This is a genomic window from Lacihabitans lacunae, from assembly GCF_042649125.1.
Taxonomy (GTDB): domain Bacteria; phylum Bacteroidota; class Bacteroidia; order Cytophagales; family Spirosomataceae; genus Leadbetterella; species Leadbetterella lacunae.
Genome location: NZ_JBHRYQ010000001.1, coordinates 4037003 through 4094673 on the forward strand (window position 1 = coordinate 4037003; position 57671 = coordinate 4094673).

Below are 57671 nucleotides of genomic sequence, written 5' to 3' on the forward strand. Positions count from 1 at the left end.
CATACAGCAATGTTTGGCTATTGAAATGATAGGGAGTCGTAACAATCAACTGAGTTTTTGGCAACGGATATAGTCTAATCCACGGCTCTATGGTTTGAAAATGCTCGGTGGCTTTTAAGTTTTTAGATGAAATATGTGATTCGAAGTTTTTTGAAGTAAACCTTACGCCGCCAAACCTAAAGTGCGACTGCGGTAATATGCCAAAAAAAGAAGCTCCATTGCCACAGCCACATACGTCACAGCCAAAGGCTTGGCTTATGCTAATTATGAAAAGAATAATTATTAATTTAAATTTCATGATGTTGTTGTTTAGGGTGCAAATTTTTTGTTTTTCAAAAAATCAGAATCCGTAAGTGTCTTTAAAAATGCCACCATTTGTTTTTTTTCTACTGCAGTTAGCTGAATTCCTATTTTGCCCGTATTTTTCTTAAATATCGGGTCAAGGTTTGGCAAGTCCGACATTTGATCGCTATAGTGGTCCATAACTGCCTCCAGGGTTGAATATCGCCCGTCGTGCATATATGGAAAAGTATATTCAATATTGCGTAGAGAAGGCACTTTAAACTTAAACTTTTCAGCGTTTTGTTCCGTAATTCGCTTTCTACCATAATCCACAAAAGTCCTGAAATAGGTGGTATCAAGGCCATTTGACCGGTAGGTTTCGTCTGTAAATAGTGGCTCGGTGTGGCAACTTGCACATCCTTTCTCTTTAAACAAAAGGTAGCCTGCTTTCTCGTCTGTATTAAAAGTCGCTTGGTTTTTCATAACCAAATCGTACTTCGAATTTGAAGAAATGAGGCTTATCATAAATTGGGATAGGGCCTTAAGGAATCGCTCGGTTGTGATTTCAGAAGTTCCAAAAGCTTTTTCGAAAAGGTCCGGGTATTTTGAGTCTTTTTTAAGTTTATTGATTAAAACAGATAAATTCTCGTCCATCTCCACGGGGTTTTCGATAGGAGCGAGGGGGAATAAATCAAGATCAAAAACACCGCCATCCCATAGGAATGACTTTTGCCAAGCTAGGTTTTGAAGTGCCGGGGCATTTCTGATTCCAACTTGATTGTCAATTCCGTGGCTCAGTGCATGCCCGTGATGCGTAAAAGCATAGTTTTGGTTGTGGCATTCTGCACAAGAAATGGTCCCGTCTCTCGATAGGTTACCGTCATAAAATAGTTTTTTACCCAAAATAAATCCCTCTTCGGTTACGGGATTGTTTTGGGTTTTATATTGAGCCAAAGGAAATCCCTCTGGCTCATAAAATAAAGCTACCTCAGCCTCAGAATTTGAAATCACTGTGCTTACACAAGACCAAACCGCAATGGCAATGAATAAAAGCAAAATATTAGCTTTTCGCATCACATTTTATCGTTATGTACATGTTCAAGTGAAAACATGTTTTGGTAGTTTTTCGATACCGTTAATCCCAGAGTAGGGCTCATTATTTCATTTTGGTTCGATATTTTTATTGAACTGCCAAAAACTTCCATGATGTCAGTAGAAATGTGAACAACTGGAGCAATGTTACTTCTTACCGTTGCTGGGTTGTTTTTAAGATTTATTTCTATGGTTTTTAGGTTGTTCGCCGTAGCGGCCGACATACCTCCAAAACCACCGATGTGATATTTGAAATGCTTATCTGGTGCCGTAGAAGCATTTGAGCTTCCTTCTAATTTAAAAAATATATAACCTGAGTTCCACGACCAATACATGCCGTCGGTACCATAGGAGGCTGGATCAAGCACACCCGTTCTTTGCGAAATATCCGATGTGCTTTTGGCACTGTCTACGCCAACCACATAGCTGATAGACGAATAGTCTCCAGCTGGAATATCAGTTAATTCTATTGCTAAACTCTTTGGGTCTGACTGCTTTACTAAGAAATATTGATTGTCAAGTTTTAATGATGTTCCATCTGTTTTCTTTAGCGTGATGTTGCTTACAAAAAAGTTAAAAGTAGAAACGGTAAAGTCCTCATTTGAGGCGTTTTTGTAGGTTTTGGTATTTAAAACAAGCGGATCAGCTCCCACTAGGTTTTCAAATTCAAGACTAAGCGTGTTTTTGTCATTGGCTCCTATTTCGTCTTTTTCGCAGCTAAATAATGTATATACTAATGCAAATGCTAAAACTATTTTTTTCATTTTTAAAATCTATCTATTGTTAATTAATAATTTCATTTGAGTATAGGAAAATACCCAGATTGATGCTTTTTTTTGCCGAAAAGGAAAAGCAAAGCATAGCAAAATAACAAGACTGAAATTTTGAGTCTGATATTTTGGAATAAAAGAAAATTAAGTAATTAACAGCTTTTGGGAGGCTGATAGATAGCAAGGCTAAAATTTATGCCTTTTTTTGAAGATTTGTATATGTGCTTTTCTGTTTCTACTATTTGTTCCGGTACTGGAAGCAGATTGGAAGGTTTTGAACTTGCGTAAAATATTTCAAAGGCAAAAAGCTTGGAGATTGTTTCAGAAGCAGCTTTGTTGTCTTCTTTTTGTTGTACAGCCTTTATTTGAGTGGCCAAGTAACATTTACCGTCACAATGTAGCTCTGGGCGGTTTTTGTTAATACAATAATTTTGTGTGATAAAATCTTTTCTCACTTCGTAGTTGATAAACAAAATAGGAATCAGCACTACTTTTAAAAAAAGTAGGCCTGTTAAAAACAAAATACCTATTTGTTTAACTACGTTCATTTCGTCGCAAAGATATTTGACAAACGTCTAAATCTATATGAGTATTATCATTAAAATAAAAAAAAACTCCATTTCGCAAAGCAAAATGGAGTTGTACCCATAAATCCCATATACTTATTAATCTCTATTTACTTTCCTACAATCATCGGCTGTAAGCTTGCGATTACAGTCAATAGTTCAGTTTTTTCTGCTGTAGGTACGCTGAACTTATCCAAAGCACCCGAAAGGTTTCCTGCCAAAGAGTTAAACTCAACTGTTGTGATGTTCATTCCTTTGTGAGCAGTAACCATGTCTTTTCCTTTGTATTTTTGAGGGCCACCTGATGCTTCACCTATTTGGTCTATCAAATTGTTTCTCAGTGAGATCAATTTTGGAGAACTTGCCCCTTGAGCACCTACTTCATCAAGAAGAGGTTTAAATGTACGTGCCATGTCTGGATTGGCAGCTACACGGCCAATGAACTCATCTACTACTGCCGAAATAGCATCTACACCTCCCAGTCTAGCGTATAAAGTTGGCGTTGCTGCGGCCATTTCTTCTTCTTTGGCACATGACCCTAAGAATAATCCTAGCATCAAAACCATTACCGACATTTTTGTGATTTTCATAATAATAAAAAATTTAGTTTAACGAATATTAAAAGCGTACTTAAGTTTCTGGAATTGTAAAATATACCCATACGGAACAGGGCATTCGGCTACATTGGGGTCCTTTGGCCCAAACGATGGTTTTTCTAAAGTTAGATTTTCATCTATCAGAATTTCAGTTATTTTTTTCTGATTAATCTTTTCAGGGTTGTATAAAACACTTATTATTTTGCTTTCAGCGTTTCCGGCAAAAGCCGTTATGCCCTCAATTGCCTCTATTTTTGTATTTAGTTCTTCTATTCTTTGGTCGTTTAAGCCTTCTTTTACTTCAAAAAGTTCGATGCCCGTAGGCTTGGCATAAGCATGCATAGGCTTGGTGTCCAAATTGGCGTAGATAAAAAATGAAACAAGTGCGATTCCAAGTATCACCAAGCTTGTTTTTGTAATTTTTCTGAGAATGTTCATTCGTTTCGATGTTTAATGGTTCAATTACGCCTTACACAAAAAAAAAGATGTCTGCAGCTGAAAAAAAACTAAAAAAAATCTTGGATGTATATTTAATGTGCTGATTATTTGATAGTTATATTTATTTTGAAATTGATTTTAAATTAAAAATGACAAAATGAAACTTGATATATGTTAATACAGTTATTAGAGATATTAAAGAAAATGAGGAAATGTTAGATTTGTGGGAGGTTAAAAGCTTGATTAAAAGTACTGAGAATATAGTTTGATATTTTTATTACTGTTTTCTAGTAATTATTTAAGTATTGACTTGCACTTGCGTTTAATTCTACTCAATTTTGTACTCTAAAAAAATGGTTCTAAACCTTTGTGTTTGAACTGCTACTTTTTATTATGAGCGACGCGATCAAACATGAATGTGGCATTGCCCTCATTCGTCTCCGTAAGCCACTTGATTATTATATCGAGAAATATGGCTCTCCATTGTATGCAATCAATAGATTGTATGTACTCATGGAAAAACAAAGTAACCGAGGCCAAGATGGTGCCGGTGTTGCCAATGTCAAAGTGGAAGTTCCACCGGGTAGTAGGTATATAAGCAGATACAGATCTGTAGAAAACCGTCCGGTAGTTGACATTTTCAAAAAAATCAACGAGAAGTATTTAGACATTCAGAAAAATTTTCCGCACAGGTTAAAAGATGCCTCATGGCTTCAAAAAAACGTTGCGTTTTCTGGGGAAGTGTGGCTAGGCCACCTTAGATACGGAACTCACGGTAGAAATGAGATAGAAAACTGCCACCCGATGCTTCGCCAAAGTAACTGGAGGAGCCGAAACTTGGTTTGTGCTGGTAACTTTAACATGACCAATGCCGATGAACTTTTTAGAAAGCTAGTTCAACTCGGTCAGCATCCAAAAGATCAAGGAGATACCATTACGGTATTAGAAAAAATCGGACATTTCTTAGATGAAGAAAATCAACGTGTTTTTGAGCGTTTCAAAGGAATATATGAAAATCCGGCACTAAGTGATATCATTGAAGACAACATGGATATTCAGCGTGTGTTGCATAGGGCCTGTCGAGATTTCGACGGAGGGTATGCCATGGCTGGAGTAACAGGTTTTGGAGCGGCTTTTGTGGTTAGAGACCCTGCAGGAATTCGTCCGGCGTATTATTGGGCAAATGACGAAGTGGTGGTAGTAGCTTCCGAAAGACCGGCTATTAAGGCTGCATTCGGAGCAAAATATAATGAGATAAAGGCTATAGAACCGGGCAATGCTTTAATTATAGATAAGCACGGGGAGTTTGGTGAATTTAATATACTGCCTCAGGAAGAAAAGAAATCGTGTAGTTTTGAAAGGATATACTTCTCTCGTGGCTCAGATCCTTCTATTTACAAAGAGCGTAAAGCACTGGGTAGGTATCTTATACCTCAGATACTAAAAGAGGTAAATTATGACTTGGAGAATACCGTATTTTCTTACATACCGAATACCGCCGAAGCTGCTTTTTATGGCATGGTAGAAGGTGTGGAGGATTATTTGGCCGAATGGCGTAAAGAAAAAATCAAAGCGGGAAACTTAAGCGACAAAGAACTTGATAAAATCTTGGACTTTAAGCCAAGGTTTGAAAAGTTAATCTCAAAAGATGTAAAACTTCGTACGTTTATCACCAACGATGAAGACAGAAGCGAGATGGTTTCGCACGTGTATGAAATGACGCATGGAGTTATTAGAAAAGGAATAGATACTTTGGTGGTAATAGATGACTCTATTGTTAGGGGAACTACCCTTGAGAAAAGTATTTTGAAGTTATTGGACAAACTTGGCCCAAAAAAAATAGTGATAGTTTCGTCAGCACCACAAATCCGATTCCCGGATTGCTATGGTATAGATATGTCGAAAGTCAAAGAGTTTGTAGCATTTAGAGCTATGCTTGGTTTGCTTAAAGACAGAGGGATGGAGTATTTGAAAGAAGAAGTTTATCAAAAAGCCATCGAGGCCCAAGAAAACGGGACTCTTCGTAAGCAAAACTTTGTAAAAGAGTTATTTGAGCCGTTTACAGACGAAGATATTTCGAGAAAGATTGCCGAAATCATTAGACCAGAAGACATCAAAGCTGATGTGGCAGTAGTATATCAAACTGTGGAAAACCTGCACCAAGCCTGTCCTAAAGATTTAGGCGATTGGTATTTTACTGGAAACTATCCAACCCCAGGTGGAAATAAGGTGGTTAACCGAGCATTTATAAACTTTATGGAAGGTAAGCTCGTAAGGGCTTACTAAACCTTTTGGTTTATTTTGAGTTATTACTCTTGATTTTCGTTTCCTGAGAATTTTTTTTGAATTTTGGAAGTGCATAAATATTCGCCGTAAGCTCTTTTATACCTATGAGGTTAAAAGCTTCCTTGATACCAAAAATAGGAGCGTTAGATATAGATTCCATTTTCATACTGTTGTTACTTGAAGGTGTCATTTTTAGCATTTTTAAAAGATTGAAACAAAGTTAATGCCATTTAGCGAAAATTCGCAAAAATGGATAAAAAAATTATTAAACGGTTTTCGCTGATGATTTACGAACAAAATAAACATTTTAAAAGTCAAAAAAATATGACAAGCCTCATCTCGAAAAAATACAGTTTTGTGCTATTTTTAATGTTTTTGGTCACTTTTAAAAGTTTGGCACAAGATTCTGAAATAAGCAGAATTAAAGCGGATGTATTAAAAGCCATGGGAGGCCAAAAAGCATATGACAAAACGCGGTATATTTCTTGGAATTTTTTCGGCGGCAGAAATCTGATTTGGGATAAACATGAAAATCGAGTTAGAATTGATCTTTCTAAGGAGAATACTACGTATATACTTAATATTGGCAAAAATACAGGAATGGTCTTAAAAGACGGAGTAGAAATGACGGCTCCTGATAGTGTAGCAAAGTACCTTGAGAACGCTCGTAAAACATGGATAAATGATTCGTATTGGTTGGTGATGCCGTTTAAGTTAAGTGACTCGGGAGTTACCTTAAAATACCTTGGCCATCAAAAAACTGAGGATGGTTCTGATGCTGAGGTATTAGAAATGACATTTGCTAATGTGGGTGTTACTCCTGAAAATAAATACCATGTGTTTTTTGATAAAAATAGCCATTTGGTGTCTCAGTGGAGCTATTTTGCCAATTTTGCAGACGAAAAGCCAAGATTTACCATGCCTTGGAAAGATTATAAATCTTACGGCAAAATCATGCTTTCGGGCAATCGTGGCGTAAGACAACTTTCAGACATTAAAGTTTTTGATAAATTACCAGAAACTATTTTTAATACATTTACAAAACCTGATTTTTTAAAGTGATAGAAGATTTCAAAACCGGAGTTTTATTGGTTAACCTTGGAACACCAGACTCACCCTCGGTAAAAGACGTTAGAAAATACCTAAGAGAATTTCTTCTTGACGGTAGAGTGATAGATATTCCCGCACCTATAAGATGGGCATTAGTCAATTTAATTATTGCCCCTTTTAGAGCACCCAAATCGGCCAAAATATATAAAGAGTTGTGGTTAGAAGAGGGTTCTCCTCTTAAGATTTTTGGTTTACACAATGAAAAAGCTCTACAAGAAAAATTAGGAGATAAGTATGTGGTAAAGCTTGCTATGAGATACCAAAGCCCGTCTATACAAGATAAGTTAAACGAGTTTCAGGTTTCAGGTATAAAGCGACTAATTGTAGTACCGCTTTTCCCACATTACGCCTCAGCCTCCACAGGCTCAGTGTATGAAAAAGTGATGGAGCTGCTGTCTAAATGGCAAGTGATGCCTGAGTTTTCTATTGTAAATTATTTTTATCACCACGATAAATTCATCGAAGGCTTTGCTGTAAATGCTGAAAAGCACATGGCCACCCAAGATTTTGAACATTTTGTGTTTAGCTATCACGGCTTGCCTGAGCGACAAATACGCAAAGGAGATTGCCACAGTGTATGTCAGTTTGGTTCTTGTTGTGATACCATCACGCCTAAAAACCAACATTGTTATAGAGCACAGTGTTTTGAAACTACAAGGTTATTAGTAAAAAGGCTAGGACTTAAAGAAGGGACTTACACCACATGTTTCCAATCACGACTTGGAAGCGACCCATGGATAAAACCATACAGTGACTTCGTAATTCGTGATCTTGCCAAAAGCGGTGTTAAAAGCGTTTTAGCATTCTCTCCTGCGTTTGTATCTGACTGCTTGGAAACCACTATTGAGGTAGGCGAAGAGTACAAAGAGATTTTTGAGGAAAACGGTGGCGAGCACTGGCAATTGGTAGAGAGTCTGAATGATTCTGAAAACTGGATTAGTTTATTAGAAGACCTTGTGTTAGAAAAATAAGGCTTTAGGATTATCTTTGCAAGCGAAGGCCAATAAAGACCTATTGTTTTCGTTTAATCCAGTAAAGTTAATATTCCGTCATTTTGAAAAAAAGCATCTTATTTCTTCTTTGTATTGGGTTAAACTCTTGTTTTTTATTTCCAAAAGACCCTACTCCAATAGTAGTAGAACCTAGTTTGCCCAGTTTTGCAGATACACCTTTGGTTTTGCCTGTAACGGGAGGGCTTTTGGATGAGGCCTCAGGAGTGGCTCGTTCTACCACTTTTTCAAATGCACTTTGGATCATTGAAGATTCAGGAAACAAGCCAGGCCTACACTTGTTAGGTACAGATGGTACTTATAAGAAATTCGTTGATTTTAGAGGAAATAACCGCGACTGGGAAGACCTCGCATCAGGCCCTGGCCCTACAGAAGGTGTTAACTATGTATACGTTCCCGATATAGGGGACAATAACGTGGTTTACCCAGAATATTACATTTACAGATTTCCAGAGCCCACGGCTAATCAATCGGTTATAGATAGTTACGAAACCATTAAGTTTAAATATCCGGGAGGGGTTTCCTATAATGCAGAAACCTTGCTGCTGGACCCAAAGACTAAAGACTTATACGTAATCACCAAAGATCAGTTTAACGTCCGTGTGTATTATCTGAAATACCCACAGCCAATCAATACAAGCTTTGAAGCCGAATACTTAGGCGACATTCCTTATTTCCAAATGACAGCAGGAGATATTTCTCCAGATGGCACTGAGATTTTATTAAAAAACTACTTGGCGGTTTATTATTGGAAAAAGAAAGATTCAGAAACGTTTTATCAAACACTAAAAAGAAACAGAGATATTGGAGCTCCATATTTTAGGGAGCATCAGGGCGAGTCTATTTGTTGGGATATTAACGCTAAAGGATATTATACAATTAGCGAACGAGGTGATCAGGCTAAAATTCCAGATCTGTATTACTATTTCAAAAAATAAAGGGTCTCTTTGAATTCAAAAAGACCCTTCGGTTATATTTTAATTGATTGAAAATCAACCAAACATCTTCATTTTTCCGCCTGGAGACATCTTGTTGAATTTCTTCATCATCTTTTTCATTTGCTCAAATTGCTTCAGTAGGTTATTCACTTCTTGAATACTTCTACCAGCACCCGATGCTATTCTTTTTCTTCTATTTCCATCAATAATGTCGGGCAATTGTCTTTCTTTTGGAGTCATAGACTGTATAATAGACTCAATAGGCTTAAACGAATCATTGCTGATATCTACGTCTTTTACAGCTGCTCCCATTCCCGGTATCATGCCCATAACGTCTTTGATATTACCCATTTTTTTGATTTGCTGTAGTTGCCCTAAGAAATCGTTGAGATCAAAATTGTTCTCACGCATTTTCTTGTTAAGCTTCTTAGCTTCGTCTTCGTCAAATGCTTGTTGGGCTCTTTCTACCAATGAAATAACGTCACCCATACCCAATATTCTGCTCGCCATACGGTCGGGGTGGAAAACGTCAAGGTCTTCCATTTTCTCTCCCGTACTCATAAACTTGATAGGCTTTTCTACCACAGTACGGATAGATAAGGCAGCACCACCACGCGAGTCACCGTCTAATTTGGTAAGTACAACACCGTCAAAATTTAAACGCTCGTTAAATGTTTTGGCAGTATTAACGGCATCTTGACCGGTCATGGAATCAACCACAAACAATATCTCAGAAGGAGTGATAGCTTTTTTGATGTTTTCTACCTCGGTCATCATGACTTCGTCTACAGCCAAACGACCGGCCGTATCGACTATTACGATGCTTTTTCCTTTGGCTTTAGCGGCTGCCAAACCATTTCTAGCAATCGAAACTGCGTCTTTGTTTTCTGGTTCGGCGAATACATCTACGCCTATCTGCTCTCCCAAAACCTGTAGTTGGGTAATGGCAGCAGGTCTGTAAACATCGCAGGCAACTAGCATTACTTGTTTGCCTTGCTTTTTTAGATAGCTCGCAAATTTTCCTGAGAATGTAGTTTTACCAGAACCTTGAAGACCTGCGATTAATATTACGGCTGGAGATCCTTTAAAGTTGACGGTTTGGGTCATGCCCCCCATTAGTTCTTGAAGCTCTTCTTGAACTATTTTTACAAAAAGTTGTCCAGGCTCTACAGCAATCATTACCTTACGGTCAATTGCTTTTTGTTTTACCCTGTCGGTTACGTCTTTGGCTACTTTATAGTTAACATCGGCATCCATTAGAGCCCTGCGAATTTCCTTTACAGTACTCGCAATGTTCACGTCTGTGATTCTACCCTTACCTTTTAGGGTTTTAAAAGCACCATTTAATTTATCTTGAAGATTCTGAAACATATTATCTTAGTGAAATTCTTTTTCTAAAAACACAAATTTAAGCAATACCAAGGATATACTTGAATATATTGATTCTAAAATTAAATAATACGGATGTCAATTTCTAGGATTCATTTAAATTAATGGCAATTTTAGGTACAAAAAAACCACCAAGCGTTTGCTCAGTGGTTATTTTTAGTTTGTTTGCTAGTCTTAGTTAAGCTCAGATACAGTTCTTTTAACTTCAGTACTGATTTTGAAAGATTTAACAAGTTTCTCTGAACCGTTAGCGATTTCAAAATAGTAGTTTCCGTCAGCTAAATCTGATAAGTCAAATATTTTTGAAAAATCTTCTGATTTAGAAGCGTATTCTGTATGCATTACGTCACCGTTTTCGTTTTTGATTGTGATAGTTGCTTTGCTTGAAATGTTAGCTACTACCAATTTAAATTTCATTCCCGCAAGTGGCTTAAGAAGAACTTCGTTTTCGATTGAGTTCAACGTTACGATTTTTAAACCGTCAAATGCGAATGAAGTGTTTGCAGAAAATGATACTCCCACCAATACTGCCAATGTTAAAATAAGCTTTTTCATAATTTTCTTTGTTTTTTAAAGTATTTCTTGTTTTGTTACTAACGTAATTTCTAAAGTATTTTGCTTTTTTGTTGTTACAAAGGTATATAAGCCACTGTTAACTTGTACGTTAAGATTTTTGTGGTTGGTAAAGTTCTCTACAGGATGCCACGCAAATATTGGAATAGTACTATGATTTGAAGAAAAGTGCAAGCATTCATTTAAAAAATACAAGGTTTTTTAAGCTTTTTTGAAAATAAGCAATATTGTTAATTTTATATTTTCATATAACTCAATTGTGCTTTTGAGAAGATTTGTCTTGGAATTATTATATTTCGGAAAGTTGAATAAATTTTGATGTAATATTTGGGTAACATCTGTACCTATAAATTTAGTTAGATGCTATAGAAAATGCAATTTTCAAAGTTAGGATTCTTTGTTTTTGTCAAAAGTTGGGTGTAATGAATGCTTATTTATCTACTGCTTTTTTAAATAAAATGGACTTTAAGTGACTTTTTTCCTAAATAAAAATCATTATTATTGAATTATTTCGTATCTATATTGATTCCATTTCGCTTATTTTTACATTCTAATAAAAAAAACGCTTACCTTTTAACGTGCCCTTAAGATGACTAGACAACTAACAACTACTAGAATTCCGCTATTACTACTATTTGTATTATTTAGCGTGGTCCTTCAAAAACCTTTATTTGCTCAAGAATCTGTTTTTAAAAAAAATGGCTGGGCTATTCAAGGTTCTGGTGGGGTGGATCAATTAAAAAAAGAATACGCCAATGGTTATAATAGTAGCCTTCGAAATGGATTTTATGGTGAGCTTGGCGTTCAAAAACTATGGAGGAATGTTGGACTCGAGTTATCCACTAGATATTATGCTAACAAAACACCAAATTTTGACTCAACTGGTATTTCACAAAAAATGCTCAGTCAAGGTTTTTTAGCTTCCGACTTTACACAGAAAAATACTTCGCTTCAGCGTGCCTCTATCAGCCTTGGGCCAGTGTTTAATTTGCCGTTTCTAAAAGAAAAAGTATTTGTACAAATAAGTGCCTTAGGTGGTGTTTCTGTTTTTAAAGATGGATTTTCTCTAACAAATGAATCGTCTACTGTTGCGGTTTTAGATAGAGGATATGCTACAAAGTCGTCGCTTACGCCAAGTGGGCGAGCCAATTTTAAGATAGGCTATAACATTACTCAAAAAATAGCCATAGCGGCTAATGCGTATTATACCTATTATTTTAATTCAAGTCAATCAAGTGCTTTTTATGATATAAATAAAGCCCAAGTAGAAAACACAACCTATAGTAATAGTTCATATGGAGCAGGTTTAACTTTAAGCTATAATTTTGGTAAAAAGACGGTGGTTGAGTCAAAGAAATTGGCACCCGTCATTCCTCAAAAAATGGTGAATGTAACCATGCGAGATATTCAAACGGGAGAGCCATTAGTAAATGCCAAGGTAAAACTAATGGGTGATAATGGTAAAATATTTAATTCGGTTACAAACGAACTTGGAGAGGCGGTTTTTGATAGTATTCCACAAGCCAGATATCGCATAACAGGTTTGCTTAATGACATCGCCAGCACCGAAGAGGAGATTTTTCCTACGCAGTTTGACTTACCAGGGAAAGGAATCTATTTAAAACTAGACCATAACGACCCAAGGTTTACACTTAAAGGATTTACCGTAAACAAAACTACTCAACTCAGAGAAGGAAAAGTATATGTGGTGTTAACAAACCTCAAAACCAACGTGGTAAAGCAAGTGGTTTCTGAGCAAGGGACAGGCGAGTTTAGTTTTCAAATAGAAGGAGACACAGACTATTCGGTCTTTGGAAGAAAAGACATGTATATTTCTGAAATAGAAAATGCAAGTACCAAAGGTTTGGAAAGGAGCACGGTTTTGTATGTTAAACTGGCGTTACCTTTAGAGCAAGCTGAGACTGGAAAGGTGATAAAATTAGAAAATATATACTATGACCTAGATAAGGCCGATATTAGAGAAGACGCTTCGCGTGATTTAAATAAGTTGGTGCAGTTTATGGTTGATAATCCAAATGCTAAAATTGAGTTAAATGCCCATACCGACTCACGAGGAACAGCTGAATATAACATGATTTTATCTCAAAAAAGAGCCGAAAGTGTGGTAGAGTTTTTGACGAATCATGGAATTTCTTCAAATCGACTAATAGCCCGTGGTTATGGAGAAAGCAAACTTACCAATGCCTGTGCAGACGGCATACCATGCAGCGAGGAGTTTCACCAAGCAAACCGCCGTACCGAATTTATGGTGATTGAATAAAATATTTGCTCCGGAGATTATAAAATTTAGAATAGCATTAAAACATAAAAGAGCCCACTGAGAAATCAGTTGGGCTCTTTTTCAAAGGTTTCAAGTTTCGGTAAATCCTACTTTAACTATCTAGTTGCTTACTGAGGTGTAGCAGTTCTAGTGGTTTTTGTAGAGATTTGAAAAGGCTTAATCATCTTTTCGCTACCTGATACTACTTCGAAGTAATAACTTCCATCTGGCAACGCAGATAAATCAAATACTTTTAAAAATGAGCCGCTTTTAGAGACATATTCCACATGGAAAACTTCCCCTTTTTCGTCCTTTAAATATATGCTTGATTTATTCTGAAGATTGTCTGCTTCTAATTTGAATTTTAAGCCCTGTAGAGCTTTCACTTTTAAATCGCCTTTTGCTTCTGTAAGCGAAACGATTTTCATGTCATTGTTTGCGAGCGTGGTAGTGGCAGCTGATACTCCCATCAAGACTGCTACTGTTAACATTAACTTTTTCATAATTTTCTTTGTTTGTTTTCTTTTTCGGAAAAATTTTAATCTTAGTTTATTACTTAGTTTATTTTGCCGTATCTGAAAACCTTTGATGTTGCAAACTTACGCAACAAATTGAATACGTGTCAATTAAGAAAATGTTAAGTCGGTAATGTTCATCGTTAGGTGCTATGGTGAAATTGGAATAGTACTATAGTTAGTTCAAAAGTGATAGCATTCGTTAGAAACGTCCAATTTTTTTGCCAAAATCTATCGTGTTGCTTTTTGTAGAAGACTAAGAAAAGTGTAGCACTATGATTTTAGAAAGTTAAAAATCATATTCAAATAGTCCTAAAAATGATTTTTTGCTATTTTTTGAATTAAATAAAAGTCTCAAAAAAAGTTTAATTCTATAAAAAAACGCTCAAGGTTTTTGGGTCAAAATAGCCAAACACATTCGTATTCCTTCTTCATAATTTCCCACACGAAGGTTTTCATTGGGGCCATGAATGTTATTGTCAGGGTTTGGAATACGGATAGAGACTGCTGGCACTTGCAAGGTTTCTATAAACGACGCCATAGGCTGCGAACCTCCGGTGAGCCTTACTTTTACATGCCTATCCACTGCTCTGTCCATGGAATTGCTTAGCCAAGTACCTATCGGTGATTCCATGGGCGTTCTAAATGGCAGCGAACCTTCTTTTATTTCAAAATTAGCGAGTAGGGGATATTTAGCTCTTTGCTCGTCTGTGGGCAGCCCTTTAACAATCGTGACTCCAGACGCAATCAGATATTCACGTAATAAATTCAGTTGCCTCTCTCCAGGAGTTTCTGGTACTAACCTCATGTCTATTTCGGCTATTGCCAGGTTTGGTATCGTGGTTCTGACTTCTTTGCCTACCCATGCCGACCGCAAACCTCTAATGTTTAAACTCGGGTATTGCATGGCTTCTTGGTAGCTGTCTCCTACTTTTTCTTCTTGTGCTATGCCAAGTCTCTGGTTTAGCGAGTCTTTGTTTTCGGGTACCAAGGCAAAGCCTTTCTTGTCTTCATCGCTTATGAGCACCCCATCATAAAAACCAGGAATGGTTACTTTGCCGTCTTTGTCTTTCATGCCTGCCAAAAGTTGAGCTAATTTGAAAGCCGGATTAGGGGCATAGTTTCCGTATTGGCCGCTGTGTAGGTTTTCTTTGGCTCCATATACTGTTAGAGTAGCGGTAGCTATTCCTCTTGCACCAAACATTAGCGTGGGTATATTTGAGATGTGTCGCGTACCATCCATTATCATTAATCGGTCAGCTAAAAGTAGCTCTCGGTGGCTTTCTACCAGTTCAGCAATAGTGGGGGAGCTGAGTTCCTCCTGAAAATCCATGATAATTTTAATGTTAAAATCAGGACTGATATTTTTTTCTTTACAAATTTTTAGTGCGGTAATAAAACACATGGCTGGGCCTTTGGAGTCAGAAGCCGAGCGTGCAAATATTTTATAATTTGGGTCAATGCCTTTTTGACTTAAAGTTTCCCAGGAAATTTTATTTCCGAAGGCATCTTTTAGTTGAGGCACAAAGGGGCTCTCTTGATCCCAAGCCGTGGGGTCTACAGGTTGCCCGTCTATTTGAAGGTAAAACAAAACGTTAGGGAGGTTTTTGTTTCTTATTTTTTCAGCATATAAATGCGGAATTCCTCTCGAAACTATGGTTTGCGTATTAAATCCAAGTTTTTTGAAGGTGCTGTCGCACCACCTAAGGTTTTGGTTTATTTGGTCGGGGTAGTTGCCGTCGTTAGGTAATTTCAAAAACTCCTTATAAGTGTTTAAAGAGCCCAAAAGTTCTGATTTTGTATAATCATTGATTTGTTTTTTGTTTAAAAGCTGCGAATAGCTTGTGGTACAAAACAGAAGAAAGACGAAAGGGCTTAAGATTTTAAACATGGGTTAGGAATAAATATTTACTTGAATTTAGCTTTACTTTTTGTTTTTTTTCGAAAAAATCTCCGAATTATTTAAAAGGGCAATTTCAAAACAGGTCACTTTTTTGAAAATAAACCTATAAATTGGGTATTCAATTCAATCAATACTATTTAAATATGCTGCAAATCGTTGAGAATGCGAAGAATCATTTGTCGAACATCGCAATTAAAAGTAACGAACTAAGTTACACCTATCAAGATCTTTTAACTGTCTCTCAAAAATATGCTACAGGTCTATTGGCCGATTCAAAAAATCTAATGGGTGCCCGAGTGGCATTTATGGTTGACCCTGGGTTTGATTATGTCGCCATTCAATGGGCCATTTGGCAAGCAGGCGGGGTGGCAGTGCCGCTTTGCATCAGTTATCCTTTGCCCTCGCTACGGTATGTTTTAGAAGACACCGGTGCAGCTATTGTGATTGCTACGCCCAATTATGAAGAAGTACTGAAGCCTTTAATCGAAGAAAAAACATTTAGATTTGTTTCAAATGAAGAGTTAAGTAAAGCTCAGGCAGCTGAGTTGCCAGAAATAAGTCGCGACCAAAACGCGATGATACTTTACACAAGTGGTACCACAAGTTTACCCAAAGGCGTGGTTACTACCCATAAAAACTTGGAGGCACAAATTAGCACTTTGGTGAGTTTTTGGGAATGGTCAGCCAAAGACCATACACTTTGTATTTTGCCACTTCACCATGTGCATGGCATTGTAAATGTGATTTCGTGTGCGTTGTGGTCAGGAGCCGCGGTTGAGTTTATGGAGAAGTTTAGTCCAGCAGCTGTTTTTGATGTTTTCATGAAAAATGAATTGAATGTTTTCATGGCTGTGCCCACCATTTACTATAAACTGATAACTTATTGGGAGCAGCAAAATGAAGAAACCAAGGTCGAGATATTCAAGAACTTATCTGCTTTCAGACTAATGGTTTCGGGTTCTGCGGCATTGCCGGTTTCGGTTATGGAAAAATGGAAAACGATATCAGGGCATACGCTTTTGGAGCGTTACGGTATGACAGAAATAGGCATGGGGGTTTCTAACCCTTACAACGGAGAGCGGAAAGCCGGATATATTGGGCAGCCATTGCCCGGAGTTTCAGTAATATTGGTAGACGAAGATTATAAAGAAGTGGAGATGGGGCAGCCCGGCGAAATTTTAATAAAAGGCGATAACGTGTTTAAAGAATATTGGGGTAAACCCGAGGCAACTCAAAAAGCATTTACTCCAGACGGATGGTTTAAGACAGGCGATGTGGCGGTTTATGAAGAAGGATATTTGAAAATACTGGGGAGAGACTCTATCGATATTATCAAGTCGGGCGGATATAAAATATCGGCTTTAGAGATAGAGGAAGTACTAAGAAAACACCCTGAAATCAAAGATTGTGCGGTTATAGGCGTGCCAAACGAAGAATGGGGTGAGCTTGTAGCAGCGGCCGTAGTTTTAAACAATCAAAACATTAACACAGATGAACTTAATGATTGGATTCGCGATTTGATGCCTGCTTACAAAACACCGCGTAAATACTTGGTCATTGAAGATTTGCCAAGAAATGCAATGGGCAAAGTGACCAAGAATGACCTCAAAACCCTATTTAAATAAAATCTAAATGATCATTTACGGTGTAGGAATCTTGGCTTTTTCGTTTTTGATGGGGCAGTTTATTGGCGAATCGCTTGGGCATTGGCTCGGGATTAATGCCAATGTAGGTGGCGTGGGCTTTGCCATGCTCATTTTGCTAACAATCAAAGAATGGTTTTTGAAAAAAGGATGGCTCGATAGTGCTTTTGAACAAGGCGTTGACTTTTGGAGCAAAATGTATATTCCAGTGGTTATCGCGATGTCAGCTTCTCAAAATGTCAAATTGGCGGTATCGAGTGGCTTTTTGGCCATAATAGTAGGGGTGTTGCCTGTATTTTTGGGTTTTGTATTATTTCCATTTTTGTTTAAAAAAGAAGTAATATGACAGAAATATTAAATAAACTACTAGATAAAAACAGTTTGATTTTTGGTTTTTTATTGATTGCCATTATTGTGTATTTGTCTGAGGTGGTTGCAAAAAAACTGGGGAAAGGTAAAGTCCCAGGTTCTGCATTAGCCATATTGGCGGGATTGGTTTTGGCATATTTCGGCGGAGTTCACACAAACGGCGAAAAAGGCTTGTCAGACATTCCACTTTTTTCAGGCTTAGGAGTGTTCGGTGGGGCGATGTTTCGAGACTTCACAATAGTGGCCACGGCCATGGGAGCGAGCTATCAGGTTATGAAAAAAGCAGGAAGAATCGGTTTAATCTCCTTATTGGTTGGTGTGGTATTGTTTTTTGTTACCGGAGTGGCAGTAGCTTGGGTGTGGGGATACCGAGACGCCGTAAGTTTATGCACCCTTGGTGCAGGTTCTTGCTCATATATTGTTGGTCCTGTTACAGGTGCAGCATTGGGTGCGTCGTCAGAAGTTATTGCCTTGAGCATATCAGCAGGCGTGGTAAAAGCCATAGCGGTTACGGTTTTTACACCCATAGCAGCAAAATATATCGGGTTAAATGACGCCAAATCGGCCATGGCATATGGTGGCATAATGGGTACTTCGAGTGGAGTGGCTGCTGGTTTGGCCGCCACAGACCCCAAATTGGTGCCTTATGGTGCAGTTACGGCTACTTTTTACACGGGTTTAGGTTGTTTGCTTTGTCCTTCACTGTTTTATATTGTAGTGATAAAAATCATCGAAATTTTTAGTTAGAAATAATAACAAGAAACGTTTATAATATGGGTTCTGAAATAAAATTTGATGCGATACATAGTATTTTAAATCCCAAAAGCTTGGCTGTTTGGGCGTCAGATTTGTATTTTAAGGGCGAAGATGTTCAATGTCAAATTCTCAAAACAGGCATTAATCATACCTATTTATTAAAAATTGGGACAGAAAAATATGTTCTTCGGGTTTATGTAAAAGATTGGAGGAGTAAAGTTGAGATAAATGAAGAGTTACGGTTTTTACTTAATTTAAAAAAAGAAGGTATCAATGTTTCTTATCCAATTACAAACGCACAAAATGAGCTAATAAATGAGTTGAATGCACCAGAAGGAGTTCGGTTTGCGGTTTTGTTTTCATTCGCTGAAGGCGACAAAATCAGGAGTTTGGGCAAAGGCCACTGCAATACAATCGGCAAAACCATGGCCAGTATACATGTCTCAAGTTTAGAATTAAATTTAAAACGCGTAAAATACAACTTCGCAGAGCTTTGTGAAAAGCCGATTTTAGCACTACACGGTTTTTTTGAGAAAAAACACCCCAGTATGCTCATTTTAGGAAAAATAGAATCTTACTTGAGGCCATATTTAAATTCAGAAATCATATCAGATTGCCCAACAGGTGCAGTTCATTTAGATATCTGGTATGACAATATGAATATAAATTCTGACGGAAAAGTAACGTTGTTTGATTTTGACTTTTGTGGAAATGGCCCGTTTGTACTTGATGTAGCGTATTTTTTAACCCAACTTTTTCATTCAGAAGCCGACAAAGACGTATATCTACAAAAGGCAGATGTATTTTTAAAAGGATATGAGTCTGTTAGACCCTTAAAACAACAAGAAAAAGATCTTATTGCACAATCGGGCATTGCGGTTTGGGTATTTTATTTGGGAGTCCAAGCCCGTCGTTTCGACGATTGGTCCAATATGTTTTTTACGGCAAACTACCTCAAACACTTTGTAGGCTTAATCCAAAACTGGGCAAACTACTACGAAATTGATTTTGATATAAAACAGAAATAATGAATAGCTTAAATATTAAGACTTTACACGCACATAGATATGCTTAATTCTTGAATTCTCCACGTCTCTTTCGTCTACCTCAATGTGATTTTTTAATGATTTCAATAGAGGCGTTAGCTTAGTGAAACCGTAGTTTCTTGCATCGAAATCTGGTTTTTTCTTCATCAGTAGACTACCAACTTCTGCCAAAAACGCCCAGCCGTTGTCGTCTGCGAGGTCATCAACGGTAGCTTTTATAAGCTTAATCAAATTGTTGCTCATTTTGTCAAACTCAGGTGTAGCCTTTGAGGCCGCAGCTTTTGGAGTTTTGGTTTCGTTTTTACCACTGATTATTTCGATGTAAATAAATTTATCACACGCAACTATAAACGGGTTAGGTGTTTTTTTCTCTCCAATGCCAATTACTAACATGCCTGATTCTCTCAGTCGGGTAGCCAAACGGGTAAAGTCACTATCGCTTGAAACCAAACAAAACCCGTCCACTTTTTCGCTATGCAAAATATCCATAGCGTCTATAATCATAGCCGAATCGGTTGCGTTTTTTCCTGTAGTATAAGAGTATTGTTGAATCGGAGTGATGGCGTGTTGCAAAAGTGCCGGTTTCCAGCCCGAAACAGTCGGTTTGGTCCAGTCGCCATATATTCTTTTAATAGTAGGCGTACCTAGCTTGGCAATTTCGTCGAGCATGCCTTCTATGTTGGCATACGGAATATTGTCAGCGTCTATTAGTACGGCAAGTTTAAGGTCATTGCGTCCTTTCATATTTGGTGGTTATTTTTTGGAGGAAGTAGGTTCTTCGTCTTTTATTTCAGAAATATACACATTAATGTAAACAAAAAAAGCTTCTCTGTAAAGAAGCTTTTGTGATCCCGCCAAGAATCGAACTTGGATCAATTGTTTAGGAAACAACTATTCTATCCGTTGAACTACGGGACCTTTCTCTGTTTAGGAATGCAAATTTCGCTAAAAATATGAAAACTTAAAAGTTTACTGAGTTTTCTTTCACTTTATATATTTTACCACCTTGTTTGTCCATTTCCTTTTAGCACCCATTTTTCGGTTACTAATTTCTCAAGAGCAAAAGGTCCTCTAGCATGAAGTTTTTGAGTAGATATTCCAATTTCAGCTCCGAGTCCAAACTGCCCACCGTCTGTAAACCTCGAAGAAGCATTGTGATAAACCGCAGCTGCGTCCACTTCACTGAGGAATGTTTCAGCCAACTCTTCATCCTGAGTAATGATTGCCTCCGAATGTTTTGATGAAAACTGGCTTATGTGCTCAAGTGCTTCATTAAGACCACTTACTGTTTTTATAGAAATTTTAAAGTCGAGCCATTCTTTACCGAAGTCCTCTGGTTTTGCTTCAAAAAGTCGATTGAAATTGTTTTTCTTAAAAATCGGATAAGCTACTACATCTGCATAAACCTCAATCTGATATTTGTCAAAACCTTCTTTAAGCAAAGGAACAAGGTGTTCTAAAACACTTTCATCCAAAATAGCACAATCAAGTGAATTGCAAACCGAAGGGCGAGACGCCCTTGCATTTATGATTATATCAGCGGCCATGTTGAGGTCGGCAGTTTTTTCTACATAGGTATGACAAACGCCCGCACCGGTCTCTATGCAAGGTATTTTTGAGTTTGCTCGAACATAATCTATCAGAGATTGTGAGCCTCTTGGTATTATCAAATCCACGAATCGGGTAGCAACCAAAAGCTCCGCAAGGAATTTTCTGTCTGTAGGTAAAAGTAGAACTGCTTCCTTAGCTATTCCGTTTTTTTCTAATGCTTCGTGTATAATTCCCACCAAACATGTATTTGAAAACGCCGCTTCTTTGCCACCTTTAAGCACACAAGCATTTCCCGACATCAAACAAAGGATTGCTACGTCAATGGTGACATTTGGCCTAGATTCAAATATCGTTCCGACCACGCCCATAGGTACCCATTTTTTGGTAAGCTGCAAGCCATTTTCTAAAGTCTTGGCAAAAGCTACTTCATTAGCCGGGTCTTTCAGTGCAGTTATTTCATTTATCGACTCTACCAAACCTCCAATTCTCGTTGGGTTTAATAGTAAGCGGTCATATTTTGGGTCGCTGGGGTCCATCAAGTCCAAGTCTTTTTTATTCTCAGCAATAATCAATGCTGAGTTTTGTACCAATAGGTCTGCCAAGTCAAGCAGCAAAGTTTGCTTTTGCTTGGTAGTCAGCCTTCTGACTTGTGCCGAAGCCTTGTGCGTAAGCTCTAAGAGAGGTAAAATGGTTTCCATCTTTTAATTTTCTTTGGACCGCAAAGTTCGTATTTTTTTTAAGCTTTTGCGTATTTTTTAATAATTGAACAAAAAAAGGTGTGCTTCTCATCAGAAAAGCACACCTTTAAGTTTTCCTTTTTGAAGGTTATTATGGCTTTTTGATATTCAGTTTATCTATATTTTCTAATAGTTTTAGCTTGTCTTCGGGGATAGACCAATTGTGCTCAAAAATACCCGTTGAAATCACATTGTTAAGTTCACCATCGTAGTAAACCCAGTCGCCGTAACCTGTCAGCTGACCGGCTTTGCCTGGAGTTCTAAGTCTTGCAAATGGTCCTTGGTCAAAAAGCGGTATTTGCCAAAATGGAATTCCTGAGTTAATCAATATATATTTCTTCCCGTTTGGATACACAAAGGTTAGGCCTGCTTTCGAGCTGCTTTCTTTTTTTAGCTCCATCGGTAGTTTGTCTGCATATTTGGCTATCAAACTGTTGGTTTCTTTTGTGCCAAACAACACCAGGTTTGATCTTTCTATATCGTTAGGTCTAACTTCTTGGTCCGTCAAAACTCTTGGAAACACCATCACTCGGCCCATAAAATCTCCGCGGCTATAACTCCACTCGGCAGCAGTTTCGGCTACAGCCTTTCTTTTTTCTAGTTCTTCTTTGCTTGGATTGTCAGTGGTACCGTATACATATATATGCCTATCTCCAAAAACCTCCGTCATTGGACCTTCGGTCATTGCATTTTTCTCTTTGTCAGAAAACTCAGGTTTGCCTACCATCCATTTGCCATTGTTTTTTATCAAAATTTGGCCATTTGTAAGTCCAAATAGTGGCACGTTTTGGCCGTCTATGTTTAAGGCCAATGATTTTTTTGGGTTGTAGTTTGAGTGCCCATTTAGGTTCATTTCAAGTGCTAGTACGTTTTCTGTTTTTATGTCGAGCATATTTTTATTCTTAAAAAAAGCTTCGATTGTGGCTGTTTTACCAACCTCCATATCTCTGATTTTTAACCAATACGCACTGCCATATTTTATTTGCTGGGTAGTAAACTTTATTTTGTTTGGAAACGGGTCTCTTTTGTATTTGCTAAACCACGAAAATATAAATTCGTCTACGTAGGCGTTGTTCCAGCTGTCATGTTTTACTCCTGCATATTCGGTGTAATCTATTTTGCCGCCAGCTTTTTTCATGTCTTCCACCCATTTACGAGTAGCTTCTGGTTTTACTACGGGGTCGGCTCCACCTTGAAATATATATGCTCTAAGGTTAGAGGCATTGTCAATATATTGGGCAGTTTCTGTAGGAGGTGCTGGGCAAACTGGTGCTATGGCAGCCCATATGTCAGGTCGTGTAAGGCCAATCCATAGGGTTCCGCCGCCACCCATCGACAGTCCGGTTAAGTAAGTTCTGTTTTCGTCTATGTGAAATCGTTTTTTCACATCAGCTAACATGTCCATTACGTCTTTCTCGGCTATTCCTTGGTAGCCCATGGTACCTCTCGCTAGTGGGCTAACCACTATGTAATCCACACTTTTCCATTTCGGAAAATAAGTGCTTGCTTCTACGTCATTTTCATTATTAAAATTGCTCTTGCCAAATACGCGTCTCATCGCCAATCGGTGATTTGAGCCAGCTCCATGAAGCATAACTACCAAAGGGTATTGTTTTTTCTCGCTAAATTTTTTAGGAATATAAATGGCATAAGGCTGCTCAGTGTCGTCTACGTCTGAATGGAAACTAAGTACCTGTGGGCCACTCTTTAGAGTTTGGGCATAGGTATTTGTAAATGTAAATAACAAAAATAAACCTATGAGTTTTTTAGAAAAGCTATTCATGATAAGGTTTTGTGAAAATCGAAAAATTAAGCGTACTGGGTGTTTGGTTTTGTTTCAAAAAAGTGCAAAATGGATATTGTCTTATCTACACATTTGAGTTCGAAAATTATAAAATGTTTTAATGCTTTCCAAAGTTACCTTATTTTTAGGGTAAATGATTTTGGTTTTTCATCTAAAAGTTAAGAAAAATGGTATTTAAAAAAATATTGGAGGGCATTATTTTTAATCATTTTTTTTTAAGCGGCCGCAAACTCCTATTTTTGTCATTTAAAAAAATAGAAACTTACGGAAATGAATATATTAATTATAGGTTCAGGTGGAAGAGAGCACGCTTTTGCATGGAAACTTTCTCAAAGCAAGAAATGTGAAAACCTTTTTGTTTTACCTGGAAATGCAGGCACAGCTCAAATCGCAAAAAATATAGATGCTCAAGTAGACGACTTTGAAGCCATAAAAAATGTGGTTTTGGAGCAAAATATAGGAATGGTGGTTGTAGGCCCTGAAGATCCATTAGTAAAAGGGATCGTTGATTTTTTTAAAGCGGACAAAAAGCTCAAGAAAGTAAGAATAATAGGGCCAGATGCAGCGGGAGCAAGATTAGAAGGGTCAAAAGATTTTTCAAAGGCGTTTATGCAAAAACACGGCGTGCCTACTGCTTTTTCAGAAACTTTCACTAAAGCCACTTTAGCAGAAGGTTTGGCGTATTTAGATAAACAAAATGGCCCATACGTGCTTAAAGCAGACGGTTTAGCTGCCGGAAAAGGTGTAATAATAACAACATCAAAAGAGGAAGCAAAGCAAAGTTTAACCGAAATGCTCACTGAAGGGAAATTTGGTGAAGCAGGAGATAAAGTTTTGGTTGAGCAATTTTTAGAAGGAATAGAGCTTTCGGTTTTTGTACTTTCCGACGGAACAAATTATGTGATTTTGCCGGAGGCCAAAGATTACAAAAGAATAGGAGAAGGAGACACAGGTCTCAATACTGGTGGTATGGGGGCGGTTTCGCCGGTGCCGTTTGCTGATGCGGACTTTATGGCAAAAGTAGACAATTTAGTAGTGAAACCTACAATGGCCGGTCTTAAAGCAGAAGGGATTCATTACGTTGGCTTTATTTTTATTGGTTTAATGAATGACAAAGGAAATCCAATGGTGATTGAATACAACGCCAGAATGGGAGATCCTGAAACCGAAGTGGTGTTGCCTAGAATCAAGACTGATATGGTACGTTTGTTCCAAGCAGCTGCTGACGGCAAATTAGATAAAATCAAACTTAGTATCAATCCAAAGTCTGCTGTAACTACCATGGTGGTGGCAGGCGGCTATCCTGAGGGGTACAAAAAAGGTGACCTTATGGAAATTCCTGAAGCGGAAAAAGATACTGTGGTGTTTCATGCAGGCACTAAATTAACTGAAAACGGCGTGGTTACAAATGGTGGTAGGGTTATTGCACTCACCGGAATGGGCCGTACGATGGCGGCTGCTTTGAAGAAATCTCAAAGAATGGCTCGAAATATTAAGTTTAAGTCAAAGTATTACCGAAAAGATATCGGAAAGGATTTAATGAATTATTTTGAGAAATGATTAGCTTTGTTTTAATTAAAAAAATGTAGAACCTTAGATCTCGACCTTGTTTTAGTCAAATTTGACGCCCAAAGGCGAGTATATATATAGATAGAATTTATGGCTTGTGGACAATGTTCGACGGGTGGATGTGGCAGTATAAAGAAAGTTGACGACGAAAAATCTAATCATAAATCAGTAAGTGGATGTGGTAGTGCTGGCGGATGTAGTTCCGGCGGATGTACCAAAATGAATAGTTTCGATTGGCTTTCTAATATGGAAACTCCAAAGTCGGGCCGATTTAATATAGTAGAAGTTAAGTTTAAAGGGGGAAGAAAAGAGTATTTTAGAAATAAAAAAGGACTCGAACTTTTCACAGGAGATTATGTGGTGTGTGATATGCCTACGGGGTATCACATTGGCACGGTTTCGCTTCAAGGGGAGCTGGTTCGTTTGGCTATGATAAAGCGAAACGTAAAAGATGATGATGAATTAACAAACCTGCTGAGAGTTGCCAACGAAAAAGACATCGAAAAGCACAATCAGGCTATAAATCGTGACCTAACGGCCATGTATCGTACCCGTGAAATATGCAAAGAACTTAAGCTCAATCTTAAACTTTCAGAAGTAGAATTTCAGTCAGATAATTCAAAGGCTACTTTTTACTACTCTGCAGACGATAGAGTAGATTTTAGAGAGTTAATAAAGCTATTGGCTGGAGAGTTTAAGGTAAGGATAGAAATGAGACAAATAAGTCTCAGACAAGAAGCAGGTAGAATAGGTGGGCTTGGCTCATGTGGAAGAGAGCTTTGTTGCTCTACTTGGTTAACTGACTTCAAAGCCATTCCTACGGCTGCCGCTCGATACCAAAATCTTTCGCTAAACCCAGCTAAACTTTCGGGTCAATGTGGACGACTAAAGTGTTGTCTAAACTACGAGCTTGAAACCTACATAGACGCTATCCGAGATATTCCGGTAGTTGATAGGCCGCTTCAAACCGAAAAAGGAGATGCCACGGTTCAGAAAACAGATATATTCAGAAGAATAATGTGGTTTAGTTATCCAAACGAAACCAACTGGTATCCAATCTCTTGTAGTCAGGTAGATGAGATTATAAAAATGAACAAGGCAGGCAAAAAACCTGTAGGTTTAGAAAACTTGTTAGAAATAGGGGATATGGAGCAGGCTAAACCTGTTCGTATTAACAATGACCTCGAAAAACTCGACAAGAAGTATCATACCAAGAAAAGACCAACGCGAAATAAAAATAGCAGAAGGGATAATTCAAACTCTGGATCAGATTCACCTCAGGCTCAACAGCCAGCCGCACAGTCTGCTCCTGACAACAGACCACCGAGAGGGCCAAGACCGCCGCGTCCGCCAAGACCAAAAGGTCAAGGTCCAAGACCAAATCCGAATGCAAATGCAAATCCAGCATCGGATTCAGTTAAGCCGAACACTAACCCAAATCCTAGGCCGCCGCAAACACAGCCACAAGGTAACCCGGTAGCATCAGCTGATGGAGGTGCAGCACCAGAGCGTAAAAAGAACAATAACAAAAGGAGAAAAAATAGGAATAGACCTCCGCAAAACAATTCAAGTAACGAATGAAAAAGGTAGTTTTGTGGTTTGTGGTAGCCATCTCTACCATAGCATGTGAAAGCAATCCGGGCTTTAAAGAAATAAGGGATTTTAAAAAATCAGAATGGAAAATTGCTCACAAGCAGACTTTTGAATTTGAAATAAAAGATATACAGAAAACATACGCTTTCAATTATTTGATTCGTACTTCTGTTTCATATCCTTTTTTTAATTTATATCTCAATGAAGCCCTAACGGGACCTGATGGAAAACAAGTCTCAACCTCTATGGATGAGGTGATATTGTTTAACGAGAAAACCGGTAAACCTTATGGCGACGGACTCGGTGATATTTATGACAATAGGGTGCCTATGCCGAAGTTAGTAAAATATAAATTTGATAAGCCAGGTAAATACAAGCTTTCTATAGGGCATAACATGCGACCAGACCCATTGACGGGCATTATGTCTATTGGTTTAGAAATAGTGGAGGCAAAATAAAAATTAAATAATAGCACATAAAAAAAGGGAGTCGAATTAAATTCAGCTCCCTTTATTGTATTTAAAACCTGTATAAAAATTAATATTTCGCAGGCTGGTTTGGTGCTGGCGTACTATTCTTGATAAACTCTCTCAAGTCTTCGTTCGCTTTTTGGAGGTCTTCTTTTCTCAAGTACATCATATGTCCTGATCGGTATCCCTTCCAGCTCATGCGTTCTTTAGTTTTGCCACTTGGGTCCATGTGCCATAGGTTATACTTGGCATTAAAATAATCACAAGCACCGTCATAATATCCAGACTGATTTAATACTTTTAGGTATGGGTTGGCGGCCATAGCTGCTCTAAGGTTTTCTGCTACGTTTACCTCATCACGTTGCCATGGGTGCACCGGTCCAAACATAAAATATCGCAAGTCAGTCTTGAAATTTAATTCTTCTCTCAAATACATGTTTATAGGAGGCGTAAACGAATGTAACCACGAAGATAACTCTGCATTAAATTCAGGCCTTTCACCGGCGTCTTTTGAGTCAATTCCTTTAAATCTCGAGTCTAGTCTTCCTATAGTAAAGCCTTGGTCTCTTAATAATTCTTTCCAAAATAAGTTAACGCTTACGTCAAGGTTATTCTGTAAATAAACTTTTTCTGATATTCCTGTGTATTTAGCCATTTTGGCGGCTACTGTTTTCTTTTCGCTTTCGGTTATAAAACCACCTTTGGCCATGGCTGGAAGTAACTCTTCAATTGTGAATTCTTCTACTTCAGGCAAAAAAGCTTCTAAATCTTTACTTTGTAAACCAGGCTCTAGTGTTTTATGATACCAAGCTGTAGCTGCAAAATATGGAATACGAAGAGCCGCTGCATTCGCTTCGTCTCTGCCAATACCAAGGTCAGTTGGTGAAACCAAAATAACGCCATTCAGGTACATCCAATGTGAGTTCTGAAGTTCCAATGCAAGTCCTGACACACGGGTGGTACCGTAGCTTTCGCCAATCAAATATTTTGGTGAAGCCCATCTGTTTGAACGAGAAACGAATGTATTTAGCCAGTCAGCCAAATATTTAATATCTGCTTTTACGCCAAAAAACATAGATTTAGGTGCGTCTTTGTCTATTATTCTTGAAAAACCAGTATTTACAGGGTCAATAAAAATAATATCGGCTACATCCAAAATTGAGTACGGATTGTCTTTGTAACCGTAAGGCTGAAGTGGGTACCCTTCGTCGTCAATATTCAATATTTTTGGTCCTGTATATGCCATGTGCATCCATACAGAAGCGGTACCTGGTCCACCATTAAATGAAAATATAATTGGTCTTTTGGCTTTGTCAGAAACATCCGATCGCTCGTAATACGTGTAAAAGCAGCTGGCCACTATTTTACCGTCTTCGTCCCAAACGGGTATGGTACCTACAGTGGCAGTATATGGAACTTTTTGACCTTTAACCGTAATTTCCCCTTTAGATTCCTGCTTCATGTCAGGGTTAAGGGTTCTGCTTGCATCAGGTACTGACACTTTTGCAGGTTTAGCTTCGGTACTCGTAGGAGTGGCGGGGCTTACTTTTTTTTGGCTAAAAGAGCTTATGCTAATTATGCCAAGAGCAAATAGTAAAAGCGTTTTTTTCATAGTTTAGTTGATAAAAGGTTACTTGTTATAGTTAATGGCTTGTAAAAGGTTTTCCATGTTGGTATCACTTACTGGAATCTCAAATTTACCAATCGTGATTCTATGGTTTCGGATAGATTCGATTTTGTCTAGGTTAACAATAAAAGACTTTTGCACCCTTAAAAAACTCTTTGAAGGTAATTTTTCTTCAATTCCTTTTAATGTTGATTTGGTCAAAATAGGGTGAACTGCATTGTTTACATATATTTTTATGTAATCTTTTAGTCCTTCTATATGGCTGATTTGGTTAAAGTTAATTCTAACCAAAGAGTACTCTACGTTTACAAAAATATAATCAATCGGCTCAGCGTCGCTGTCTGTATTTGCTGGCAAAACCATAGATTTGTATACTTCTTGAACTTTTAAAACTGCTTTGGTAAAACGTTCAAAACTCACGGGTTTCATGATGTAGTCCACCACCTGTAGGTTATAGCTTTCTACTGCATATTGGTCATACGCTGTCACAAAAACTACCATAGGTTTTTCTACTAAACTTTCAAGAAACTTGGTGCCGAGCATACCCGGCATCTGTATATCCAAGAAAATCAAATCGATGTTTTCGTTGTTTAAAACCTCCATGGCTTCCATGGCATTTTTGCAGGTTTTTACTAATTCCAAAAAAGGGATTTGGGTGATATATTCTTCGAGCATTTTGCGAGCTAAGCTCTCATCATCGACTGCTATACATCTAATTTTATGATTCATACTTGGCAATATTTTTTAGGTCAAGTTTTAATTTTGCATCAAAATATCCATTTTTTTCAACAATCTCTAAATTGTGGAGGTCTGGATATAATAATTCTATTCTTCTTTTAACATTTTTAAGTCCAATACCCGAGTTTGAGTCCTTTTGCTCCTTGGTTTCAGGGCCTATTTGATTTCTTACTACAAACTCGAAATTCTTTTCTCCTACTTTTATAAAAATATCGATTGTTGGGTTTTCTAAATAACCAACGCCATGTTTAAATGCATTTTCCACGAATGGAATTAACAACATAGGCTCAATTAATTTATTCGAAAAATCACCATTAATATTAACATTTATAGCCACGTCTTCTCCAAATCTCATTTTTTGAAGTTCAATGTAATTGTTCAAATATTGAATTTCTTTTTCTAAAGATACGTGTCTGTTTTCTGATTCGTAAAGCATGTATCGGATAAGTTCCGAGAGTTCTAAAGTTACTTTTTCTGCTTTGTTTGACTTGCTTCTGATTAAAAAAACGATGCTATTTAATACATTAAAAATAAAGTGTGGTGAGATCTGTGATCTAAGAAAAGAAAGCTCAGATTTTAACCTTTCGGCTTGTTCTTCTTGATTAATTCTCGTTTGTTTTATCATAAAAATAATAAAACCATAGAGTGTACTCATTGAAAGAATAAAAAGTACCGGAAAGAGCGTACGCGAGTCATAAATTTTGACCGGATATTTATCTACCAAGTAATCTTTGAAGAGATAATAAGTAAATAAGTAACCAAAAAATAACAGCAGTAAACTGATGATATACGAGGTGATTTGCCCTTTGGGTAAAAACTTGAAAATCAGAAATTCGGAATTAAAATAAAAAAACGGAATACTGAAAAACCCCAATGGGAGAATCGTAATCAAGAAATTGTAACGTTCTTCGTCACCATCTAACATCGAGTTAAGTATGGGAAGAATGAGCCAAAAGAACCAAAAAATTAAATGGAACAATGACCTAAATAAAAGGTCGGAAGAGATTTTTTTGCTTGCTATTTCTAATTTCATAGGTGATGAATAATATGCAAACATATATATAAGTAACTTATATTTCAGGATTTTAAGACAAAAAATCAATATTTATAGATTTTTAGTCTCTTTTTAGCGTAAACCAAATAATCGGCTATTAGTATCCTTTTATCATCAATAACAGGTAGTTTATCTAAAATAATAAAAGTGCTGAAACCCTTGCTCTATTTTTGTGTTATATTTTCAAAATAAAACTATTTATGTATTTAAAAACATTACTTTTCCTTTTAATCTGTTCGTTTTCTGCTGTTGCACAGTTTCCTGCCGCTGCTCCTTCTAATAATCTCAAAGGAGATGGTAAAATCACGGGTAACCTCATTGATAGCACTACCAAAGCTCCTGTAGAATATGCCACTATTGGACTTTACAGAGTTTCGGATATGACGAAGCCTATCGATGGTACTCTAACTGATGATGCGGGTAAGTTTACCCTTAAAGATTTGCCAAATGGCAAGTTTGCTATCAAATTCACATCTATCGGTTTCAAAGATAAAATAATTAACGTAGGCGAGTTGACAGATAAAAACAAATCTATCGTGCTAGAAAACGTTATTCTAAATACAAATGCTCAGCTTTTGAATGAAGTAATGGTTACGGGTCAAGCCGCTGTAATAGAAGAGCGAGTAGATAGATTGGTGTATAATGCAGACAAAGATATTACCTCTAAAGGTGGTGATGCAACAGAGATACTTAGAAAGGTACCTTTACTTACAGTAGATTTAGATGGCAATGTACAGCTTAGAGGAAGTTCAAATATCAGAGTTTTGATAAACAATAAGCCTTCTACTATAATGGCGGCAAGTGTAGCAGATGCTTTGAAGCAAATACCGGCAGACCAAATTAAGACTGTGGAGGTAATCACTTCTCCGTCTGCAAAGTATGATGCTGAGGGTTCGGGAGGTATCATAAATATTATTACCAAGAAAAATAACATAGAAGGATATTCACTTAACACTGACTTAGGTGTTGGTAATAGAGGTGCTAACTTGGGTTTAAATGGTTCGTTGAGAACAGGTAAATTTGGCATGAACATAGGTGGGTATGGAAGATGGATGGTTAACCCATCGGCTACTACTTTCGAGCAAAGAACGAAAGATATAGAGAATGTCTTCATGACAAGACAAACCGGAGATGCGAATGACAGGATGGTTTTTGGTAGATATACTTTAGGTGCTGACTATGATATTTCAAAAAACAAATCGCTTTCTGCAGGTGCGAGGTTTGGTACAAGGAGTTTTGCTCGTGACCAAAATTTGCAAATTGACAGATTCCAAAATGATGTAGCCATTTCAAATACATTACAAAATATAGTCTCTAATAATCCCTCACTTAACTGGGATTTTAACCTAGACTTCCTGCACGTAATTAAGCCTTCCAAAGAATTCAGTATCTCCACACTATATAGCAGAAGCACGGCAAATAGTGAATTTACAAATACGCCATTGAATAATTTAGATGCAGCAGCCAAAGCATTAACAAACTTAAATGACAACCTAAATCAGGAATATACAGCTCAGATGGACTATATGACTCCTATCAAAAAAAATCAACTTTTTGAAGTAGGAGTAAAAGGAATTATGAGAGAAGTGAATAGCTCATTTAGCTATCTGTTGGGAGGAAAAGCAATAAACGATGACGGAAGACCAAGTGGGTCGTTAGATTATAACCAAAACATTGGGGCTGGATATTTATCATATACATATTCTACTAAATCTAAATATACCTTTAAAGTTGGTACAAGATATGAGTACACATCTATTGATGCGGTTTCTAACAACACTACCGCTATTAATATTCCGAGCTATGGAAATTTGGTGCCAAGTTTAAATATCTCGAAAACTTACGGAGGCAAGTATACTGTAAAAACAGCTTATAATAGAAGGATTCAAAGACCAGGTCTTCAGCAATTAAACCCCAACGTAAACCAAGCCAACCCACAAAGTATCCAAATTGGTAACCCAAGCTTAAATCCTGAAATAGCGGATAATATTGAGTTAAGTGTAAGTGCAAGTATTAAGAAAATTTATTTAAATTTTTCAACTTTCGGAAGGTTTACGGGCAATTCTATTTCTCAGATTTCATATACATCTGACTTAGATCCTTCTAAATTAATCACTACTTACCAAAACGTTGGACAAGACAATGCATATGGTTTTAACCTTTTCGGTAACTTAACCATTACACCTAAATGGATGCTAAACGGAGGTATTGAATCATTCTATAACTTTATATCTGGCCAGGCTGCTGGACTTAATGGAGTTTCAGTGCCAGTGTCTAACCAAGGATGGAACGTTTCGGGTCGTTTGATGTCATTTGTTACTTTAAACAATGGTTGGGCTATCCAAGCCTTCAGTTTCGCGAGAGGAAGCAGGGTGTTGCCTATGGGTCGTCAGGGAGGTTTTGGGTATTACTCTTTGGGAGTGAAAAAAGACTTCAAAAACAAAAAAGGAAGTATCGGAATGTCGGCTCAGAACTTCTTAGCCAATTCATTGAAGATAAAATCAAATATAGAAACACCGCAATTTTACCAAAATAGCGTGAATCAAATGTTTAACAGAGGTATAAACCTCAATTTGTCTTACAAGATTGGTAAGTCAGGTGCAAACGCTATGCAGCCAAGAAAAAGAGCAAAAGGTGTAAGCAATGATGACGTTAAAGAAGGTGGCGGCGACTCTTCTGCACAGCAACCAGCTCAAAGCACAGGTAGACCAAGATAATAATAGAAATAATAGATTGAAAAGTTGAAAAGGCTCAAGACTTCTTGGGTCTTTTTTTTGTTTAAAAATAATATTATATCTAAAAAATGAGTAGGGTTTGCAAAAGAATTTCTAATGAAAAGTTGAATTAAATAAACAAGGCCTTAATAAACTTGAGCGTCAAAGCCTGAATTACTCCCCAAAAAAGTCCACAAACCAGCATTTTTGTAAATATCTCAAATTTGGGGTATTTAAAAGAAATGGCCAAGAAGCTGCCAACTATAGGAGTGAAAAGTAGGGGGGTTAGGAATGAGATTCCCCACAGGCCAAGCGAAGATTTTACTTTAATGCCCAGTCGGGTAGTTTTGGTAAATATCTTTTTAGGCTTCTTTGATTTAAACGAGCCGATCTTTAACAACGACAGCACGTTTCCTCCGTAAACTATTACCGTTACGGTGATCATCATTCCTGCAGCTGAACAAATAGCGGTTTCCCACCATTTCATGCTCATAGCTATGCCCGCCAAAGGACCTCCTACAAACTTTATAGTTGAGGCTGAAATCACCGCCAAATACTTTGAAAATCTCCACATGTTCAAATTTCCAATGTTCCTTTCAACAAACCTAAACAACCTTTTAAAATATTTCAATAAAAAAAATACATATAGTATCTTGCATTACAAAGTACCTTCCTTTATATTTGTATCACAATTATGAAAAAGCTATTTAAGAAAAGATGAAAAAGTTGACCAAAAAATTAACATTATGAATTTAGAAAATGCTCAGGTACAAATGCGGAAAGGCATTTTGGAGTATTGTATTCTGCAAATAATATCAAGAGGTGAGGTTTATGCCTCCGAGATATTAGACGAACTTTTGGATGCAAAAATAATGGTAGTAGAAGGGACCTTATATCCACTGCTTACCAGACTCAAAAATGCCGAATTATTAGATTATAACTGGAAAGAATCTACTTCAGGGCCACCAAGAAAGTACTATGTACTTACTGAAAAAGGATTTACTTTTTTAGAAGGCCTAGGCACTACTTGGGTAGAGCTGTCTGGCTCAGTAAATTCTATTGTACAAAAATCAAAAAATGCTTAAACGATGAAAAAGACATTACAAATAAACTTAGGTGGCCTCACCTTTAATATCGAAGAAGATGCATACACTAAGCTAAGTGGATATTTGGCATCCATACAAAAGCACTTTTCTAGTTATGAAAGTTGCGTTGAAATTATCCAAGACATAGAGGGCAGAATCGCTGAAAAGTTTTATGAAAAAACATCTGCAGGCGGTATTATTGAGCTGGATGATGTAGATAAAATCATAAAGTCAATGGGTAGCGTTTCTGACTTTGAAGCCATACAAGAAGACGAAGATCTTTCGAAGCCAATTTCAGAAGAGAAAAGGGAGGAGAAAACTGAAGAAAAAGAGACTGTTTTTGAAAATCAAAAAACTGAGTATAAGGAAAACAATACTAGACCCAATACTAAATTTTATAAAGACGGAAAAAGAAAAGCTTTGGGTGGAGTTTTGTCTGGACTGGCCCATAGATTTGAAATGGACGTAGTTTGGTTGCGTATCTTATTTATAGTTTTGGCATTTGGTTTAATTGACCACGGTGTTGGTCCGTTTTTCTTTATTGCCTATATAGCCTGTTGGATTGCTTTCCCTGAAAGGCTTGACCTTGAAGAAAACGTAAAAATCAAGAAGTTTTACAGAAACCCGGATAACAAAGTTTTAGGTGGGGTGGCTACCGGTTTGTCACAGTATTTGGGCATAGACCTGGTGATTGTGAGGCTTTTATTTGTAGTTACAGGGTTCTTTGCGGTAGGAATATTTATTTATATTATTTTCTGGATAGTGGCACCAAATGCTGTCACTTTAACTCAGAAAATGGAAATGAAAGGACAGCCCGTTACACTTGAAAATATCGAAACTTCTATCAAGTCCAACGCTATGCCAAGAGAGGCAAGACAAGAGAGTGCCTTGGCCAAAATATTACTTTTCCCGTTCCGTTTGTTAGGAATCATATTAAAAGCTTTGGGTCAGTTGGTTAGACCTATTGGATCTGTAATCAGGGTTTTTGCTGGAGTTTTATTAATGATTCTTGGGGCTTGTATCGCTTTCGCTGCATTGATAGCTACAGGCGTATTTTTTGGAGTGGTGTCCAATAACGATTGGATTGGCGGCGAGCACTTTATAGGAACCATCACGCGTGATTTCCCTCCAGTAGGTGGCTTCTTTGCCTTTTTATGTACGTTTATTCCTGGTGTAGCACTTACTATTGTGGGTTTATCTTTGATCAGTGACCAACATCACGGCAATCGAAATTTCTGGCTGACCACCTTGGCTTTGTGGTTTGCAGGTATAGTAGGTATGAGCGTGGTAGGTTCTAAGTATGCCATGAATTTTTCGAATACCTATAAGTTTGGTGATGAGGTAGTATTAGCTAACAATCCAGGTGTTTTATATCTAGATGTTTTGGAAGAAGATTTAGATGACCAGGTTGTGATTAGATTTAGTTCAAACGTATATTTAGAGGCTTCGGACAATAATACCTTATTGTTAGAGAGGAAATTTAAAGCAAAAGGTAGAACTAAAGAAATTGCTTCGAAAAATGCCAAAAACATCATGTACGAGGTAACTCAAAAAGACTCGGTGTTGATTTTTCCAGACAATATCGTATTAGGAGGGGAAGTTTTATTGAGAGGACAAGAAGTAGATGCTACTCTTAAAATTCCTTTGAATAAGAAATTTAAAATGACCGAAAGGTTTGCTAAAAGAGAGTTGCGTAACTCTTGGAAACTGACGGATAAGTATGGTATTAGATTAAGTGATGTAGAGAAATATACGTTCCATATGTCAGAAAACGACGATATCATATGCGAAGATTGCCCGGAGCTAACAGAGTCAGAAAGAGAAGCTCTAAGTAATAGAGGGTTTGACGACGACGACTTTGGTTTTGGAGGTGACTTTAAAGACAGAGGCGAACACAAAAGGGCTATAGATGTCAGCAGTTTTGACGAGTTAGAGTTGGGGAATAATTTTATTGTTTATATCAAAAAAGGCGACTCTGAAATTGTAGAATTTTACTCAAATGACGAAGGTGAGCTAAATGACGTTGAGGCAGAGGTTTCGGGACATAGGCTAAGTATTGGCTTTAAAGATTCTTTTAAAAACCATGATTCTAGAATTCACGTCTACATCACCACGCCAAATCTGAATGATGTTGAGATATCGGGTGCAGTAGTAGCGAAAGTAATTGGCTTTAAAGACCAAAACAAAATGAATATCGGCCTTTCTGGAGCATCTAAACTTGCAATAGATATAGAGAGTGAAATATTAAATGTAGAAGCTAGCGGAGCATCGAAACTTGTTTTTAAAGGTAAAGTGGAAAAAATGAATATCGACATAAGTGGTGCGAGTAGCATTGACGCCAAGGACATAGACATAAACTATGCTGACATAGACGCAAGTGGAGCCAGTGTAGTGAATCTTGGTAAAACCAATCATCTAAAAAAAGATGTGTCAGGTGGAAGCAGAGTAGAGCGAGAGTAGGATTTTATTTAGATAACCCAAAGCCACGATTTGAAAAATAGTCGTGGCTTTTTTGTGTTTAAAGCATTTTTAAACCATGTATACACATAAAATCATCGGCAACGTTTGCATAAATATATTCGTTTTTTTTATTGATTTTCAAATATCAAAGGTCTAGATTCATGTTTTTTTAGGATAAAAAATATTCTGTGAGATTTTTAAGCCAATTCAATATATACTCAACCCATTTTATAAAATGAAAAAATATTTTTCTGCAATAGCCCTACTTTTCGTTATGGTGATTCCATCAATAGGTCAATCTAAAGCTGTAAAAGAAGTAAAAGATGCCTTAGAAACATTGAGACTTCAGATGTTAGAGCCTACTGCTGGAATGCTAAAGAGCTTGTCATGTTCAAAACTGTCCTATGGACACTCAAGTGGGAAAATAGAAAATCAAGAGCAGTTTGTAAAAGCCCTTGAAAGTAAAAATTCGGATTTTACTACCTTAAATTTTGATGAAGTTGACATTCAAGTGGTAGGTAAAACCGCCACAGTTAGGCATATTTTAGACGCCGATACCCACGATAACGGCAAAGAGCCAGGACATGTAAAACTAAAAGTGCTTTTGGTTTTTGTAAAAGAAAAAGGGAAATGGCTTTTGCTTGCTCGTCAGGCAGTGAAAATGTAAGATTTAAAGACAGTCTTGTGTTTTATTTGGTTGAAATAGGTTATTACAGCAAATAAATTCCAAAGTTTAGAGTTCATTTGTCAAAAAAGTATTGAAATTAGATAATCAGCAGAATATTTTTAAAAATAATCTAAGTAGTTTTGAATCCGCTTAAATTGCTTAAAATAGATTTAAATAAAATTCTTGAAGATAAATAAATTATGCAACAAAAGGTACTGAAGGTACAGCCTAGTGATAATGTAATTGTAGCATTAGTTGACCTCAAAGCAGGTGAGGTAATCACGTTTGAAGGGAAAGATTATACCATAAAAATAGATATGCCGGCCAAGCATAAGTTTGCTCAGGTTGATTTCGAAAAAGGAGATTCTATTTTTATGTATGGCGTTTTGGTAGGTAAAGCCCAACAAAAAATCGAAAAAGGCGAGTGGATCACTGTATTTAATGTAAAACATGCAGCCAATGATTTTAAAGTAGGCGAAAGAAAAACAAACTGGGATATTCCAAATGTTTCTGATTTTGAAGAAAGAACTTTTTTGGGCTATCACAGAGCCGACGGAAGCGTAGGTACCGCCAATTATTGGATAGTGTTGCCATTGGTTTTTTGTGAAAACAAAAACCTAGAAATCATGAAGTCTGCCTTAGTGGAGGATTTGGGTTATGGAAAAAAACAGAAATACCAGAAACACACCCAAGCTCTAATATCGCTTCATAAAGCAGGAAAGAGTGTGGAAGAAATATTATCTGCTGACTTTGAAACATCGGAAGCAGACGAACACGAGAAACTTTTTAAAAATGTAGATGGTGTTAAGTTTTTAAGTCATGACATGGGTTGTGGAGGCACAAGACAAGACGCCCAGGCTCTGTGTGGTTTACTTGCGGGCTACATTACCCATCCAAATGTGGCTGGAGCTACAGTTTTGAGTTTGGGATGTCAAAACGCCCAATACAGCATGCTTCAGGAAGAACTAGATAAAAGAGGTGGAGCAGGAAAACCTGTATTTTTCTTAGAGCAGCAACAACTTGGCACTGAAGAAGCCTTAGTTAGCTCGGCAATAAAACAAACATTCGTCGGCTTAATAGAAGCCAATAAAATAGAGCGTAAACCAGCAGGTTTAGATAAGCTCATAATAGGCTTAGAGTGCGGAGGTTCAGATGGCTTCTCCGGCATTTCGGCTAACCCAGCTATTGGATATACCTCAGACCTATTGGTGGCATTAGGTGGTACCGTTATTTTGGCTGAGTTTCCTGAACTTTGCGGAGTAGAACAAGAGCTAAGCGACAGATGCGTGGAGGTCGAAAGTGCCGAGAGGTTTAGTTATTTGATGAAAACTTATAACGATAAAGCCGTAGCTGCTGGCTCAGGTTTTGATATGAATCCATCGCCAGGCAACATCAAAGATGGTTTGATTACAGATGCCATTAAGTCTGCTGGGGCGGCTAAAAAAGGCGGCACTTCGCCAGTAGTGGCAGTGTTAGATTATCCTGAAAAAGTAACAAAAAAAGGTTTAAACTTATTATGCACACCGGGTAACGACGTAGAGTCTACCACAGCAGAAGTGGGCTCAGGTGCAAACATAGTATTGTTTACAACAGGTTTGGGTACACCCACAGGTAATCCGATAGCTCCAGTAATAAAACTGGCAAGTAATACAAAACTTGCTCAAAAAATGTCTGATATTATCGATATAAACACGGGTTCAATAACCGAAGGCACCGAAACCATCGAGGAGGCAGGCAGAAGAATATTAGATTTTGTAATAGAAGCCGCAAGCGGAAAGCAAGTGGTTAAGTCGGTTCAAAATCAGCAAGACGACTTTATTCCTTGGAAAAGAGGAGTAAGTCTATAATTTTTAGTTTACATTATTACATTCAAATATAAAATGGTTAAGGAATTTTTAGATCAAGATTTTTTATTAAAAACAAAAACGGCACAAGTGCTTTATCATGAGTATGCATCAAAAATGCCCATCATCGATTATCACAATCACCTACCGCCTGACCAAATATTAAATGATATAAATTTCAACAATTTAACCCATGCTTGGCTATATGGCGACCACTACAAATGGAGAGCCATGCGTACAAATGGCATAAACGAAGCATACTGTACAGGGGAAAAAACAGATTTTGAAAAATTTGAGAAATGGGCGGAAACAGTGCCCTATACCATGCGTAACCCGCTATATCACTGGTCGCACTTAGAGCTACAAAGGTATTTTGATGTAAAAGAAATATTAAACGCAGGTTCTGCCAAAAGTATTTACGATGAGTGTTCGGCTAAGCTTCAAACACCCGAATATTCGGTAAGAGGTTTGTTGAAGAAGATGAACGTCTCTACAGTTTGTACTACTGACGATCCATTGGATAGTTTAGAGCATCACATTGCTTATAACGCTGAACTAAAAGCAAAAGGAAACCATTCGGAAGTAGTTATGTTACCGGCTTTCAGACCGGATAAATTTATATTGATAGATAATCCAAACTTTGCGGGATATTTAGAAAAGCTTTCGGCAATTGTAGGTTTTGAAATAAACGATTACGCTAGTCTTCAAAAAGCACTTCGTTCACGTGCTGACTTTTTTGCTGCACAAGGTGGAAAAGTTTCTGATCACGGTTTAGAAGAAATATATGCAGATGATTTTACAGAAGAACAAGCTGATGCAGTACTTAAAAAAGTATTCCAAAATATAGCCATTACAGATAAAGAAGCGAGATTGTTTAAGTCGGCGATCTTACACTTTTTGGGTGTTATGTATTCAGAACTTGGATGGATTCAGCAGTTTCACCTTGGAGCTTTGAGAAACAACAATAAAAGAGCCATGCGTTTGCTAGGACCTGATACAGGTTGGGACAGTATCGGCGACTGGTCACAGGCCAAAGCTCTTTCTAAATATTTAGGTAAATTAGATGAGTTTGACCAATTGTCTAAAACCATTATTTATAACCTTAATCCAGCAGACAACGAGTTAATGGCTACCATGATAGGTAATTTTAACGACGGTTCGGTAGCGGGTAAAGTTCAGTGGGGTTCAGGATGGTGGTTTTTAGATCAAAAAGACGGGATGGAAAAACAAATCAACGCTTTGTCTAATATGGGTCTTTTAAGCAGATTCGTAGGTATGTTGACTGACTCCCGTAGTTTCTTATCGTTTCCAAGACATGAATATTTCCGAAGAATTTTATGTAATATTTATGGAAATGATATCGAAAATGGCGAATTGCCAAACGATATTCCATATATTGGAAAAACAATTCAAGATATTTGTTTCAATAACGCCAAAACGTATTTCGGTTTTTAATAAATTCTAATTCTAATGAAAAAAGTCCTCACCTTCGGGGAAATATTACTTCGTATGTCTCCTGAACTCGGCGGAGCATGGATAGGCAAAGCTGCTATACCCACCTATATTGGTGGAGCAGAGCTAAATGCCGCCATCGCCTTGGCCAAATGGGAGGTGCCAGTAGCTTATTGTTCGGCAATGCCTCAGAATGCTTTGTCTCAAGAAATCAAAGATGAGCTAATTCGTAAAAATGTAAATGTTGATGCTATCCAAATGTGTGGAGAGCGTATCGGGATTTACTATTTGCCACAAGGTGCCGACCTAAAAAATGCGGGTGTAATATATGACAGGGCTTACTCATCGTTTGCTGGTTTAAAAACCAATCAAATTAATTGGGAGGAAATATTTAAAGACGTGTCTTGGTTTCACTTTAGTGCTATCAGTCCGGCTCTCAATCAAGACGCTGCTGACTTATGCTTAGAAGCAGTAAAAGCTGCTAAAAAAGCAGGTGTAAAAGTTTCGGTTGATCTAAACTACAGAGCCAAACTTTGGAAATATGGAAAAGAGCCGATCGATATAATGCCCGGCCTAGCTCAGTATTGTGACTTGATAATGGGTAACCTTTGGGCAGCCAATAAATTACTAGGGATATCTATTGACCCACAAATAGCGGTTAATAATGCCACCAAAGAGGAGTATTTAGCAGAAGCTATCAGGAGTTCGAAAGAAATTTTAGCAAAGTTTGAAAACTGCACATATGTAGCGGATACTTTTAGGTTTGATCATGGTACTGAAGGCATTTCGTATTACACCACCTTTTTTGCTGAGGATAAATTATACGTTTCTCCTCATTTTATCAAAGACAAAGTAATAGACAAAGTCGGTAGTGGAGACTGTTTTATGGGAGGGTTATTATATGGATTATATAACGAATCGCCTTATCAAGACCTCATAGATTTCGCGGCAGCAGCTGCTATCGGAAAGTTAAATGAGCTCGGTGATGCCACTAACCAAACCAAAGAAGATGTGTTAGCAATTTTAGAAAATCAATCAATATCAAATAAATGACAAAGACTGCCATACTAGACCTCATAGTTTCAAAACCCTTGGTTCCGGTTTATTATAATGCTGATTTTGAAACCAGCAAGTCGGTAATAAAAGCCTGCTACGAAGGCGGAATTCGAGTTTTTGAATTCACTAACCGTGGAGAAAAAGCCAAAGAGGTCTTTGGTAAACTAGTAGAAGTAGTAAAAGCCGAATGTCCTGGAATGATTATTGGCATCGGGACCATCGTAGACGGTAAAACAGCTGAAGAATATATCGCCATGGGAGCTGACTTTATCGTGCAGCCGGGTTTAACTCCAGAAGTAGGAGAGGTATGTGTAGCCAAAAATGTAGTATGGATACCAGGTGTGATGACGCCAACCGAAATATACAGAGCTTTGGCACTAGGAGCAGACTGTGTTAAGATTTTTCCTGGCAATGTGGTGGGTTCGGGCTATGTGAAAGCATTAAGAGGGCCAATGCCGGATGTGAAAATAATGGTAACCGGAGGAGTAGAGCCAACGGAGGCTAGTCTGAAAGAATGGTTTGGTGCAGGAGCCAATGCCGTAGGCCTAGGTTCTCAATTATTTAAAGATTTCGGAAATTTAGATGAATTCAAAACAAAAATAAAGAGCTTATTTGCCTTTATTCAACCTTAAAAATAAATACATTATGAACAACAAAGTAGGTAACTATAGGTGGACCATCTGTGCACTTGTATTCTTCGCTACCACAGTAAATTACCTCGACAGGCAGGTGATAAGCTTGTTAAAGTCGGTGCTTTCTGAGGACCTAAAATGGGACGACGGCGATTACGCCAATATTGAAATCGCATTCAAGCTTTTTTATTCATTCGGAATGCTGATTGCAGGTAGCATTATTGATAAGTTAGGTACTAAAAAAGGGTATGCGGCCGCTACGGGTCTTTGGAGTTTAGCTGCTGTTGGACATGCTTTTGCATCTTCTACAGTGGGTTTCATGGTAGCAAGAGCGTTTTTAGGAGTTACAGAAGCAGGTAATTTTCCTGCAGCCATAAAGTCTACAGCCGAATGGTTTCCTAAAAAAGAAAGGGCTTTAGCCACAGGTATATTTAATTCAGGCACTAATATTGGGGCCATTGTGGCACCCCTTACAGTTCCAGTAATTGCCGTTTATTGGGGATGGCAATGGGCGTTTATTTTGACGGGTCTCATTGGTTTTATTTGGTTGGTTTTATGGCAAATGTACTACACCTCGCCCCAGGACTCTAAGAAATTAAGCAAAGCCGAATATGATTATATTCACTCAGACAAAGAAGACGAAGAAGCTGAAAAAGTAACTGAAAAAGTGGCTTGGATAAAGCTTCTGGGCTACAAACAAACTTGGGCGTTTGCATTAGGTAAGTTTTTGACAGATCCTATTTGGTGGTTTTACCTGTTCTGGTTGCCTGATTTTTTACAGAGTCAATATAAGCTTACTTTAATGGAAATGACAATTCCCGTTGCCGTAGTATATATGATTTCTACCATTGGTAGTGTGGGAGGCGGATATTTGCCAATGGCATTTATTAATAGAAACTGGCCGGCTTTCAAGGCAAGAAAAACCTCAATGTTTATATTTGCTATGTTTGTATTCCCAGTAGTGTTTTCACAGAAAGCAGGAGAAATTAATATGTGGCTTGCAGTATTGGTTATCGGTATCGCTGCCGCTGCTCATCAAGCTTGGAGTGCAAATATTTTTACTACAGTTTCTGACATGTTCCCTAAAAAAGCGACTGCCTCAGTTACGGGTATTGGAGGCATGGCCGGAGGCTTAGGTGGTATATTGTTAACGTGGGCTGTACAAAAAAACATGTTTGTATACTATCGTGAATTGGGGCAAATAGAAACCGCATATTTGATCATGTTTTGGATTTGTGGAGGTGCATATTTGTTAGCATGGTTAGTAATGCACTTGTTGGTTCCTAAAATGAACAAAGTGATTTTAGACTAATATATTTTTAGTATTTTTTTAAGGTGGCCTCGAAAAGGCCACCTTTTTGTGTTTTACGGCTAAAATAGTCGCTTTGGTTTGTTTTATATGATTTTTAAATCTATAATTGTATGCCACAACCACGGGCCATGTAGTAATGCAAAAAGTAATCCAAAATATAACTAGCCATAAGCAAGTCATACTTTCTTATTTGGCTATCTTTATCGTATTGTTATTCCTTATCCCTTTTCCACAGCATGGGGGATATGATAGGCTCTGCTGGATCACATGGGCAAACTTTATCTTCGGTAATGGACTAGAGAATATCTATAAATTTGATGTAGATTATCTGCCTTTGTATCATTATGTCTTATACTTTTATGGACTCATACAAGGGAGCTCCGAAAAGATTGTATCTAATATTAATCAGCTTAAATATGTAACGCTCCTCTTTGAGGTTGTGAGTATATATTTTGTGTATTTGCTCATTTTACCAAAGTACAAAACCCAATTCACGGCCTTTTTTGCTACTTTGTTTATTTTGCTCAATATTTCGTTTTTGTATGATAACTTTCTTTACGGTCAGGTAGACGGTATATATACGGCTATGGCGTTTCTTTCTATCTTTTTTGCAATAAACAAAAGAGTTGGTTTGAGTTTGCTGTTTATTGTTATTGCTATCAATTTCAAACTCCAGGCTATCGTGTTTTTGGTGTTAGTAGGGTTGATATTAGTGCCCGAAATCATTAAGAAATTTTCGTTTTCTAATCTTATTTCTTGGATCTTGCCTTCACTTATATTCCAGGTTTTGGTTATCCTTCCTTTTGTGGTTAGTGGTGATTTTAGCACTTTGGTTTATGTTATCAAGAGTTCTATGGGTAGGTATCCGAAAGTCTCTATGGGGGCGTATAATATTTGGTATTTGATTTTCGACGCACCTTATGAAATTAACGACAAGCAAGGCGTATTTGGTAGAAGCTATCATAAGTATGGCTTACTTCTCTTTTTTGTTACATCAGGTATCGCACTTTTACCGCTCATACAAAATGCTTTCAATGCCATTTTAAGGAGAAAAGTTAAAGAAGTTAGCGTGGCCTATATATTACTTGTGGCCACCATTATTCCGTTTGTTTTTTTCTTTTTTAATACACAAATGCACTCTAGATATGTACATTCTTCAGTATTAATGGGTGGTGCCTATGCTTTGTATACTAAAAGGGTTTGGTCATATGTGTTACTAAGTGTTGCGTATTTTTTTAATATCGAAGGAGGGATAAAAATGCTCAAAGGTGATATTAGTGAATATAAAACGTTACTTTTTCAACCCAAGTTTGTGGTGTTTGTTTTTCTGATTGCCCTACTTAGGTTGTTTTATGAATTATTTTATAAGAAATATCTTAGTTCTGAACGTAACTGATAAGCCGTTTTTTTTCGAAACGGTAATTCTTTCCCTCAATGTATTCAGTAATTTAGCTTTCGGAAGCTTTAAAAACGAGCTTTAACCTACTTACCTATACGTTGCATTTTTAATTCTACCACGTCTGCCTGTATATTTTGAATAGCAGAAAACACCAAGTCTGAAATTGGGCTGTCTGTTGCATTTATACTACATACAAAACTCCAAATCTCAAATATCTCTTCGGGCTTAACTTTGTAAGGGGCATAGGCCTTGTTGTCTGAGTGTAAGTGAATATTTCCATCTTCGTTTATTTTGTTGTAAAGTCTTTTATAAACCAAGCCTTCGTGCTGGGTGAGTACCACGTAGGTTTTGCCGTCTTTAATGTCAGAGACCGACTCTACGTAGCTTCCTACCACATACGCACCGCTTTCTAGTGGTGGCATAGAATCACCTTTTATCGGAAATCCTCTGAATTTGCCGCTTTCGGCAAAAGGGAGCGATATTCTCGGTAAGTTTTCTATGAAGGTTTCGTCGCTATATCCATCTAAATATCCGGCCGATGCCTTTATGGGAACAAGCTCTACGAGGTCTTTGCCTTCGGAGTCTACCATAACTGGAAACAAGATTCTGTTTCCGCCAATTTTAAGTAGGTCTCTTAGGTCTTTGACTTTTGTAAGGTCTATTTTTAACAATGAATCTATCGAAACATTAAAGTATTCTGACAGCTTCACAATCAAATCTATCGGTGGCTCTGCCCTGTGTTCTTCCCATGAACTTAGGCGTGAACGTGTAATGTTCAGGTCATTTGCTAAGTACTCTTGAGATACCCCTCTCAAATGTCTCAGGTGAGCTATATTTTTGCTGATTTTTTTCATTGCTAATTATTTAAGCATAAAATTGGTAAAAATATGAGTATAATGCAAGAGGTGTTTTTGATAAAAAAAATATTGCTAAAATTGTTACCAATATTTGATCTATAGCATTTCTGAATTAATCGTATTTTAGTAGTTTCATAGCGTCACTTTTACTTTTTTATATTTGAGTAAAAGTCTTGGGCTTGTATTTTTAAATTTTTACAAAAAATAGCTAAAAGTAAGTACGAGTTAAAAACAACTATTTTACTTCAGCTACGTCTATAAACTGGATCATTTAATCTAAATTCGGCTGTTTTTTACAATACTTCGCAAGGCTTTTTAGTTATTTTTGAAGAATATAATTCAACCTTTCATAAATGAACTTAAACACAAAAGGCAAAGAGCAAAATACATACGATGCAATAGTAGTAGGAACTGGAATAAGTGGCGGTTGGGCAGCAAAAGAGTTGTGCGAAAATGGTCTTAAGGTGTTGCTACTAGAGCGTGGTCGTGACGTTAAGCATATTACAGACTATCCGCATGCATTGCAAGCTCCGTGGGAGTTAGAACATCGTGGTAGATTATCTAATGAAATTAAAAGCAAGTTTCCATACCAAAGTGTGGAAGGAAACTATCCAATAACCGAAGCAAATCAAGAATTTTGGTTGCCCTTTGCTGATAGTCCATATCTGCACGAAAAGCCTTTCAATTGGTTTAGGGGTAGCGGTGTGGGCGGCAAGTCGCTGCTTTGGGGTAGGCAAGTGTATCGTTGGGGTGATTTTGATTTTGAAGCTAACGCTCGTGACGGCATAGCCGTTGACTGGCCGATAAGGTATAAAGATTTGGCACCGTGGTATGACCACGTAGAAAAATTTATAGGGGTTAGTGGTACAGCCGAAGGTATCGATCATGTGCCTGACAGTATTTTTCAGGCCGCCATGGACATGAATTGTGTAGAAAAAGACTTTAAACAAAAAATGCTGAAGTCTTTTGGCAAGCGAACGGTTACTATTGGGCGTGTGGCTCATATTACACAGCCTACTGACGAGCAAACGGCCTTGGGCAGAACGTCTTGCCAATATCGCAATGCCTGCACAAGTGGGTGCCCATATGGGGCTTATTTTAGTACTCAGTCTGCTACCCTTCCGGCGGCTCTTAAAACGGGTAACCTCACCCTTAGGCCTGACTCAATAGTTTCTAGCGTGTTATACAATGAAAAAACGCAGAAGGCCGACGGCGTAGAGATTATCGATGCCAAAACCAAGGAGGCGATTTCTTTCTATGCAAAAGTGATTTTTCTCAATGCTTCTACTATTGGCTCTACGCATATTATGCTCAACAGTGTTTCGGCTCGTTTTCCGAATGGTCTGGGCAACGATAGCGGGCAATTGGGTAAAAACCTCATGGATCATCACTCGAGAGCAGGGGCATCGGCTACTGTGGAGGGTTTTGAAGATCAGTATTATTTTGGAAGGCGGGCAAACGGCTTGTTTATTCCGAGGTATAGAAATATCGGTTCAGATAAGCGAGATTACATCAGAGGGTTTGACTATCAAGGTGGCGGCGGAAGGCAGGGCTGGTCTAAGCCGCTACCCGAAGACATGATTGGTGCCGTACTCAAGGAACGCAGCACGGTGCCTGGCTCGTGGAATTTTAGCTTGGGAGCATTTGGAGAAACCCTTCCTTACGAAGAGAATAAAATGTTTTTGAGTAAAACCGAAAAAGACCAGTTCGGTATTCCGAAAATTATATTTGACGCCGAGATAAAAGATAACGAGAAAAAAATGCGGGTAGATATGGCAAATGATGCCGCCGAAATGTTTGAGGCTGCGGGCTTTAAAAATATTAGGAGCTACGCCAAAGATGACTTTGCCCTTGGTCTTTCAAAGCACGAAATGGGAACAGCAAGGATGGGGAAAGACCCCAAAACCTCGGTGCTCAATGCAAACAACCAGGTTTGGGGCTGCGAAAATGTATATGTAACAGACGGAGCCGCGATGACGTCGTCAAACTGCGTAAATCCTTCGTTGACGTATATGGCACTTACCGCAAGGGCTTGTGACCACGCTGTGTCCGAACTCAAGCGACTAAATCTGTAGTTTTTTTATCCAAATATTTCTTGGTATTGGGCTTCGTCAAATCCCAAGGCAATTATTTTGGTGTCTTTGACTATAATGGGCCTTTTGATAACCGAAGGTTTCGCTATCATTACGGGTATGGCGGTTTCAGTAGTTTCTAAGGCAGTTTTGTCTGTGTCGCTAAGGCCACGGTAGGTGGTGCCTTTTTTGTTAATTAACTTTTCTAAAGGCTGTTGCTTTAGCCATTCTTGTATTTTTTGGTCAGAAGCTCCCTCCTTTTTATAGTTATGGAAATTATAATCTAGATTTTTTGATTTTATATAGTCCAAAGATTTTTTTACGGTATTGCAGTTGGGTATTCCAAATATCTCGAGCATGGTTTTTATTATTTTAGTGTAATACAAATTTATATAAAAATACGCAGAATCTATTTTTGATTGGAAAGGCTTTGGGCTTTTATTGCGATTAAAAGCTCTTTTAACCGAACATTAACACGACTATATTTGCTTGTGATTTTTTTAATCACAAACTTTACGAAGTAATATTTTTAAAAATAAGTTTATTCTATGCATCAGTATAATTTTTTACAAATCATCAGAGTTTGCTCGTTGTCGGCAGTTTTGCTTTTTACAGGTTGCCAAACCAAGTCGCAAGACGCTAGCAGCACCGCAGTTTCTACCAAAGATATAAACACAAAAGAAATCACTTGGAACAAGAGCATCGATGACGCATTGGCTCAGGCCAAGTCTTCGGACAAGTTGCTTTTTGTAGAGTGTTATTCGCCTACTTGTCCGGTTTGTCAGAGTTTAGAGCCGTTTTTTAAGACTACCGAAGTGGCTACCAAGTATAATTCTAATTTTATCAACTATAAATTAGATGTAGGAAATGCCGAGCAAGTTAAGTTTTTAAACACACGAAATATTTATTTGCCAAGTTTTCCGCAATTTTTGTTTTTTGATGGCGATGGCAATATCGTGCACCAAGCCGAAGTAGTGGCCGAGACATCTTCGTTTATAAAAGCCGCTGACTCAGCTATTGACCCCAAAACTAGAGCGTCTAATTTTAAGCAGAAATTTGATGCCGGAAACCGTAATTTAGACCTTTTGGTAAACTTAGCGGCTTATGCACGTCTTACGCGTGATACACTTACTAATATTAAAGCAGCGGATGAGTTATTTAAGATTTATCCAAAAGACCAAATTGGTAGTGAAACAAGCTGGAAATTAACTAAAAAATGTGTTTCTGATATAGACAATGGCTTTGCCAAATACTGGTTTGACCACATGGCTGAAGCTTCTGCTATGGAGAAAAAAGACGGACACGCCGGAAATGAAAATAACATAATGGGCGGAATTATTCAGTCGTCGTTATACAGCCCGAGAGGGCATTCTTATAACACCGCAAAGCTCAATCTTATAAAGCAATATATGGCTAAGGCAGGTGCTGCTCAATATGCCGAAGGTGTTACGTGGGAGTTTGAGACGGTTGCTTCTATCAGAGAAGGGAAATTGCAACAGGCACTTACTATCGGAGATAAAATGTCTGTTAAATATGGTCAAAACGGGCAATCGTTGGTATATATCACGAAAGTATTTAACGATAATTTCCCTGATAAATCATATGTAACTAAAGCCAAAGCTTGGCTTGCAAGTGCAAAACCAACCCTTAAAGAAGACAATTTTTTGGCTGAGTATTATTACGAGTCAGCAAGGGTAAACAATGCATCAGGAAATAAAGCCGCTGCAAAAGCAGATGCTCAGCAAGCACAAAACTATGCAGTTAAAGCCAAAATGGACATAGCCAAATTTGCCGCTTTAAGTAGTTCGCTTTAAAAGAAAATAAGATATTAGATTTGGGCTGCTTCAGAACTTGAAGTGGCCTTTTTTATTTTAAGAATAGAATTTGTGAAACTATCTGACTGATGCCTTCGGGTTTAAAGAAATAGTAAACTATTACGAAACTAAATACACTCAAAATAGTCGTTAAAAACAAGTTTCTGCTCGCTAACTCAAACTTATATCTGGTTTTTACTAGCATAAAGTATGGCACTTTTAGGTAATAATAAATAGACACTGCAGCATTTAGCAATCCGAATATTAGCAAGGCGTAATACGTGCTGTTTGTGGCTTCGGTTTGCATATCCATGATAGAGCTAAATACAACCAACTTGGCTAAAAAACCCAAAGTAGGAGGTAGTCCAACCAGGGCCATCATGATAATAACGGCGTTTAGTCCAAGCAAAAAGTTCTTTTGGCCGAGGCCTTTGTAATCTTCTATTTCAAAGCTTTTTACCTGTTTGTAAAGTACATCCACCAAAAAGAAAGAACCCATAGTGATAGGCAAATACAACACCATATAAAAAAACGCCCCATAGAAATCATTTGATTGATATTTTATCAAACCAATCAAGATAAATCCTGACTGAGCGATGCCCGAGTAACCCAACATACGTTTTACGTTGGTTTGCCACAGAGCCGAAAAGTTTCCATAAATAAGCGACAACACGCTAACCAATAAAATGACCGAATTTAGGTTGATGGACATTTCTTTTATAAATCGGGCAATTAGCATAATCGCCACAGCTTTCGGAGCAAAAGAAATAAAAGAAAGGATGGGAGTAGGGGTAGATTCGTATACGTCAGGCACCCAGTTATGAAATGGTGCCGCGGCGGCCTTAAAAAACAATCCTCCCAAAAACAAGAAAGAAACTATTTGAATACTAACCTCATTGTTTTTTTGTAAATAAGCATGAAAAGTCTCTGAACTGAAGTTTAACTGGTGGGTCATGCCATAAAAGAGCGATACTCCAAATAGCATGATAGCGGTAGTGGTAGCCCCAAAAATCAGGTATTTTATGCCTGCCTCAAAGTTTTGTTTAGTTTTATGAATACTAACCAGCACATAGGTAGATATTGAAACCATTTCAAGGCTAATAAAAATTACCAAAAAGTGGCTGGTCATCGTCAGAAAGTTAAGCCCGAGTATCATGGTGAAGAATACCACATAAAACTCGCCGCTCATTTTATAATCAAAAAGGCGAATATGAACCAGCATAATTATAGCTGCCAAAGCTATTAGTCCTTTAAAGAATATGCTCGTAGGATCAAGGGTTATGAAGCCGTTATAGGCCTCAATGGTGTTTGGACCTAATTTTTCATAATTTAAAACAGCCGATACCAATAAATATCCAGCTAGGGCTAAGGCTAAAATATTATATAAAGTGGCTTTGTTTTTTTTAGTATCGAAGGCCACAACTAACACCAATATCAACAAACCAAAAATGAAGACCACTTCTGGTAAAATGACACCAGTGCTTTTTAATATTTCAAATAGCTTAGTTTTTATCATTTAAAGAGAGTTGAAATCGTTGGGTTTGTGATGTTAAAAAGTATGTATGGGAATATTCCATACAACAAAGTCAAAATAGACAAGCTACCCAACATGATAATTTCGTTTCTGTTTAGGTCTATCATTTTGTCTTTATACTCTTCTAAAGTCCAGAAAGTGCCAAAAAACATTTTCTGGAATGTCCAAAGTAGATAAACCGCAGATAGTAATATCCCCAAAACTCCAACTATAGGAATCCATTTGGGTACATTGCCCGCCTGAAATGCTCCAAGTAAAGTAAAGAATTCACCTATAAAGCCAGATAGCGATGGCAAGCCCATTGAGCCAAAAAACGCAATGGTTACCATTACCGTAAATATGGGCATCATTTTGGCCAATCCTTTGAAGTTTTCTATTTCTCTATTGTGGGTTCTTTCGTAAATCACACCCGCTATTAAAAACAGCATAGAAGAAAGCAAGCCGTGGCTAAACATTTGGAAAACTGCACCGTTGAAGCCTTCCGAGTTAAATGCCGATATTCCGATGAGCACAAAGCCCATGTGAGAGATAGACGAGTAAGCGATTAGTTTTTTGAGGTCTTTTTGGGCAAGGGCGTTTAGTGCACCATACAAGATTGAAACCAACCCAAATACTGCAATGGTGGTAGAGAAATGAATGGCTATATCAGGGAAAAAACCATACGAGATTCTGATGAGTCCGTAACCTCCGATTTTTAGAAGTATTCCCGCCAAAACTACCGAAATAGGCGTTGGTGCCTCTACGTGTGCATCGGGTAGCCACGTGTGAAAAGGAACCATAGGTAGCTTTATGCCAAAACCTATGAGCAACAACCCGAACATTAAATACCTCGCCTGAATACCAAAAAGGTATACCGGTTTTTCTATACTCAAAATCGAGTTTTTAATAATGTTTACAGGGTCTGCAAGCAGTCTGTAATCAAAGCTATAAACTATTTTTTTGTATTCGTTTGTAAAAAACAAGTCGGTGTGTGACATGCCGAGTGCAATCAGTACCACCAATATTAACACAGAGCCCGCTAAGGTATAAATTATAAACTTTAGTGAAGCATAGGCCTTGTTTGGTCCTCCCCATATTCCGATAAGGAAATACATGGGAAGCAACATAAATTCGAAGAATATAAAAAACAGGAATAAGTCAATAGCCACAAAACAGCCCATTACGGACGTGCACAAAAGCAAAAATAACGTGTAATATGCCTTTTCTTTTTTTACGATTGTGAAAGAAGAAATGGTAGCGATTAAAAACACGATAGACGCCAACAGTACCATGGGAAAGCTTATTCCGTCTACTCCTAAAATGTAATCAATCGAAAGTAGTGAATTTTGGCCTAAAGCGAGCCTAATCCATTCGTAGTGCTCTATAAATTGGTAGTCGGTTTTAGTAGAGTCAAAGGCGGTCCAGATGGTGACGGTGCTTATCAAAATCAAAGCTTGAGCCACCAAAGCGATCCACTTAAACGAAACCTTGTAAACCTCAGGAAGCACCAATATGATAATGGCTGCTATCAGCGGGATTAATATCAATGAATTTAAAAGTCCTGATTGCATATGTTAGAATATGAAAATTTTTAAAAGCATAATTGTCACTAAAATGATAACCATGCTCAATATATATAATTGCATCTTTCCTTCTTGCACTCGTCGGAGCTTATCTCCGATATTTTTTATTCCAGAAGACACTTTTAAGACCGTATTATCTATGATAGTCTGTTCTATCAAAAGGCTAAATTTTGAAAACTGTAGTAAACCATTACTAAGTTTAGTCACAACTGAATCTATCCCTTTTTTCTCAAAAGAGTGTATCAGATTTCCCAATCCTTTTAAATAATAAAATGAGATTTCGGTTTCTATCAATCGGCTTATTTGAGCTATTGGTTTACCCAATATTATTCTTTCGAAAGTTTTACTCAGAAATTTATCAATATAAAAATTATGGTACCCCAAAAGATAGAAGGTTCTCTTGGCACCTTCAGGTTTTTCTCCTAGATAATAAGCCCTTATTTCACTTGATGTTGTATTGTAAGAAATCAGTAGAGCCATAAGAAATATGCCAAATGCCGAAATGGGTATCCAATTAAATTCAATAGTTTGATGTTTGAAATTTTCTAAAAACCACGATTCATGATAAGAGAATGGGCTAGGCGAAAATATCAACCAAAGAGAGGCAAAACTCAAACTTAAAATAGATACTTCAAAAACGCTTAGGTTTTGCAAAAATAGGACAATGCTACCTTCTTTCGTATTGTCCTCATCGGCGTTTAATAAATCTTGAAACGTCTTATAGACGCCTTCCATGGTCCGTTTGGTGCTATCAATCATTTTTTCTACCGGATTTTCTTGTCTTTCAAAAAAGACCATAACCAGTTGTCTGATCATATAAAATGCCGTAAAAAAAGCAGAAATGCCGATCAAAATCGGGATGATGATTTTGTAAGTTACCAAGTTTTCTGACCAGCCGTAGGCCACGAAGGCATTGAGTAAACTTTCTTTTGATAAATATCCAGACGTAAAGGGCAAGCCGATAATAGAGGCGGCACAAATCAGATACCCATAAAAAATAGCCGGTGTTTTTCTGATTAAATTCCCCATTTTTCGCATGTCTTGCTCATGATGAAAATAATCAATGACTGCTCCTGCACACAAAAACAAACCTGCTTTGAAGAACGCATGCGTAGTCAAGTGAAAGAAAGTGGCTCCTACCGACCCTATGCCCATGCCTGCTACCATCATACCTAACTGAGAGATGGTGGAGTAGGCCAGTACTTTTTTGATGTCGTTTTGGAATATTGCAGAAAAGCCACCAATCACGCTCGTGATGGCACCAGTCAGGGCTATTACAAAACCTGCGTCAGGAGTTATTATGGGTGAAATTCGGCCCAATAAAAATATTCCCGCTACCACCATTGTGGCGGCATGTATCAATGCCGATGCAGGCGTAGGCCCTTGCATGGCATCTGGAAGCCATATTTGTAATGGAAACTGAGCTGATTTAGCTACTACACCTCCAAATATAAAAAATACACAAAGGTCTCGCTGAGCATTTAGGCTCATAAAGTCAAACCCAGGCATGCTTTTGTATTGCAAAGCTTCCGTTATTTCAAAAAACTCGAGTGTGTTTGTGAGTAAATATAGCATCATGATACCCACCAAAAAGAAAACATCACCTATTCGGTTTACTATAAATGCCTTTCTTGCGGCATCATTAGCCGATTTTTTGTGGTACCAAAACCCTATTAATAAGAATGAGCAAAAACCTACTAGTTCCCAAAAGATGAACATTTGTAGTAGATTGCTTGATACCACCAAACCCAACATTGAAAACAAAAAAAGATTTAGGAAACCAAAATATTTTGATATTCGCGGGTCGTTTTTTAAGTATTTTATTGAAAAAAGCTGTACAAATACACCTATAGTTTGCACCAAACCATACATGAAAATCGTCTGATTATTGACCAAGAAACCGTAGTTAAATTTGGTGGAACCTATATCAATCCAATTATAATGTATGAGGTAGTCTTCAAAAACCAATGTTTTGAGGTTAAAAGAAAATATGACACCCAGTATATTTATAACCAAAGAAATCCAACCTGAAAACTCACCTAAAATTGAAGGTTTGATCCCAAACAAGACCGCAAAGCCTATGAGATAAAACATTAGATTTAGGATAATAAGAGTTTCTGTTGTCATTTATGAGTTAAAATATCAAAAAACAAAGCTAAGGTTTATAAATTATATTCTTGCTCTTTTTTACTCTATAAAATTTATAGACTAATAATTATAGCCTTTTTAAAGCCATTTCGCTTACAGTTTTTCCAATCGCCAATGAACTAGTGGCGGCAGGCGAAGGTGCATTACACACATTTATGGCCTGTTTGTTTTCTAAAATTGAGAAATCATCTAAAAGTCCTCCTTCTCTGTCACACGCTTGGGCTCTTACACCTGCACCTCCGGGTATCAAGTCTTCTTTTTGTATTTCTGGAATAAGCTCTTGCAGGGCTTTTGTAAACGCAGCTTTTGAGAAAGATCTGTAATATTCGCCTAGTCCTGTTTTCCAGTACTTAGCTGCTACTTTTTGAAACCCCGGCCATCTGAGAGTTTCTGATAATTCACTGAAGTTAAAGGCTAATTTGGTATATCCCTCTCTTTTAAATGCCAAAACTGCATTTGGGCCTGCTTCTACGCCACCACCAATCATACGTGTAAAGTGCACACCAAGGAAAGGGAAGTTAGGGTCCGGAACAGGATAAATTAAGTGCTTTACTAAGTGACGTTTTTCGGGCTTTAGTTCAAAATATTCGCCTCTGAAAGGTACTATTTTTACGTTGATTTTTTCATTTTCGGTAAGTTCCGCAACTTTGTCTGAGTATAAGCCCGCACAGTTTATTACCAAAGTGGTATCATAACTTCCTTTGGTGGTAACTACAGTAGAGACACAGTTAAGCTCAGAAATAGACGTTACTTTTTCTGAGAGGTGTAGTTCGCCTCCAAGTTCTTGTATTTTTTCTGCGTATTTAAGCGAAACCGTGGTGTAATCTATAATTCCAGTTTGAGGTACTTTTATGCCGGCAATTCCCGACACATGGGGCTCAATTTCTTTCATTTGACCTACATTTAGCTTTTCTAAGCCTCCGAGGCCATTTTCTATTCCACGGTTATACAAGTTTTCTAGCAATGGTAATTGCTCCTTTGATGTAGCCACTACTATTTTTCCGCAAAGCTCAAATGGTACTTCATTTTCTCTACAAAAATCTAATAACATATGATAGCCATTTATACAGTTTGTGGCTTTTAGGCTACCTGGTTTGTAATACAAGCCAGAGTGAATCACACCTGAGTTATGGCCCGTTTGATGTGCAGCATAGGCATTTTCTTTCTCTAAAAGCAATAATCGCAAGGTTGGTTTACTTTTCAAAAGGTTTAAAGCCGTAGCCAATCCTACTATGCCACCACCAACTACCACTACATCAAATCTTTTCATCTATAAAAATGGGGTATTTTATTAAATTTTATTTTAAATCGACTTTCTACTTATGACGGTAAAACTTCTAAATGTAAACAACTACGTTATAATGTTGAAATAAACTTTGGCTTTTTGAAATGCTAAGTTTAAATTTGTGCAAATTTAAAAGATATAAGCTTCATAATGAAAAAGAACAGCATTATAATATTATTCGCTTCTCTAGTTGCATTGACTTCTTGTAGCTATCAATCAAACAATAGGATTGAGCAAGATGATTTAAATAAAGACAACGAAAGAGTTTATGGCGTTTCGCCTGATTCGGCAGCTGCACAATTGAAAAATGTGTATACGCCAAATCCTGAAAATGAAGCAAGAGCAACAGCTATCAAAAATAAGCTTTACGGTGCACCGGCTTCTGCTCCTACTGAAGGGCCAGCTGTGGCAGCGGATACCACTGCCAAGTAATTTTTTATACTATAAATTATTTAATGTGATTTTATGGCTAATGTTTAATTAGGCACCATAAAATCATTTTTATTATACCACATTCAAATGAACATAGCATTAGTTACGGGTTCTGCAGGATTAATAGGGAGTGAGTCAGTTGCTTTTTTAAGCGAGAAGTTTGATAAAGTTATTGGTATAGACAATGACCTGAGGCAGTACTTTTTTGGCAAGGAAGCTTCTACTGACTGGAACCGCACGCGAATATCTGAAGCGTATCCAAACTATGTTCACTATAATGCAGACATCAGATCTGAGGAAGCAATTGGTAAAATATTCGCTGAATATGGCACTGATATCAAGATAGTGGTGCACACGGCCGCTCAGCCTAGTCACGACTGGGCCGCGAAAGAACCATACACAGACTTTACTGTTAATGCCAATGGTACACTCGTCATGCTAGAAAGCACTCGTAAGTATTGCCCAGAGGCAGTTTTTATATTTACTTCTACCAATAAAGTATACGGTGATAATCCCAATTTCTTGCCATTAATTGAGCAAGAAACTCGGTGGGAGATTGATGAAAATCATGCCTATTTTAAAAATGGGATAGATGAAGAAATGAGCATTGATCACACAAAACACTCCCTGTTTGGGGCTT

General features: G+C 37.6%; 50 protein-coding genes and 1 tRNA gene (2 of these 51 running past the window's edge). 26 read left to right on the forward strand and 25 right to left on the reverse strand.

Annotated elements, in window-relative coordinates; genetic code table 11:
* From ACFOOI_RS17310 to ACFOOI_RS17335, 6 genes are all read right to left on the reverse strand, one after another.
* Positions 1-298: the 5' end (the start) of a transporter gene (locus ACFOOI_RS17310; RefSeq protein ID WP_379839296.1), read on the reverse strand. It extends 608 nt beyond the left edge of the window; only the first 298 of its 906 coding nucleotides appear in the window; the start codon lies at positions 296-298; the stop codon falls past the left edge of the window.
* A gap of 11 nt (positions 299-309) precedes the next feature.
* Positions 310-1356 (reverse strand): cytochrome-c peroxidase, encoded by a 1047-nt coding sequence (locus ACFOOI_RS17315; RefSeq protein WP_379839297.1) that lies wholly within the window; start codon positions 1354-1356, stop codon positions 310-312.
* Entirely contained in the window at positions 1356-2138 is a 783-nt protein-coding gene (locus ACFOOI_RS17320) for an MbnP family protein (RefSeq protein ID WP_379839298.1), read from the reverse strand. The genes ACFOOI_RS17315 and ACFOOI_RS17320 overlap by 1 nt, the downstream gene beginning before the upstream one ends.
* Positions 2139-2296: 158 nt before the next feature.
* Complete coding sequence (locus ACFOOI_RS17325) at positions 2297-2692, reverse strand: hypothetical protein (protein ID WP_379839299.1); 396 nt, start codon at positions 2690-2692, stop codon at positions 2297-2299.
* Positions 2693-2820: 128 nt separating this feature from the next.
* Positions 2821-3300, reverse strand: a complete 480-nt coding sequence (locus tag ACFOOI_RS17330) for a group I truncated hemoglobin (RefSeq protein WP_379839300.1) — start codon at positions 3298-3300, stop codon at positions 2821-2823.
* Between the two features lie 18 nt (positions 3301-3318).
* Entirely contained in the window at positions 3319-3744 is a 426-nt protein-coding gene (locus ACFOOI_RS17335) for a hypothetical protein (RefSeq protein WP_379839301.1), read from the reverse strand.
* Between the two features lie 393 nt (positions 3745-4137).
* On the opposite strand from ACFOOI_RS17335, the gene ACFOOI_RS17340 reads away from it, so the two are divergent.
* Positions 4138-6030, forward strand: coding sequence for an amidophosphoribosyltransferase (locus ACFOOI_RS17340; RefSeq protein ID WP_379839302.1), 1893 nt, complete (start codon positions 4138-4140; stop codon positions 6028-6030).
* A 10-nt stretch (positions 6031-6040) separates the two neighbouring features.
* Here the strand turns inward: ACFOOI_RS17340 and ACFOOI_RS17345 are convergent, their stop codons facing one another.
* Positions 6041-6220, reverse strand: a complete 180-nt coding sequence (locus tag ACFOOI_RS17345; RefSeq protein ID WP_379839303.1) for a hypothetical protein — start codon at positions 6218-6220, stop codon at positions 6041-6043.
* Positions 6221-6354: 134 nt separating this feature from the next.
* Between ACFOOI_RS17345 and ACFOOI_RS17350 the strand changes: the two genes are divergently transcribed.
* The 3 genes from ACFOOI_RS17350 (at position 6355) to ACFOOI_RS17360 (ending at position 9088) form a co-directional block, all read left to right on the forward strand.
* Positions 6355-7092: a hypothetical protein gene (locus ACFOOI_RS17350; RefSeq protein ID WP_379839304.1), complete on the forward strand. Its 738-nt coding sequence runs from the start codon at positions 6355-6357 to the stop codon at positions 7090-7092.
* Positions 7089-8111: a ferrochelatase gene (gene hemH, locus ACFOOI_RS17355; protein ID WP_379839305.1), complete on the forward strand. Its 1023-nt coding sequence runs from the start codon at positions 7089-7091 to the stop codon at positions 8109-8111. Before ACFOOI_RS17350 ends, hemH begins: the two co-directional genes overlap by 4 nt.
* An 83-nt stretch (positions 8112-8194) precedes the next feature.
* Complete coding sequence (locus tag ACFOOI_RS17360; RefSeq protein WP_379839306.1) at positions 8195-9088, forward strand: PE-PGRS family protein; 894 nt, start codon at positions 8195-8197, stop codon at positions 9086-9088.
* 54 nt (positions 9089-9142) lie between these two features.
* Here the strand turns inward: ACFOOI_RS17360 and ffh are convergent, their stop codons facing one another.
* Both ffh and ACFOOI_RS17370 read right to left on the reverse strand, forming a co-directional pair.
* Entirely contained in the window at positions 9143-10459 is a 1317-nt protein-coding gene (gene ffh, locus ACFOOI_RS17365; protein WP_379839307.1) for a signal recognition particle protein, read from the reverse strand.
* Positions 10460-10651: 192 nt separating this feature from the next.
* A complete protein-coding gene (locus ACFOOI_RS17370) occupies positions 10652-11032 on the reverse strand; it encodes a DUF3244 domain-containing protein (RefSeq protein WP_379839308.1) in 381 nt (126 codons plus the stop codon).
* A gap of 607 nt (positions 11033-11639) precedes the next feature.
* Here ACFOOI_RS17370 and ACFOOI_RS17375 point away from each other — a divergent pair.
* Entirely contained in the window at positions 11640-13331 is a 1692-nt protein-coding gene (locus tag ACFOOI_RS17375) for an OmpA family protein (protein ID WP_379839309.1), read from the forward strand.
* A gap of 128 nt (positions 13332-13459) precedes the next feature.
* On the opposite strand, the gene ACFOOI_RS17380 is transcribed toward ACFOOI_RS17375, so the two are convergent.
* Positions 13460-13834, reverse strand: coding sequence for a hypothetical protein (locus ACFOOI_RS17380; protein ID WP_379839310.1), 375 nt, complete (start codon positions 13832-13834; stop codon positions 13460-13462).
* Between the two features lie 397 nt (positions 13835-14231).
* Entirely contained in the window at positions 14232-15737 is a 1506-nt protein-coding gene (locus ACFOOI_RS17385; protein WP_379839311.1) for a M20/M25/M40 family metallo-hydrolase, read from the reverse strand.
* A gap of 155 nt (positions 15738-15892) precedes the next feature.
* On the opposite strand from ACFOOI_RS17385, the gene ACFOOI_RS17390 reads away from it, so the two are divergent.
* Genes ACFOOI_RS17390 through ACFOOI_RS17405 form a run of 4 tightly spaced genes read left to right on the forward strand, consistent with a single transcriptional unit; the run spans position 15893 to position 19545 of the window.
* Positions 15893-17374 (forward strand): acyl-CoA synthetase, encoded by a 1482-nt coding sequence (locus ACFOOI_RS17390; protein ID WP_379839312.1) that lies wholly within the window; start codon positions 15893-15895, stop codon positions 17372-17374.
* Positions 17375-17381: 7 nt separating this feature from the next.
* Positions 17382-17738, forward strand: a complete 357-nt coding sequence (madL, locus tag ACFOOI_RS17395) for a malonate transporter subunit MadL (RefSeq protein WP_379839313.1) — start codon at positions 17382-17384, stop codon at positions 17736-17738.
* Positions 17735-18508 (forward strand): malonate transporter subunit MadM, encoded by a 774-nt coding sequence (gene madM / locus ACFOOI_RS17400; protein WP_379839314.1) that lies wholly within the window; start codon positions 17735-17737, stop codon positions 18506-18508. The genes madL and madM overlap by 4 nt, the downstream gene beginning before the upstream one ends.
* Positions 18509-18534: 26 nt before the next feature.
* Entirely contained in the window at positions 18535-19545 is a 1011-nt protein-coding gene (locus ACFOOI_RS17405; protein WP_379839315.1) for a phosphotransferase, read from the forward strand.
* 15 nt (positions 19546-19560) lie between these two features.
* Here ACFOOI_RS17405 and ACFOOI_RS17410 read toward each other — a convergent pair whose 3' ends face one another.
* The 4 genes from ACFOOI_RS17410 to ACFOOI_RS17425 all read right to left on the reverse strand — a co-directional run bounded on the left by ACFOOI_RS17410 (position 19561) and on the right by ACFOOI_RS17425 (position 23634).
* Complete coding sequence (locus ACFOOI_RS17410; RefSeq protein WP_379839317.1) at positions 19561-20307, reverse strand: NYN domain-containing protein; 747 nt, start codon at positions 20305-20307, stop codon at positions 19561-19563.
* Positions 20308-20409: 102 nt separating this feature from the next.
* A tRNA-Arg gene (locus ACFOOI_RS17415) sits at positions 20410-20481 on the reverse strand.
* Positions 20482-20561: 80 nt separating this feature from the next.
* Entirely contained in the window at positions 20562-21812 is a 1251-nt protein-coding gene (locus ACFOOI_RS17420; protein WP_379839318.1) for a glutamate-5-semialdehyde dehydrogenase, read from the reverse strand.
* 130 nt (positions 21813-21942) lie between these two features.
* A complete protein-coding gene (locus tag ACFOOI_RS17425; protein WP_379839319.1) occupies positions 21943-23634 on the reverse strand; it encodes a carboxylesterase family protein in 1692 nt (563 codons plus the stop codon).
* Positions 23635-23925: 291 nt separating this feature from the next.
* Between ACFOOI_RS17425 and purD the strand changes: the two genes are divergently transcribed.
* The 3 genes from purD (at position 23926) to ACFOOI_RS17440 (ending at position 27275) form a co-directional block, all read left to right on the forward strand.
* Positions 23926-25215, forward strand: coding sequence for a phosphoribosylamine--glycine ligase (gene purD, locus ACFOOI_RS17430; protein WP_379839320.1), 1290 nt, complete (start codon positions 23926-23928; stop codon positions 25213-25215).
* Between the two features lie 99 nt (positions 25216-25314).
* On the forward strand, positions 25315-26805 hold the full coding sequence (locus ACFOOI_RS17435) for a PSP1 domain-containing protein (protein ID WP_379839321.1): 1491 nt from the start codon (positions 25315-25317) through the stop codon (positions 26803-26805).
* Positions 26802-27275, forward strand: a complete 474-nt coding sequence (locus ACFOOI_RS17440) for a gliding motility lipoprotein GldH (protein WP_379839322.1) — start codon at positions 26802-26804, stop codon at positions 27273-27275. Before ACFOOI_RS17435 ends, ACFOOI_RS17440 begins: the two co-directional genes overlap by 4 nt.
* Positions 27276-27354: 79 nt before the next feature.
* Here the strand turns inward: ACFOOI_RS17440 and ACFOOI_RS17445 are convergent, their stop codons facing one another.
* Genes ACFOOI_RS17445 through ACFOOI_RS17455 form a run of 3 tightly spaced genes read right to left on the reverse strand, consistent with a single transcriptional unit; the run spans position 27355 to position 30685 of the window.
* Positions 27355-28899, reverse strand: coding sequence for a S10 family peptidase (locus ACFOOI_RS17445; protein ID WP_379839323.1), 1545 nt, complete (start codon positions 28897-28899; stop codon positions 27355-27357).
* Positions 28900-28917: 18 nt separating this feature from the next.
* A complete protein-coding gene (locus ACFOOI_RS17450) occupies positions 28918-29643 on the reverse strand; it encodes a LytR/AlgR family response regulator transcription factor (RefSeq protein WP_379839325.1) in 726 nt (241 codons plus the stop codon).
* A complete protein-coding gene (locus ACFOOI_RS17455; protein ID WP_379839326.1) occupies positions 29633-30685 on the reverse strand; it encodes a sensor histidine kinase in 1053 nt (350 codons plus the stop codon). Before ACFOOI_RS17455 ends, ACFOOI_RS17450 begins: the two co-directional genes overlap by 11 nt.
* Positions 30686-30906: 221 nt before the next feature.
* On the opposite strand from ACFOOI_RS17455, the gene ACFOOI_RS17460 reads away from it, so the two are divergent.
* A complete protein-coding gene (locus tag ACFOOI_RS17460; RefSeq protein ID WP_379839327.1) occupies positions 30907-33423 on the forward strand; it encodes a TonB-dependent receptor domain-containing protein in 2517 nt (838 codons plus the stop codon).
* Positions 33424-33550: 127 nt separating this feature from the next.
* Here ACFOOI_RS17460 and ACFOOI_RS17465 read toward each other — a convergent pair whose 3' ends face one another.
* Complete coding sequence (locus tag ACFOOI_RS17465) at positions 33551-33994, reverse strand: hypothetical protein (RefSeq protein ID WP_379839328.1); 444 nt, start codon at positions 33992-33994, stop codon at positions 33551-33553.
* A gap of 172 nt (positions 33995-34166) precedes the next feature.
* Here ACFOOI_RS17465 and ACFOOI_RS17470 point away from each other — a divergent pair, with 172 nt between their 5' ends.
* The 9 genes from ACFOOI_RS17470 (at position 34167) to ACFOOI_RS17510 (ending at position 45324) form a co-directional block, all read left to right on the forward strand.
* Entirely contained in the window at positions 34167-34505 is a 339-nt protein-coding gene (locus ACFOOI_RS17470) for a PadR family transcriptional regulator (RefSeq protein WP_379839329.1), read from the forward strand.
* 3 nt (positions 34506-34508) lie between these two features.
* Positions 34509-36965, forward strand: a complete 2457-nt coding sequence (locus tag ACFOOI_RS17475) for a PspC domain-containing protein (protein WP_379839331.1) — start codon at positions 34509-34511, stop codon at positions 36963-36965.
* 235 nt (positions 36966-37200) lie between these two features.
* The gene (locus ACFOOI_RS17480) at positions 37201-37632 is read left to right on the forward strand and encodes a nuclear transport factor 2 family protein (protein WP_379839332.1); all 432 of its coding nucleotides are present in this window, start codon (positions 37201-37203) and stop codon (positions 37630-37632) included.
* 200 nt (positions 37633-37832) lie between these two features.
* Positions 37833-39479, forward strand: coding sequence for a UxaA family hydrolase (locus tag ACFOOI_RS17485; protein ID WP_379839333.1), 1647 nt, complete (start codon positions 37833-37835; stop codon positions 39477-39479).
* Between the two features lie 33 nt (positions 39480-39512).
* Positions 39513-40931: a glucuronate isomerase gene (gene uxaC / locus ACFOOI_RS17490; RefSeq protein ID WP_379839334.1), complete on the forward strand. Its 1419-nt coding sequence runs from the start codon at positions 39513-39515 to the stop codon at positions 40929-40931.
* 15 nt (positions 40932-40946) lie between these two features.
* On the forward strand, positions 40947-41981 hold the full coding sequence (locus ACFOOI_RS17495; RefSeq protein WP_379839335.1) for a PfkB family carbohydrate kinase: 1035 nt from the start codon (positions 40947-40949) through the stop codon (positions 41979-41981).
* Positions 41978-42616, forward strand: coding sequence for a bifunctional 4-hydroxy-2-oxoglutarate aldolase/2-dehydro-3-deoxy-phosphogluconate aldolase (locus tag ACFOOI_RS17500; protein WP_379839336.1), 639 nt, complete (start codon positions 41978-41980; stop codon positions 42614-42616). Before ACFOOI_RS17495 ends, ACFOOI_RS17500 begins: the two co-directional genes overlap by 4 nt.
* Positions 42617-42629: 13 nt before the next feature.
* Complete coding sequence (locus ACFOOI_RS17505; protein WP_379839337.1) at positions 42630-43928, forward strand: MFS transporter; 1299 nt, start codon at positions 42630-42632, stop codon at positions 43926-43928.
* 136 nt (positions 43929-44064) lie between these two features.
* Positions 44065-45324: a hypothetical protein gene (locus ACFOOI_RS17510; protein WP_379839339.1), complete on the forward strand. Its 1260-nt coding sequence runs from the start codon at positions 44065-44067 to the stop codon at positions 45322-45324.
* An 86-nt stretch (positions 45325-45410) separates the two neighbouring features.
* On the opposite strand, the gene ACFOOI_RS17515 is transcribed toward ACFOOI_RS17510, so the two are convergent.
* Positions 45411-46181: an XRE family transcriptional regulator gene (locus tag ACFOOI_RS17515; protein WP_379839340.1), complete on the reverse strand. Its 771-nt coding sequence runs from the start codon at positions 46179-46181 to the stop codon at positions 45411-45413.
* A gap of 356 nt (positions 46182-46537) precedes the next feature.
* Here ACFOOI_RS17515 and ACFOOI_RS17520 point away from each other — a divergent pair, with 356 nt between their 5' ends.
* Positions 46538-48259: a GMC oxidoreductase gene (locus ACFOOI_RS17520; protein ID WP_379839341.1), complete on the forward strand. Its 1722-nt coding sequence runs from the start codon at positions 46538-46540 to the stop codon at positions 48257-48259.
* Positions 48260-48264: 5 nt separating this feature from the next.
* On the opposite strand, the gene ACFOOI_RS17525 is transcribed toward ACFOOI_RS17520, so the two are convergent.
* The gene (locus tag ACFOOI_RS17525) at positions 48265-48615 is read right to left on the reverse strand and encodes a Spx/MgsR family RNA polymerase-binding regulatory protein (RefSeq protein ID WP_379839343.1); all 351 of its coding nucleotides are present in this window, start codon (positions 48613-48615) and stop codon (positions 48265-48267) included.
* A gap of 189 nt (positions 48616-48804) precedes the next feature.
* Between ACFOOI_RS17525 and ACFOOI_RS17530 the strand changes: the two genes are divergently transcribed.
* The gene (locus ACFOOI_RS17530) at positions 48805-50070 is read left to right on the forward strand and encodes a thioredoxin family protein (protein ID WP_379839344.1); all 1266 of its coding nucleotides are present in this window, start codon (positions 48805-48807) and stop codon (positions 50068-50070) included.
* Positions 50071-50122: 52 nt separating this feature from the next.
* Here the strand turns inward: ACFOOI_RS17530 and ACFOOI_RS17535 are convergent, their stop codons facing one another.
* From ACFOOI_RS17535 to lhgO, 4 genes are all read right to left on the reverse strand, one after another.
* On the reverse strand, positions 50123-51586 hold the full coding sequence (locus ACFOOI_RS17535; RefSeq protein WP_379839345.1) for an NADH-quinone oxidoreductase subunit N: 1464 nt from the start codon (positions 51584-51586) through the stop codon (positions 50123-50125).
* Positions 51583-53154 carry a complex I subunit 4 family protein gene (locus ACFOOI_RS17540; protein ID WP_379839346.1) on the reverse strand — a complete coding sequence of 524 codons (1572 nt, stop codon included), beginning with the start codon at positions 53152-53154 and terminating at the stop codon, positions 51583-51585. Before ACFOOI_RS17540 ends, ACFOOI_RS17535 begins: the two co-directional genes overlap by 4 nt.
* A 3-nt stretch (positions 53155-53157) precedes the next feature.
* Complete coding sequence (locus tag ACFOOI_RS17545) at positions 53158-55293, reverse strand: NADH-quinone oxidoreductase subunit 5 family protein (protein ID WP_379839347.1); 2136 nt, start codon at positions 55291-55293, stop codon at positions 53158-53160.
* 88 nt (positions 55294-55381) lie between these two features.
* Positions 55382-56584 carry an L-2-hydroxyglutarate oxidase gene (gene lhgO / locus ACFOOI_RS17550; RefSeq protein WP_379839348.1) on the reverse strand — a complete coding sequence of 401 codons (1203 nt, stop codon included), beginning with the start codon at positions 56582-56584 and terminating at the stop codon, positions 55382-55384.
* Between the two features lie 165 nt (positions 56585-56749).
* On the opposite strand from lhgO, the gene ACFOOI_RS17555 reads away from it, so the two are divergent.
* Together ACFOOI_RS17555 and ACFOOI_RS17560 are read left to right on the forward strand one after the other, a co-directional pair.
* Entirely contained in the window at positions 56750-57031 is a 282-nt protein-coding gene (locus tag ACFOOI_RS17555; protein ID WP_379839349.1) for a hypothetical protein, read from the forward strand.
* 87 nt (positions 57032-57118) lie between these two features.
* Positions 57119-57671: the 5' portion of an NAD-dependent epimerase/dehydratase family protein gene (locus ACFOOI_RS17560; protein WP_379839351.1), read on the forward strand. 509 nt of this gene lie beyond the right edge of the window; 553 of the gene's 1062 nt are visible here — the first part of the coding sequence; its start codon is at positions 57119-57121; its stop codon lies beyond the right edge, outside the window.

What these genes read in the sequence shown, in the direction of transcription:
- ACFOOI_RS17315 (WP_379839297.1), bottom strand. Translation starts at nt 1,356, where the DNA reads ATGCGAAAAGCTAATATTTTGCTTTTATTCATTGCCATTGCGGTTTGG.
- ACFOOI_RS17320 (WP_379839298.1), bottom strand. Translation starts at nt 2,138, where the DNA reads ATGAAAAAAATAGTTTTAGCATTTGCATTAGTATATACATTATTTAGC.
- ACFOOI_RS17325 (WP_379839299.1), bottom strand. Translation starts at nt 2,692, where the DNA reads ATGAACGTAGTTAAACAAATAGGTATTTTGTTTTTAACAGGCCTACTT.
- ACFOOI_RS17330 (WP_379839300.1), bottom strand. Translation starts at nt 3,300, where the DNA reads ATGAAAATCACAAAAATGTCGGTAATGGTTTTGATGCTAGGATTATTC.
- ACFOOI_RS17335 (WP_379839301.1), bottom strand. Translation starts at nt 3,744, where the DNA reads ATGAACATTCTCAGAAAAATTACAAAAACAAGCTTGGTGATACTTGGA.
- ACFOOI_RS17340 (WP_379839302.1), top strand. Translation starts at nt 4,138, where the DNA reads ATGAGCGACGCGATCAAACATGAATGTGGCATTGCCCTCATTCGTCTC.
- ACFOOI_RS17345 (WP_379839303.1), bottom strand. Translation starts at nt 6,220, where the DNA reads ATGACACCTTCAAGTAACAACAGTATGAAAATGGAATCTATATCTAAC.
- ACFOOI_RS17350 (WP_379839304.1), top strand. Translation starts at nt 6,355, where the DNA reads ATGACAAGCCTCATCTCGAAAAAATACAGTTTTGTGCTATTTTTAATG.
- ffh (WP_379839307.1), bottom strand. Translation starts at nt 10,459, where the DNA reads ATGTTTCAGAATCTTCAAGATAAATTAAATGGTGCTTTTAAAACCCTA.
- ACFOOI_RS17370 (WP_379839308.1), bottom strand. Translation starts at nt 11,032, where the DNA reads ATGAAAAAGCTTATTTTAACATTGGCAGTATTGGTGGGAGTATCATTT.
- ACFOOI_RS17375 (WP_379839309.1), top strand. Translation starts at nt 11,640, where the DNA reads ATGACTAGACAACTAACAACTACTAGAATTCCGCTATTACTACTATTT.
- ACFOOI_RS17380 (WP_379839310.1), bottom strand. Translation starts at nt 13,834, where the DNA reads ATGAAAAAGTTAATGTTAACAGTAGCAGTCTTGATGGGAGTATCAGCT.
- ACFOOI_RS17385 (WP_379839311.1), bottom strand. Translation starts at nt 15,737, where the DNA reads ATGTTTAAAATCTTAAGCCCTTTCGTCTTTCTTCTGTTTTGTACCACA.
- ACFOOI_RS17390 (WP_379839312.1), top strand. Translation starts at nt 15,893, where the DNA reads ATGCTGCAAATCGTTGAGAATGCGAAGAATCATTTGTCGAACATCGCA.
- madL (WP_379839313.1), top strand. Translation starts at nt 17,382, where the DNA reads ATGATCATTTACGGTGTAGGAATCTTGGCTTTTTCGTTTTTGATGGGG.
- madM (WP_379839314.1), top strand. Translation starts at nt 17,735, where the DNA reads ATGACAGAAATATTAAATAAACTACTAGATAAAAACAGTTTGATTTTT.
- ACFOOI_RS17405 (WP_379839315.1), top strand. Translation starts at nt 18,535, where the DNA reads ATGGGTTCTGAAATAAAATTTGATGCGATACATAGTATTTTAAATCCC.
- ACFOOI_RS17410 (WP_379839317.1), bottom strand. Translation starts at nt 20,307, where the DNA reads ATGAAAGGACGCAATGACCTTAAACTTGCCGTACTAATAGACGCTGAC.
- ACFOOI_RS17420 (WP_379839318.1), bottom strand. Translation starts at nt 21,812, where the DNA reads ATGGAAACCATTTTACCTCTCTTAGAGCTTACGCACAAGGCTTCGGCA.
- ACFOOI_RS17425 (WP_379839319.1), bottom strand. Translation starts at nt 23,634, where the DNA reads ATGAATAGCTTTTCTAAAAAACTCATAGGTTTATTTTTGTTATTTACA.
- purD (WP_379839320.1), top strand. Translation starts at nt 23,926, where the DNA reads ATGAATATATTAATTATAGGTTCAGGTGGAAGAGAGCACGCTTTTGCA.
- ACFOOI_RS17435 (WP_379839321.1), top strand. Translation starts at nt 25,315, where the DNA reads ATGGCTTGTGGACAATGTTCGACGGGTGGATGTGGCAGTATAAAGAAA.
- ACFOOI_RS17440 (WP_379839322.1), top strand. Translation starts at nt 26,802, where the DNA reads ATGAAAAAGGTAGTTTTGTGGTTTGTGGTAGCCATCTCTACCATAGCA.
- ACFOOI_RS17445 (WP_379839323.1), bottom strand. Translation starts at nt 28,899, where the DNA reads ATGAAAAAAACGCTTTTACTATTTGCTCTTGGCATAATTAGCATAAGC.
- ACFOOI_RS17450 (WP_379839325.1), bottom strand. Translation starts at nt 29,643, where the DNA reads ATGAATCATAAAATTAGATGTATAGCAGTCGATGATGAGAGCTTAGCT.
- ACFOOI_RS17455 (WP_379839326.1), bottom strand. Translation starts at nt 30,685, where the DNA reads ATGAAATTAGAAATAGCAAGCAAAAAAATCTCTTCCGACCTTTTATTT.
- ACFOOI_RS17460 (WP_379839327.1), top strand. Translation starts at nt 30,907, where the DNA reads ATGTATTTAAAAACATTACTTTTCCTTTTAATCTGTTCGTTTTCTGCT.
- ACFOOI_RS17465 (WP_379839328.1), bottom strand. Translation starts at nt 33,994, where the DNA reads ATGTGGAGATTTTCAAAGTATTTGGCGGTGATTTCAGCCTCAACTATA.
- ACFOOI_RS17470 (WP_379839329.1), top strand. Translation starts at nt 34,167, where the DNA reads ATGAATTTAGAAAATGCTCAGGTACAAATGCGGAAAGGCATTTTGGAG.
- ACFOOI_RS17475 (WP_379839331.1), top strand. Translation starts at nt 34,509, where the DNA reads ATGAAAAAGACATTACAAATAAACTTAGGTGGCCTCACCTTTAATATC.
- ACFOOI_RS17480 (WP_379839332.1), top strand. Translation starts at nt 37,201, where the DNA reads ATGAAAAAATATTTTTCTGCAATAGCCCTACTTTTCGTTATGGTGATT.
- ACFOOI_RS17485 (WP_379839333.1), top strand. Translation starts at nt 37,833, where the DNA reads ATGCAACAAAAGGTACTGAAGGTACAGCCTAGTGATAATGTAATTGTA.
- uxaC (WP_379839334.1), top strand. Translation starts at nt 39,513, where the DNA reads ATGGTTAAGGAATTTTTAGATCAAGATTTTTTATTAAAAACAAAAACG.
- ACFOOI_RS17495 (WP_379839335.1), top strand. Translation starts at nt 40,947, where the DNA reads ATGAAAAAAGTCCTCACCTTCGGGGAAATATTACTTCGTATGTCTCCT.
- ACFOOI_RS17500 (WP_379839336.1), top strand. Translation starts at nt 41,978, where the DNA reads ATGACAAAGACTGCCATACTAGACCTCATAGTTTCAAAACCCTTGGTT.
- ACFOOI_RS17505 (WP_379839337.1), top strand. Translation starts at nt 42,630, where the DNA reads ATGAACAACAAAGTAGGTAACTATAGGTGGACCATCTGTGCACTTGTA.
- ACFOOI_RS17510 (WP_379839339.1), top strand. Translation starts at nt 44,065, where the DNA reads ATGCAAAAAGTAATCCAAAATATAACTAGCCATAAGCAAGTCATACTT.
- ACFOOI_RS17515 (WP_379839340.1), bottom strand. Translation starts at nt 46,181, where the DNA reads ATGAAAAAAATCAGCAAAAATATAGCTCACCTGAGACATTTGAGAGGG.
- ACFOOI_RS17520 (WP_379839341.1), top strand. Translation starts at nt 46,538, where the DNA reads ATGAACTTAAACACAAAAGGCAAAGAGCAAAATACATACGATGCAATA.
- ACFOOI_RS17525 (WP_379839343.1), bottom strand. Translation starts at nt 48,615, where the DNA reads ATGCTCGAGATATTTGGAATACCCAACTGCAATACCGTAAAAAAATCT.
- ACFOOI_RS17530 (WP_379839344.1), top strand. Translation starts at nt 48,805, where the DNA reads ATGCATCAGTATAATTTTTTACAAATCATCAGAGTTTGCTCGTTGTCG.
- ACFOOI_RS17535 (WP_379839345.1), bottom strand. Translation starts at nt 51,586, where the DNA reads ATGATAAAAACTAAGCTATTTGAAATATTAAAAAGCACTGGTGTCATT.
- ACFOOI_RS17540 (WP_379839346.1), bottom strand. Translation starts at nt 53,154, where the DNA reads ATGCAATCAGGACTTTTAAATTCATTGATATTAATCCCGCTGATAGCA.
- ACFOOI_RS17545 (WP_379839347.1), bottom strand. Translation starts at nt 55,293, where the DNA reads ATGACAACAGAAACTCTTATTATCCTAAATCTAATGTTTTATCTCATA.
- lhgO (WP_379839348.1), bottom strand. Translation starts at nt 56,584, where the DNA reads ATGAAAAGATTTGATGTAGTGGTAGTTGGTGGTGGCATAGTAGGATTG.
- ACFOOI_RS17555 (WP_379839349.1), top strand. Translation starts at nt 56,750, where the DNA reads ATGAAAAAGAACAGCATTATAATATTATTCGCTTCTCTAGTTGCATTG.